This window comes from Winogradskyella helgolandensis (genome assembly GCF_013404085.1).
GTDB classification, from domain to species: Bacteria; Bacteroidota; Bacteroidia; order Flavobacteriales; family Flavobacteriaceae; genus Winogradskyella; species Winogradskyella helgolandensis.
The window spans coordinates 1,614,802-1,672,472 of the sequence record NZ_JABFHO010000001.1 but is presented as its reverse complement, the minus strand read 5'-3'; the positions used below and the strand labels follow the sequence as shown (position 1 = coordinate 1,672,472).

The following is a 57,671-nucleotide window of genomic DNA, read 5'->3' as shown; positions in this document are numbered from 1 at the left end:
TTATGAGTGAAAAATTACAATTTACTTAACAAAAAAAGACCAACAGTAATAATTGTTGGCCTTTAATAATCTGTAATTATTGAAATTTTTATTCAATAATAATCTTTTGAGATGTAACATTACTTCCTTGAGAAATATTTGCAATATATACACCTGAAGTTACACCACTTAAATTTATAGTTTCGTTAAAACGAACTGAACCGTTATCGAAAGCGTTTTTATAAACTAAGCGTCCACTTATGTCGTAAATATCTACTTTAACATCATTAGTATTATTTAAACTAGAGTCAAAACTAATTGTAAATTCACCTTTGTTAGGATTAGGATATACCACTAAGCTATTAGATAATACATTATCTGCAGTACCTAGAGTAAGATTACTTCCTGTAATAATTAAAGAGAAATCTTGATCCTTAGGGTCAAAAAATCCACCTTCTTCACTTTTTAATGTTCCTTTATGAGATATCGTCAAAGTATAAACACCTGCAGAAGGCGCATCAATCTCAACAATCTCTACATTATCTACAGTGTTATCACCTTTTGAATTAGAAAAACCAGCAGTTGCAGAAAAATCCAATTTCCATGGAAAGTAAGTTACACCATCCTTAGAGATTCTTAAATCCAAATCATTAATCAATCTTGGTGTCGCATCATTTAATGTTCCGTTATTAATACCACCTGACATATCTGTCCAGCAAATAGTAGCTTTTAACTTATCACCTGCTTGTGCAGAGAACGTCATCTCAACAACTTCATCTTGCGACAAATTATCCTCACTAATTAGAGCATCACCTGTCGTTCCGTCTAAAATTGTTTCAGCAGAAGCTTTTGCATCTAGAAAACCCCAGCCAAATTTAGGATCTGGACCAGCAGCCGCGATATCATCAATAGCTGTATGACATACTAAACCTTTTAAAGTTGCTGAATTCATGTATTCACTATGTAATTGGTTGTAATATTGTTGTAACAATACTAACGTACCAGTTGTATTTGGAGCTGACATTGATGTACCAGTATAAGTAGCATATAAACCACCTGGAATTGAAGAATATAAATCCGTTCCATCTGCAGCGATATCCGGCTTTATTCTTAAATCATCTGTTGGTCCTTGACTACTACTTGGATTAATCACTAAGTTCTCTAATTCGTAAGTAAAAAATGCTAAAGATGGATTAGCATTAGCAATAACTAGGTTATTTTTAGCATTTTTATCTGTAGTTAATTTATCATAGCCAGCGAGCATGCCATCATCGTATGTTGTGTTCCCTGAATTACCTGCAGAAGCAACGATTAAATATTTTGGATTTACTCTAGCCAAATCATCTATGTTTTTTGCGTCTTGCGAATAAGCTCCCATATACCAAGATGGTAAATAATCACCACTATCACTACGAACTGGTACACCATAAGAGTGATTTGAAAGTAGAATTGGATTAGTAACATCATTAGCTGCAATTCCCATCTCAACTTCATCATTATTCCAATTGTATGATTTTACAGTCACCTTAGTTGCCATACCTTTAGCATTAGCATCAACACCTTTAGCCGCTATAGTCCCAGATACATGTGTTGCATGACTACTATAAGTACCCGGATCATCAGTATCAACAACAGCATTATCTATTTTAAGAATACGCGATGCTGTATTAGCCGTATTCTGAAATTCAGGATGCGTATCATCAGCTGGACCACCATCCCAAACACCAACAGTCATACCGTCGCCATCCAAATCTAAACCTAAACTACCACCTGTTTGAAGATGTGATGTTTTAGTTCCTCTAGACGCAAGTAAATTATATGTAGATTTATACAGCACTACTCCGTCTCTAACATCAAATAAATGTGTAATATTTATACTGTCTTTTATAGTAACTTTAGTATCAGGATTAGCTTGTAAATAAGCTTCAACTCTAGCGATTCGATCTTGCTCTTGAGACTCTAACCTTTTTATTAACGAAAGATTTTCCTTGGAAAAACTAGCATTGTTTGGGTTTTGACTATAGCCAATATTAAGCATGAAAAGAAAAGCAATAAGGGGTAAGAAATTTTTCATAGTTCTTTTTTAGAAATTTTTATCTTGCAATATACAGTATTTTGATATAATTTATAGAAACTTATTAAATAAAAAAAGCCACCATATAACTATGGTGGCTTTAAATAATATAAGAATATGTTTTACAATTCTACAGTAAAAGTTGAGGATGATGACCCACTCGTTAAAGTCGTAGGTTCAACATAAACAGTAGAACCATTGGTTACAGTATATGAACTTCCACCATCTCCATAAGAATCCAAAACTACGATTCCATAAGATCCTGCTAATAAACAAACTTCTGTATTGATTGTAGAATCAGCTAATCCATCATAAGTACCCCCAGAAAAAATAACTGTTGGTGTCCCAGATAAATCATACAATTCCCAAGAAGTTTCTTCTGGCCAAGTATCTGTTGTGATAGATATTGTAGCATAGATACCAGGACAAGCCTCGGCAACATTAACTAAATACCCAGAACTAAAATCTAAACCTTCAACACCTTTAAAATTAATCATTAAGGTTTTGTCAGCTTCATAATAATTAAGTGTCTCATCATCAGTGATAGTCACTAAAAAAGAACCTTCATTAGTATTTGCTGGAATAGTTACAGTACTTAAAGTGTATGGACTAGTTAAAGTAGAATTAGCTTCATCAACTTCCACTGTATAAGTACGATCACTTCCTGATACTTCACTTGCGTATACCATTACTTCAATCGTAGACGTCAAATCTTGTTCAACAATAACTTTAGTTGGTCCTAGTTCAAATCCAACATAGTCACTTAAAGATGATGAATCATCTTGCTCACAATTAAACATTAATACTGCTGTGAACATTGCAATATATTTATAATATTTTTTCATAATAATTACGTTGTTTTAGTTTTGTTCGCTGATACTTGGATTATTATCGATTTCATTTTGAGGAATCTCAAATGACATCTCATCTGAATTAGCTATAAAAGATTCACCAGCACGGAATACATGATTAGTTCCTCTATTTACTGGTTTTTGATTTCTCTTTAAAGCAAAATAAACTTTCCCTTCACCCCAAAGCTCAATTCTTGTTTGCAAGTAAATTGCATCTTGAAGAGCAGTACCAGAAAGTGACGACATGTAAGAACTAGCTTCACTACTACCTAAACGGCTAGATAAAAGCTCAATCATAGTAGCCTTAGCAGCTCCTTCATCACCTGTTTTAGCGGCAGCTTCTGCACTTAACAAATAAAACTCTTCAACTCTCATGAAAATTAAGTCAGTAGTAATAATATACTGACCACCTGCAGCTCTACCTGGATCAAAAAACTTATTGATTGGCATTAATGGCGCATTAGCAGTTCCAAACTGTGTTTTTCTAATATCGTTAGCTGGAATCAGAGCATATAACCCATCATCTATGGCTTTTGAATCACCAGCCCAAGCATAACTATATGTGAAATAATCAATTTGTCCCCACCAATCAATTAATTGATGGCCTAAACCTTCCGTTAAATCAAATCCCCACATCCATGAAGCAGTGTTGATATCATTAAAACCTGAACCATTACCAGGAAAAGCTAATTGATCTGCAGTTGTTAATGGATAACCACTATTAATTACAGCATCAGCATATATTTTTGCATCAGCATAATTCCCCATGGCAGCATATGTGTATGCTAAGAACCCTTGAGCGATAGGTTGATCTATTTGATTCTTAAGTTCACGAGTGTAACCATCTAATAAATCGATAGCATGTGTTAAATCAGCAATAATTAAGTCATAAATTTCAGACGCTGGTACCTTTGCTGCATTTGCTACTTCACCATCATAATAAGGTAAAATAGGTTGAGCAGGATCATATTCTCTCTGAAAAATTTGTGTTAAATAAAAATATGCATATGCACGAGACGCTTTAGCTTGACCTAATATACGACGTACTTCAGCTCCTTCAGGATCTGCATCATTACCACCTGCAGATGTAATTACACTATTCGATAAATTAACGATTTTGTAAAAATAATCCCAGATAATTCTATTCTCAGTTGCTGTAAAATCTACAGTAGCTACTAAATTTGACACACCATTATACCAACCATAAGAACTGGTTGCTAATGACATATCGCCAGATAACATATCTAACCAAATATCAACACCTTTATGACCTAAGTCATAATGCTGACCATCTAAAATCCCTTGATCTTGGATCATAAAACTAGCAATACCATCTAGTGTTCCTTCGATTAACTCAGGATTCTGCTCAGAGAAATCTGCGAAATCTTCACTAGTAATAACATTCGTGTTTCTAACTGGATCTAAAAAATCCTCTCCACAGCCCATTATACTTAATGAGGCAAATGCAATTAAACATACAATACTTCTTTTCATAATTTTTCTTTTTAAAATTCAATTTTTGCTCCAAGACTAAATGTAGTCATTGGCATATATATACCAGAGTTAGAGCTACTAATAAGTGTTGATGGGTTCAGACCATCTCTAGCACTTAACATCATAAGGTTATCACCAGATACAAACACTCTCACATTTGAAAGATTCATATCGCTAATAGCTTGCTTTGGAAGCGTATAACTAAGGTTTATGTTATTTAAAGATAAGTAATCAGCTTTAGTTAAGAATCTAGTAGATGTTACAGCGTATTGTGAATCAGTATTATAACCAGCAGATATTCTTGGTACATTAGTAATGTCACCTGGTTCTTTCCAAGAGTCTCTTACATCTGTATGGAAGTTATCACTACCAATTAGGTTTCTGTTTTCCATTAACCTAGCATAACCAGAGTCGTAAACATAACCACCTAAACTATAACTAAATTGTGCCGTTAAATCAAAACCTTTATATCCAGTATTAATACGGAAACCACCTCTTACTTTAGGAATTGCAGATTTTCCAACATACTTATTTGTTGCTTCAGTATAACTACTTGTAGTGGTCTTTTTAATGTTTGCATTAGGATTTTCATCTGTATACAACTTCATACTAGCAATTTGTGTATCACCAGCACCATAAATACCATCACCATCTAAATCATCATAGTATAAATTCCATAATGCTGCACCTGTAGCAGGATCCACACCAGCCCACTCACGCATGTACCAATCATAAAGAGATTTTCCTTGTGAATATCTACCATCCAATACTTTAGGCTCACCAGTATAGTAATCCTTAGGCATTTCAGTAATTTCATTATCAAATAATTCACCATTAATACCAGCAGATAATCTGAAATCTCCATCTTTAATAATTCTTACTAAAGCGTTGAATTCAATACCACTGTTACGCATAGTACCATCGTTATATTGAATCTGAGCAGAACCACTAGAACCTGGTAAACTTTGGTTAAAGAATAAATTTGTTGTGTTTTTAACATAGTAATCTACATCAAGATCTAATCTATCATTAAACCAAGTACTTTCAAAACCAACTTGTGCAATTTTAGAAGTCTCCCAAGTTAAATCTGGGTTAGCTAATGTAGAACCTTGAGTAAATGAATAACTACCATCTGCAGTATCATTAATATTATACAATTGCCATCCGTACTGTAAGTTATTACCTTGATCACCAATTACACCATAACTACCTTTAAGTTTTAAGTAATCTAAGAAGCTAACATTTGATAAGAAATCTTCTTTAGAAGCTACCCAACCTAAACCTACAGAGCCAAACGTACCCCATTTATCATTTAAGAAACGTGAAGAACCATCTCGTCTAACAGAACCTGTAAAATAATATTTCTGTGCGTAATTGTAATTTACTTGCGCAAAGTAACTATCTAATGTCCAACCTTGAGAATAAGAATATGCGTTACCAAATGGTGTAGTATATTGCGCTAAATCTAATGTATTAGGTAGAATTGCTGTTTGAGCACCTGCACCAAACACCTTAAATCTATTTTCAGTAGACTCATGTGCAACAAATGCCTCTAAGCCATGCTCTCCAAAAGATTTATTAAAACGTAATAACTGTAAAAAGTTTTGGTTTGTATTTGTAAGTTGTTGTTTAAATAACGTTCCCCCAACATCTGCAGAACCTCCATAATATGGATTTGCTCTAGAAGAGTTATCAGAAAAATTATATTGCCCACTGTAACGAACTTCTAACTTTAAATAATCAGTAAAATCAACACCAACATTAAAGTTACCTAACATTGTAACTACATCTGTTTGTTCTAAATTATAATTTGCATCAGCAATACCATTAGTATTTGTCCATGCTCTTCTACCATATTCTCCACCGTAATCATACTGAAAACCTCCATAAATAGGATCAGCAATACGATTACCATCTGTATCTCTAAGATAAATATCATAGATTCTAGGTGTTGTAGAAGTCAATGCAAAAATATTCCCTGACGAACTAGATTCATTTTCATCACCACCAGAGTTAGTATATCTACCTCCTGTAAATGCAAGATTACCTCCAATAGTTAACCAATCTTTTGCTTTATGCTCTAAATTGATTCTGGTAGTATATCTTTTATAACTAGACTTAATTGCATAACCTTGATCATCTAAATAACCAAAAGAAGTTGCAAATCTTGTTTTTTCATTACCACCACTAAACTGAACGTTAGCTTCTTGTCTAACACTTGTGTTAAATGCTGCGTCAGACCACTTAGTTGGAGTGTACTTACGAGAAATTCCTGAATTAAATTGACCTGTAGAAGGATTAATTAAATCAGAACCCTGTGCATCCCATATATTATATTGGTTGTTGATACCTTCAGCTGTACCATACAAGTTAGCACTTGCATATGCTGATGGATCTGCTTGGCCTAATAAAGCACCTTTATTTTTAAGTGCCAACCAAGATAGCTCAATATACTCTTCTGGAGACTCAATAACATCATATTGAGGTAACAATAAAGAGTTTAAACTTGTCTGAACATCAACAGATATTACAGAACTTCCTGATTTACCTTGTTTAGTTGTAATTAAGATAACACCATTTGCCCCTCTTGATCCGTAGATAGAAGTTGCAGCTGCATCTTTTAATACCGTAGTACTTTCAATATCTGCTGCATTAATAGAAGAGATATCACTATTATATGGAGCACCATCCACAACGTATAAAGGAGCTGTGTTACCATTTACAGAACCAAAACCACGAATACGGATTGTTGCATCAGATCCTGGAGCACCATTACCTGTAATAACGTTCACACCCGCAACCTCACCTTTAAGAGCTTGAGAGATGTTAGAAACTGTTTTAGCTTCTATATTTTCGGCAGCGATTTTTGTCGCAGTACCAGTAAAAGCATCTTTTGTTGATGTACCATACCCAACAACAATTACTTCATCTAGAGTATTTGCATCCTCTAAAGCAACGTCGTAAGTACTTCCAGCACCAATAAGAACTTCTCCAGGCTCCATACCTACATAAGAAATTACTAAAACATCTCCTTGATTGACTTGAATGGTATACTTACCATCAAAATCTGTTTGTTGACCTCTAGAGGTCCCTTTTACAATTACACTAGCGCCAGGAAGGGGTAAACCATCCGCTACTGTTGTAACTGTACCTGTGACAGTTTTCTCTTGTGCAAAAGAAAATTGCATCACGAACGCCATAAAAAGCGTTAATAACCATGTTAACTTTAATTTCATAAAACAATTATTTGAGTTAGTCTAGTTGCAAACATCTTAATTTTATATTAAATAACCAAGTGTTTTTGCTAAAAAAATGTTAAGAACGTTACCATATTGATAACGATACGAATAAATCATTTTTTCCTTTATTTTAAACCTTTTACTCAATACTTAGATGCAAAAAGTGTAAAAGGGTTGCGTTAAAATTTTAACTTTGTTCAAAAATTTACGTTTTGGCTCTAAAAATTCAGTTTTCAACTTTTAATTTAGAATGTGGCACGGACGAAGCTGGCAGAGGCTGTTTGGCTGGTCCAGTAACAGCCGCAGCTGTAATTTTACCGCTATCTTTTAAAAACACTCTATTAAACGATTCAAAACAGCTTTCTGAAAAAAACAGAACGTTATTAAAACCTATTATAGAGAATACTTGTATCACCTATGGTGTTCAACATATTTTTGAATCTGAGATCGACACCATTAACATATTGAACGCTTCAATAAAGGCAATGCATGGAGCGATTTCAAAACTAAAAACCACCCCTGAATATATTATTGTAGATGGCAATAGATTTAAACCTTTCGATAACATTCCGCATTCTACGATAATAAAAGGTGACAGTAAGTATCTGAGTATTGCAGCCGCTTCTGTATTAGCAAAAACATACAGAGATTATTATATGGAACAGATACATGACGAATTTCCCATGTACAACTGGAAACAAAACAAAGGTTACCCAACAAAAGAACACAGAGCTGCCATAAAAAAATACGGCATTACCAAATATCATAGAAAATCATTTAGATTATTACCTGAGCAATACAAATTGGATATATAACTTTTATATTTGTAAATTAAATTTTTAATCTAATGAAGCGACTTGGTTTTTTATTAATAGTATTCACATTTGTATTTGCATGCCAAAAAGACTACAACAAAACCAAACAACCTTATAAATTTATTCCTGCTGAATCCACTTCAGTCATTCGTGTAAATGAGCTCAACGATTTTGTTAATAGTATTGAAAATAATGATGTACTCTCCAACCTATATAATAAGGAGTTAAAAAATGCCGTTTTATTTCTCAATAATCTGAACACAACCGAGCATGTTTATATCTCATCTCAAGACTCAAATTTTCTCATTCTAACGGAAAACGATAGTTCGCTCTTTGTCTTGGACTCTATTAAGAATATTATTTCAAAAACTTTGACCGATATAAACATTGAAGAAACCCAAATAGACGACCAAACCATTTACCATAAAATTATAGGAAACACTTTTGCAGGTTCAAATAATTTAGAACTTTTAAAAACACTCAATTCCGAAAACGAAAACACTAAACTTAGTCAATTAATTGAAACGACAGATGAAAAATCGGTGGCTTCCGTCCTATTTAAATCAAAGGCGACTAATTATTCTAAATTATTGTTTTCCGATATCGTAAATAAAGATAATTCAAGCTTTACCGTTTTAGATTTTGATTATGCAGAAAAAGGGCTGAATTATAACGGCATAATAACCTCTAAAGATTCAAGTTTCAACGCTCTTGACAGTTTTAAAAACACCATTCCACAAAAAACAAACTCCCCTTCAATTGCCCCTTATAATACAGCATCATTAATCAGTATTAGTTATGATAATTTTTCAGTATTTAACAGAAACAATAATCAAGCAAGGGGTAGCATTATTGAAGTCCCTGAAACCTTCTTAAACTTAACAGATGAAATTGCATTAATTGACGATGTATTAGCCCTCCATTCATTAGATCCCAACTTAATTGTTGAATCTATTGAGGATAAATTAATATCTGAATCTTTTAGAGATATCGATATTTATGAATTTGGAAATCGAGATTTCTTCAAGTCAAACCTAAAACCATTTATTCGTTTTGAAAATGCGAATTTCTTTTCTGTTTTTGAAAATTTTATTGTGTTTTCTCATTCTACCGAAACTCTAAAGTCTATTTTAACTGATGCTTTAAACGGTAATACACTCGCTAATTCAGATGCATTTCAAAGTATCAGTGATAATTTGAGTGATGAAGCATCGTTATTTATCTTCAAAGATTCTGAAGAACTATCTAGTGTTCTGGGTAACACTATGACTGGTTATAATGCCAATGCTGTTCAGTTTATACGCGAAGATAATTATACACATATTAACGGAATCATTCAGAAATTCAAAAAAAGAGCAGCTTCAAATTCTGTTGCCGAAACGTTTACAACACAACTTGAAGCGACCATCTTAACAACACCACAAGCCGTTAAAAATCATGTTTCTAAAGCACACGATATTGTAGTGCAAGATATTAATAACATACTTTATCTTGTCTCTAGCACGGGTAACATTCTCTGGAAAAAACAACTACAAGGTCGAATTTCAGGCCAAGTTGAGCAGATTGATATATATAAAAATGGTCGTTTGCAATTAGCGTTTACAACTCCAAATCAACTTTATATCTTAGATCGAAATGGTAATGATGTCTCCCCTTTCCCTTTAAAATTTAACGATGCCATTACCCAACCGCTTTCGGTTTTTGATTATGACAAACGAAAAGACTACCGATTACTTGTTACTCAAGGTAAAAACCTCTTGATGTACAATGCAAAAGGACAGTCTGTTGGCGGGTTTAATTATAAAAACGATAATTCTGAAATTGCATCTCAACCCAAACATTTCAGAATAGGAAGCAAAGATTATATCGTGTTTGGTTCTGGCGAACATCTTAAAATTTTAAACAGACAAGGTGCTGCTAGAATTAATGTAAAAGACAAGATTCGTTTTTCGGGTAATGACATTTACTTATACCAAAATAAATTTACAACGACCAACACATTAGGCCAACTGATTCAAGTAGATACTAGAGGGAATTTAAGCACACAAAACCTAAATCTTACAGACAAACACAAGATTGCCACCACTAGTAAAACTTTAGTTTCCTTAAGAGAGAATAGATTAATCATTAAATCGAGAACTATAGATTTAGATTATGGCGACTATACTGAGCCTAGAATCTATTATTTAAATGATAAAATCTATGTAACCACTACAGATTTACAATCTAAAAAGGTATATCTTTTTGATAGTCAAGCCAAATCAATTCCTAATTTTCCTGTTTTTGGTACGGCAGCTGCAGTTCTAGAAAAACTAGATAACGATAGAGGTTTGGAATTGATCACACAAAGCGATGATAAAACCATAGTGGTATACAAATTACACTAAAAGCAATTCTATTTTAGGACTATTTTCAATCAGAATAAGCCCTACTTTTGTAGTTTTGCATAATCAATATTTAGACACTATTTCTACCCATGATAAAACGACAAAAAGCATCCTTAAGAAGCTGTATAATTCACAAAGTTGGCAATAAATTTAATGGCACAAAAAATGCTTTTTCTGATGCTATTGTAGAATTTGATGAAGCCACTTATAATTTAATGCTACCGTATCTTTTAAAGCCTTTTGTAAGTGTTGCAGAAAGTTATCGTTTCCATCACCATAGTGATGTTGGGCTGAATGAAATTAACATCTACAGCGATCAACTTTTTAAAGAGGACGCTGATTTTGTAGAGATTTCAAAGCATATTGTAACCCATTTGTTTGAACAAAGTAATTCGGCTCAAATTAAAACAGGAGATGTCCTTATTTGTCATTTTGAAAATGTACAATATGAAGACTATTTTACCGATGCCATTGGTATCTTTAAAATTGAAAACAAAACAGAATTTTTTCAGACCTATTTAGAAGATAATAACTACGACATTTTAGTGCAAAAAGGGATTCAAGCTAAGAAGGTAGATAAAGGGTGTTTAATTTTGAATACTTCCGACATGGAAGGTAAAATTGTATTTAGCGTTGATAACAACACTTACGACACCCAATATTGGATTAAAAGTTTCCTAAACATTAGGTATCCTGACGATAGCAACCAGCACACCAAGAATTGCATAGAGCTATGCAGAGAATTTTCTAAAGAAATATTACAACCTAATTATGGAGGTCAAGAACAGAGCAACTTTTTAGCTAAAACAGTTGACTTTTTCAAAGAAAACGAAATTGTAAATATCGATACGTTTAAAGAAGAAGTTTTTGAGGAGGAAGATAAAATTCAACTTTTTGAAGACTATAAAAAGATTTATGAGACTGACAATAAAGTCCTCATTAGAAACCAGTTTGACGTTTCGGAAGTTGCTTTAAAAAAACAAAAGCAAAAGATTAAAACCGAAATTAAATTGGACACCAACATACAAATAAAACTAGATGTTGATGCACCAGATGCCTCAGCAGAATATTTAGAACGTGGTTACGATGAGGACAAAAAAATGCATTTTTATAAGGTATTTTTTAATGATGAGACATAATTTGGTTTGTACATGTTAAAAAAAAAGTAGAACTTAGTTCTCTAATCTTTTACTTCAAAACTATTGACTCCAATACCTACAAAAGAAAAACCAACCTACATTAATATAACAAAATCACTCCTTATACTTGTTGTGTTAACAGCATTGAGTTGCTCTACAGATACAAGTAATAATGGTATTCCTTCAGAATTTGAAGTTACTGTAAACTCAACCAGTGTTACCAATATAGATATTAGCTGGAGCGAATCCTTTGATCCAGAAGGAGACACAATAAGTTATTCGGTTTATTTGGAAAACCAAGAATATTCTAGTCATCAAAACACTAGAACTTATAGTTTTGAAAACTTATCAATCTCAAATGATTATGAAGGTTTCGTTATAGCTCACGATCCTTCTGGCAACGAGCGCATTGCTGATTTTTCATTTACAACTACTGAAAATTTACCACCAAGCAATTTTGAAATTATTTTAGCTACACCAAGCAATATTTCAATTGATGTCAGTTGGACAGAAGCTATAGATCCAGAAGGTACAAATGTTTCATACGATTTATACATTGATGATACGTTGATTGCTTCAAACCTGAGCGAGACTAGCTTTTTAATCGAAAATCTAAATGCGGCAACAGTTTACAACCTTAAAATTGTTGCTAAAGATGACATAGATAATACAACTAATTTAATTTCTAATTTAGAAACCTTAGATGGTATTTACCAAGGGGATTTAAGCCTAAGAACACAACAAGCCGTCAATAGCTTTGGAGAACTTGGATACATTGAAATCACCGGTAATTTAGAGATGGATGGACTTGCCGTGTTTACTGATGTTACGGATTTATCACCTATTAACAGCATAAAAATAGTGAGAGGGTATTTTCATATCAATTTTATGGGAACCTTAACGAGTTTATCAGGTTTAGGCATAGAGCATGTTGGTCAGAATTTCAAAATCAGTAATAATGATGGTCTAAATAATTTAGATGGCCTAGACAAATTGGAAGAAGTATTTGGTACATTTCAAATTGAACAAAATAGTAATCTTCAAGATATATCAGGCATAAACAATCTTACCACAATTGGCACAACACTAGCCATATTAAATAATATAAATCTAATTACTGTTACTGGATTTAACAATTTAAATTCTGTAGATAGTATTTGGTTTCAAGCGAATTGGTCTCTAACTCAAATTAATGCTTTCAGTAGCGTTACGGCGTTAATTGGCGATCTAAATTTAACAAGCAACACGGCGCTGACCACATTAGAGGGAATTAATAATATTGAAAGTATTGGTCGTGTATTTATAAAAAACACATTACTCGAAAATTTTAATGCGTTATCCTCCTTAAGTATTGTTGGAGGTGATTTTGATATTCAAGATAATTCGGCTTTGCAAAACGTAAATGGCCTAGCTACTCTTACCGAAATAACCTATGGTAACTTGAGTTTTTTCTATAACACAAGCCTTACAAGTTTAAATGGTTTAGAAAATTTAAACCAAATAGGCGGTACCATAAACTTTGTTGGTAACAGCAATTTATCAGATTTTTGTGCACTACAAGATTTAATGCAAAACTTCTCTCCAGGTTCTAGTCCATCAATAAACAACAACTCATATAACCCCTCAACAACTGATATTGCCAATGGAAATTGCAGTAATTAAAAGACAACTAATCTTAGGACTTTTCTTCATTTGTGTATCTGCGTGTTCAGACAATGATGTTGATGAAACTGAAAATCAACCTCCTTCAACTTTTGAAGTTACAGTACATCCTATTGCGGAGACTTCTGCTGACATCACTTGGAGTCCATCCATAGATCCAGAAGGAAGTACTGTATTCTATGACGTTTATCTTAACAACATAAAACAGGTAGATAACATCACAGATACAACTTACAGTTTTGAAGGATTACTAGAAAACGAAAGTTATAGTGGTGAAGTTGTAGCTTCTGATCCCGAAGGACATACAATTTCAGCACCTTTTAATTTTGAAACTACCCTAAATCAGCCTCCATCGTTATTTGAAATAACTATAACCAGCACCAACCCTTTTTATCCAAGAATTGCGTGGACTGCTTCTACTGACCCAGAAGAAGGAGAAATTATATACAATATTTATCTAGAAGACCTACTTATAGAAGGCGAATCAATAGCATTAAACCAATCTTTTGAAAGCTTAAGAGGGTTAACGGATTATACAGGTTGGGTTGAGGCTGTTGATGAACAAGGAAAAACAACAACGGTTTCATTCAGTTTTACTACGGATATTAAAATTTACGATGATGATTTATTATTAAGTGATCAATCTATGGTCGACGCTTTTGGTAATGATGGCTATAATGAAATCGATGGTAATCTTAACATAGGTAGCCTACAACAGAATTTAACCGACATTACAGATTTGTCTTTACTCGAAAGTATAACTTCAGTGAATGGGAATCTTTCTATAAGAAACACCATATGCACCAATTTTAATGGTTTAGAAAATATAGATATAACTTACTCCTATGCTAAACTAACTATTGAAGATAACGACCAATTAATTAATTGTATTGGACTCAATGGTATCACTACAGCTCACCAAGTTTATATTGCAGATAATGATATGCTTTTAAGTTTAGATGGATTATCTTCTCTAAGTTCTGTTACTAATTATTTTTGGGTAGTATATAACCCGAGTCTAAATTCAATTTCCGGATTAGAAAATTTAAGCAATGTTCCGCATACGCTATCGATCTCTAACAATGACAGTTTAACCTCGTTAATTGGTTTAGAAGGTGTTGCTAGTTGTGGAGAATTAAGCATTATTGATAATGATAGTTTATTAAACTTAGAAGGGTTAAATAATATAACCTCCAGCACTTCTGCAGTAAACATAACCAACAATAATGTTTTACAAAATATAGATGGTTTAGAAAATTTAAGTCAAGCCATATCGCTTCATATAGCTGACAATCCGCTCTTAAGTAACTTGAATGGTTTAGAAAATTTAACAGATCTTAACCATACTTTAGAAATATCTAGAAACAATGCACTTACAACATTTAGCGGCATTGAAAACATTAATTTTAGCGATAATCAGGCTGACTACCACGCGTTGCTAATTTGGGAAAACGCAAATATTACAGATTTGGACCCAATGGTAAATTTCGCGTTTAACCGAGGTATAATTAACATCCAATCGAATCCTCAGTTATCCGATTTTTGTGGTTTAACGACTCTAATTTCAGGAATGGACGACTTTATGAATGGCTACAATTTTGCGTCAAATAACGCCTATAACCCAAGTGAGATGCACATGCTTAATGGGAATTGCTCTAATTGAAACAGGTATTGTACACTATAAGTCTTATTTTCATAAAAAGTATGTAATTTGATCCTCTAAAATAAAAGGCATGTTTAGACATCAAGGTAAAAGCAGAACATTATTACACAATCTGCGAATTGCTACTATTTTGTCGTTTGTTGCGGGTATTGTCAATGTCACTGGATTCTTAGCATTTCACCAATTAACCACCAATGTCACCGGCCATTTTGCGCTGTTTATTAGTGATGTAGCCAATTTTGAATTTTGGAAAGGCACTATCTTTTTACTTTATATTATATCGTTCCTTTTTGGCTCTTTCTTTTCAAGTTTTCTTATTGAAAAATTCAAAGAAAACAAACGAATGAATGTTTTTGTTCTCCCAACATTAATTGAAGTTCTTATTTTAGCTGTAATTGCTTTTACAAGCGACATAACTACAATACAATATCCAAATGTCATTATTTGCGCACTTCTCTTTGCTATGGGACTCCAAAATTCACTGGTAACAAAAATCTCTAATGCAGTGGTGAGAACAACCCATTTAACAGGTTTATTTACAGATTTAGGAATTGAGCTTTCCCAATTATGTTTCCGAGGAAATCACCATAACAGAACCCAAATAATAGCAACGATTAAGCTGAGAATTGCAATTATTTGCTTCTTCTTTTTTGGAGGACTCGTTGGCGGTTACCTTTATTCAAAATTAGATATAAAATTAAATACATTATTAGTAGCTGCATTTATCTTAGCAATCAGTCTATTTTATGATGATTTAAGATATGGTTACATCAAAACGAAGCGAAAATACAGCCAAAGAAACTAATCCACAGACGCTGTAAACTCAGCATTGAATAATTCTGAAAAATGTTTCAAAATCTTAGTTTTCACCTCAGTTTCATCAACTTTATCGACACCTAATTCATTATTAAGTGTTGTAACTGCCTTGCCGCGAATACCACATGGAATAATATGATCAAAATACCCTAAATCGGCATTCACATTCAATGCAAATCCATGCATCGTTACCCAACGGCTAGCGCGTACTCCCATTGCACAAATTTTACGAGCAAATGGTGTTCCAACCCCGAGCCAAACCCCTGTTTCACCAGGACTACGTTCGGTTTTTAATCCATACTCAGCTAATGTGAGAATAATCACTTCTTCTAAAAAACGTAAGTACTTATGTATATCTGTAAAGAAATTATCTAAATCTAGAATCGGATAACCTACAATTTGGCCTGGACCATGATAAGTAATATCTCCACCTCTATTTATTTTGTAGAAAGTCGCTCCTTTTTCTGTGAGTTCTTCCTCTGAAAGCAATAAGTTAGACAAGTCTCCACTTTTACCCAAAGTATAGACGTGTGGATGTTCTACAAAAAGAAAGTGATTGTCAGTAACTAAACCTGCATCCTCTCTTCTATTCTTTATTTTAGTCTCTAAAATGGCTTTAAAAAGTGCTTCTTGGTAATCCCAAGTGTCCTTAAAATCCTTAATTCCTAAATCCTGAAGTTGTATCGTTTTATTCAAAATAATTAGTTTTTAATCTTCTAAAACAACTTCAATATCCAATAGTTCTGGATTCTTAAGCATGTCGATAAACGCAACTTCATAAGTAACCGTTTTTCTATCTTCACTGTACATGGCTCCTTGTTTTGAAAAGGACTTTACAGCTTTTGGAAAATGATAATTAATTCTATACTTAGACGATCCCAACATCATAGCCGATTTATCAATACTATCTAAAGATTGTTGGTGTTTTTCGACATCAATAATCTCAGCACTTCTTTTAAAAACCTTACCATCATATGAGTAACTCACCAAAGTTGAACCTTCATTCCCCATACTAGAAAAAGGACTTAACGGTAAGTTATCACTAGCAGTTTCATCTCCTTTTAAACTATTGAAATTATTCATTGCTTTGTACATATCGCGCAACTCATTGGCATTATCAAAATCTGTTTCTATATCAAAAAACATCTTCTTTTTATCAGGATCCATAACCATATGAAGTTTGTAATCTTCCATGGCTTTAATCTTTTCTTGCTCTTTTAAGGACAAATTCTCTATACTATCTTTATATTCTACTAGAAAGTCTTTAAAAACAATTGTTGAATCTACAGCTTTGCTCATTTCGCCAGAAGCGTCATCACCTAATTGTTCTAACACATCCATCATTTCTGATGCATCCATTGAGAATTTTACGGTACCACTACCATCTTCATTTATGTAAATATTTTCAGAGAACTGACAACTGCTAAGCGCCAATAGCACTGCACACATAAGTAGTGTAAAAACCTTTTTCATTGTAATATTTTAGTGTTTAAAGCTACAAAGGTAAGACTTTTATCGCTCTGGATTATTCAATATAACCAATGCGGCAATAACACCAGGCACCCAACCACATAGCCATAATAGAAACGTGATTAGAATTGAACCACAGCCTTTATCTAAAACTGCTAAAGGTGGACAAATGATAGAAAGGATAACGCGCCAGATACTCATAATTTGTTTGATGATTTGATGTATAAATAGGACGTCATTCCACTCGGTTTGTTACACTTTTTATGAATTTGATGTATCAAAATCCTAATAAATTTATGTAGTTTCGTTACATGCGACTAAAAACACTATACGTTTTTTTAATTATCACCTCAGTTTGTAAAGCTCAATATTCTTTTTCGGGTTATACAAACCCTGAAGAATGGGACAGATCTGTATACCTTTCTATTGTTGAAGATTACCGAAAAATGTCTGGTGTGTATTCCGAACAAATTATTGCAAAAACATCGGCTGACTCTAATGGTTTTTTTGAATTTAAAGGGAATATGCTCGATACCGAAAACAGAATCTATCGCATTCATGTAGATAAATGTTCCGATATGCAACAAGGTATCAATCACTTTAATGGGCATTGTAGTGATAGTGAAGAACTCCTCTTCATTGCCAAAAATTCGGACACCTTAAAGTTACCTTTTTCATTTGGAAACCAGGTATTTTGCCGGGTAGAATCCAATAACCCAAAGGCTAACGCTTTTGTAAAAATCGATTCATTAAAAAATGATATGCGTTTTGCTTATAGTGAATTTAGAAGTGAAGCCAATCGAAAACTAAATAACAAAAAATGGTTTAAAACCCTTCAATACTTCGGTGAGGCTTTAAATGAACCTTTAGCAGAACTCTATATTTATAAGTATTTATCGGATAGAAGTAGTGATTTGCATAGCTATTATGTTGAAGATTTAAAGGAAAACGACTATTACGATAATTTAAAAACACGATTAGAAACAAGTTACCCAAATTCAACCTACACCAATCAATATTCCAACGAACTAGAAGCTGATCGTTATATGTTATCTTCTTCGCATGGAAATACAACATCAAACTTGAGTATTTTCCTCTATGCTATTTTAGGATTTTCAATGATGCTAAATCTATTTTTCCTGTATCGCTTTTGGAAACGCAATCAATGTAAAATAGACGATTTAAAAGCAAAATTATCTAAACAAGAGCAAGTGGTTTTAGAGCATTTGCTCTTAGATAAAACAAATAAAGACATTGCTGAATCCCTTTTTTTAAGTGTGAGTACTGTAAAAACACACACTAACAACATCTACAAGAAACTCAATGTACAATCTAGAGATGATGCAAAATCACTATTTATCAAATAGTTACAAAATTCAACCTTGGTACTAGTACCGATTTCCAACCTGGTTTTTTTAACATTTACATGTTTATATGTGATGTTTGTTTTCATATTAATCATTTAAAATATTTATTATGAAGCAAACTTTAAACATTGCCGTTATTTTAGTTTTAGCAATGAACTTTTTTAACGTAGCACCACCAACTGAATTTGACAAATACGATTCTAAAGTCGCTATTTTAAAATTTAAAACAGAAATTATTGACTACGGGACGATTACTCAGAATTCTGAAGGGAAGCGCCTCTTTACATTTACCAACACTGGTGATGCTCCCTTACTCATTACAAAAGTAAAAACAAGTTGCGGCTGCACAGTGCCTAGCTATTCTAAAGCACCTATACAACCAGGAAGCCAAGGTGAATTAGAAATTAAATACGATACTAAGCGATTGGGTGCCTTCACCAAAACCATCACGGTAATGTCTAATGCTGAAGGAGGGAACAAAATCCTGAAGATTAAAGGGACTATTGTAGCCGCAAAGTAAGTCTAGAAAATTACCCCGTTTTTAATATAATGTCATTTCGGTAGCATGAAGCGTGCGCGACTTTAAACCGAAAGGTTTAGTATAGCGGCATCTCACATAAGAACATGTCTATAAATTCTCTATGAGATTCCTTATGCGTTTAGCATTCGAAATGACATTAATCTACAATTCATCATTCTAATTATAAACTCATCAAAATGAAAACGAACATTTTTTTAATGCTCATCACATTAATAATGGCATTTCAAACCCATGCACAGCAATTAAATCAAGAAATCATAAACGAAGGTGAAACTCCTTATTTACTCGGAAGAATTGATAAAAAAGGCTTAGAGCGAGATAATTACAAATCATGGTTCACTAAAAACCATGAAGCATACGAACCAAATATAGAATTGATTAGTACAATTGCCTCAGAACTAAAGAACTATTCCATCACTCTATTTTTGGGTACTTGGTGTGGAGATAGCAAACAGGAAGTTCCAAAATTTTACAAAGTGTTAGATGCTTGTGAATTTCCAATGGAACAATTAACAGTGGTTGCAGTAAGTAGGCAAGCAAACATGTACAAACAAAGTCCTCAACATGAAGAAGCTGGTTTAAACATTCACCGCGTACCAACAGTTATTTTTTATAAGAATGGAAAAGAAATCAACCGTATTGTAGAACATCCTATCAAAACGTTTGAGGAAGACATCCAGAATATTATTACGGTAAACGATTATAAACCTAACTATCAGATTGTAAGCACCGTTAATAATATTCTGAGTAAAGAAGGTGCCGAAGGCTTAAAACAAAAACAGAAAGAGCTACTAAAACAGTTTAAAGGAAAAGCACCAAACATGTTTGGACTCAATACTTATGGTCGAATCCTCTATGGAACAGATAGAGTTGACGAAGCTATTGCAGTATTTACTTTAAACGCTAAGATATTTCCAGATCAACCAAGAACATTTATGAGCTTAGCCAATACGCTTGGTGTTTCCGGCAATAAAACAAAGGCAATAGAAGTCCTAGAAGAAGCGATAAAATTACATCCAGATAATAATGATTTAAAAGAAAATTTAGAGGTTATAAAATCTAACCCAAAAGGAGCTCGTTAATTTTTGTAAAAAGTGTAATTTTGCATCTGCTTACTGAAAAACAAGTAAGTCGATAAAAATTAATAAGAATGCAACTTTCAGAACAAGAATTGGTAAGACGCCAAAAGTTAGAAAAGCTTAGAGCTTTAGGGATCAACCCTTATCCAGCGGATTTATTTCCGGTAAACCATACTTCAAAACAGATAAAATCGGATTTTGAAGAAGGTAAACAGGTTATTATAGCTGGTCGTTTAATGGCAATTAACATTCAAGGAAAAGCGTCTTTTGCACAATTGCAAGATAGCGAAGGTCGTATTCAAGTGTATTTTAATCGCGATGAAATCTGTACAGGCGAAGACAAATCACTTTACAATGATGTCTTTAAAAAATTACTCGACTTAGGTGATTTTATTGGAATTGAAGGTACACTTTTCACAACGCAAGTTGGTGAAAAAACGGTAATGGTTAAAAATTTTAAAGTACTGAGTAAAGCCTTAAAACCTTTACCAATACCAAAAGTTAAAGACGGAAAAACCTATGATGCATTTACAGATCCTGAGCAACGTTATAGACAGCGTTATGCTGATTTAGCTGTAAATCCTCACGTTAAGGAAGTATTTATTAAGCGGACCAAGCTTTTTAATGCTATGCGTCAATTTTTTAATGATGCTGGTTATTTTGAAGTAGAGACTCCAGTTTTACAACCCATTCCTGGTGGAGCTGCCGCACGTCCGTTTATAACACATCACAATAGTTTAGATATTCCGTTATACATGCGAATTGCTAACGAATTATACCTAAAACGTTTAATCGTTGGTGGATTTGATGGCGTTTATGAATTCTCTAAAAACTTCAGAAATGAAGGGATGGATAGAACTCATAATCCAGAATTTACAGCCATGGAAATCTATGTTTCGTACAAAGATTACAATTGGATGATGGATTTCTGTGAGAAACTTTTAGAGCATTGTGCACTAGCTGTAAATGGAACATCTGAAGCCACTTTTGGTGAACATAAAATTAACTTTAAAGCTCCATATAAACGTATTACCATGCGCGATTCTATTTTAGAATTCACAGGTTTTGATATTTACAATAAGTCTGAAGACGAAATTAGAGCAGCTGCAAAAGGCATGCATATAGAAGTGGATGAGACGATGGGTAAAGGCAAATTGATTGATGAAATTTTCGGAGAAAAATGTGAAGGGAATTATATTCAACCAACATTCATTACTGATTACCCAAAAGAAATGAGTCCTTTATGTAAAGAGCACAGAGAGAATCCTGAATTAACAGAGCGTTTTGAATTAATGGTATGTGGTAAAGAAGTTGCCAATGCCTATTCAGAATTAAATGATCCAATAGATCAACGCGAGCGTTTTGAACACCAATTAAGTTTAGCTAAAAAAGGTGATGATGAAGCCACAGAATTTATTGATCACGATTTTTTACGTGCGTTAGAATACGGAATGCCTCCTACATCTGGAATGGGTATTGGAATGGATCGTTTAATTATGTTCTTAACTAATAATCAGAGCATCCAAGAAGTATTATTCTTTCCTCAAATGCGACCAGAGAAGAAGAAAGTAGATCTTAGTGATAATGAAAAAGCGATTTTAGAAGTTTTAAAAGCTGAAAAACGTATGGATTTAAATATTCTTAAATCTAAATCTGGCTTAAGTAATAAAGGCTGGGACAAAGGTTTAAAAGGATTAGCTAAACATGGCTTAACTAAGGTTGACAAAACCGATGACGGTTTGTTTGTTCAAATGATATAACCTATGATGAAGTGGCTAAAAAAACAAAAAACATATCTTTTAATAGGATATGTTTTTTTGTTACTGATTCATTTCGGTTTCAAAGACCACCTTTATCTTACCGGTATTCTATTTTACGCATTTCCGGTACCTATTTTAATTTTAGCTATATTCCCACTTATAGCACTATTTTATAACAAGAAACGTATCCGTTTCACCTTATTGGGGTTGATTGGTTTGCTGTCTTTTATTTGGATTAACAATCAATATATTAATTTTGAAAGCAGTAATGTTAATTCAACTAACTCAATATTTTTGTGGAATATCGCTGACCAAAAAGATTATAATATTGACGTTTTAAAGAAAACTTTAGAAGCACAACGTATAGACGCTCTATTTTTTGTTGAAGTTTTACATAAAGACAATAATTTTAATTCCCAATTCAAACAAGAACTCCACAATTATAATATTGAATTTTTAGAAGGAAACATGATGGTCGTTGCCAAAAAAGGCATAACAATCGTTGATTATATTGAAGAAGAACGCCATTATAAACTCAATCACTTAAAAGTAGAAATAGGCTTAAACACGTTTGAAGTAATAATAGTTGACATTTTTGCAAAACCTTGGCACAATAAAAAAAAGGCCTTTACCAAAATTTATAAATACCTAGAAGACCACGACATTGATATTATACTAGGGGATTTTAATACCCCTTACGAAAGTATTTATTTTAATCATTTTAAAACCAATTATACATCTGCACGTAACTTTCAGAAGGGATTTTCAGCGACCTGGCCTTACCCAATGCCTTTGTTAGAAATTGATCATATTTGGATAAAGAAACAACAAACTATTCTCAGCACAGAAAAGAAATTTTACACAGATTCCGACCATGCTTTACTTATTACGGAATTTAAGTAATACCCACACCTTCAACTAAATTCGTTTTAGAAATGCCAATTCAAAGTTTTATCTAAATTTTAAAATGTCTATACTTTGGGATTGTATCTTCTGAGTTTAAAATTAAATGATATGGTCAGCTCATTCTTTTTTATTTTAAAAATAGACTTCAAAATCACCTTTATTATCGTTCAAAAAAAAATTTATTACATTGCAACTAGCTATAAATTAGAAAATCAGCCAGATGTTAAAAAAAACGTGTTTGCTATTCTTATTCATGAGTATTATTTTCTCATGTAATAATGACGATGAAGATTTGGTTCCTGTTTGCGATACGGTTACAAACATATCATCAAATTCAATAACTGATAATTCTGTTACCATCAGTTGGGAAACTGCAAATACTTCTGCAACTTATACAGTAGAATATGGTATTTCAGGGTTTTCGCTAGGTAGTGGAATAACGATTCCTACAACGGATACAAGTATCCAAATTACTGGTTTATTAGCTCATACAACTTACGACATCTATATTCAAACCATTTGTAGCACTAATAATACAAGTTTATACACTAATATTTTTAGCGTTACAACTTTAGCACCTAACGTGGTTCCAGAGTTTAAAACTAATCTTTCTGAATTGAATTTATTTTCAGGTGATTTAAACGAATTAAACATTACTTCGAAGGGATTTGAGTACAACCTTAGCACAACCTTATTTTCAGATTACGCTCATAAACAACGCATCATAGCTTTACCAGAAGGTACAAGCATGGAACATGATGGAGATGGGTTACCTATTTTCCCAGACAATACGGTTATCGCAAAAACCTTCTATTACAATCTTGATGAACGCGATGTATCATTAGGACGAAAAATCATTGAAACGCGTATTTTAATTAAATTGAATGGAGCTTGGGAAACTGGAGATTACAAATGGAACGATGCACAAACCGATGCCATTTTAGATTTAGTTGGCAGCTCACTACCTGTTACTTGGATTGATACTGAAGGCAACAGCAATTCCACAACCTATAAAATTCCATCAAACACAGATTGCTTTACATGCCATGGTAATAATGAAAACATTATACCAATTGGTCCAAAATTAAGATCAATGAATTTTGAAATTAATGGTATTAACCAATTGGAACAATTTATAGCAAACTCACAATTAACGGGTATAACAACTAGTACTTCCGTAAGAAACCTACCAAATTGGGAAGACGAAAATGAAAGTTTAGAAAATAGAGCAAGAGCTTACATGGATATTAACTGTGCACATTGCCATATTCCCGGAGGGTCTTGTGAAGATGAATCTACTTTAAACCTTGCATATGAAACTCCATTAGACGAAAGTGATATTGTGCAGCAAAATTTTAGTATTGATTACAGAATATCATTCTATTTAGATGGCTTAAGCATGCCTTATATTGGAACTTCAATGATGCATACAGAAGGAGTAGCGCTCATTCAATCTTACCTAGAAACGCTAGAATAAGTCCGTTAAAGAAATACTAAAATCGGTTTTGATATTAACATAGTCTTAATAGAATACGTATTTTCAACGAAATTTAAAAAAACCGACAATTTTGAAACACGTATCCCTTAAACTACTCCTTGTAGTTTCAGCCTTTATTGCATTTTCTTGCTCTACCGCAAAAAAAGCAGGAAAATCAGGTAAAGATGCCACAGCAATGGCTAAACCTTCAGCTAAAAAGCCTGGAAAAAATGATCCAAAGCCTTACAACAAAGTCATCACCAAAGATGCAAAAAGTGATACAGGTTTATTTACGGTTCACACTGTAGATGATAAATTCTTTTATGAAATACCAGATTCTCTTTTTGATAGAGAAATGCTAATGGTTACGCGTATTTCTAAAACAGCATCTGGCCTTGGTTTTGGTGGTGGAAAGATGAATGAACAAGTATTGCGTTGGGAGAAAAGAGACAAGAAGGTTGTACTTCGTGTTGTATCTTACAATGTTGTTGCTTCAGATTCACTTCCTGTAAATGAAGCTGTTGTAAATTCTAATTTCGAACCTGTTTTATTCACATTCCCTATTGCAGCGTTTAGTAAAGATTCTACAAGTACTGTTATTGACGCAACACCTTTATTTGAAAAAGATGTAAAACCTTTAGGTATTCCGCAACGTAGCAGAACATCTTATAAAATTTCACGTATTGAAAGTGATAAGTCGTTTATTGAATCGGTAAAAAGTTACCCAAGAAATATTGAATCTCGTCACGTAAAAACATATGCCGCTGGCAATCCTCCTTCAAACTCAAGTACAGGAAGCATTTCTGTCGAAATGAGCAATTCTATGATCTTGTTACCAGACGTTCCAATGAAACGTCGCTATTTTGATGAGCGCGTAGGTTGGTTTACAAGTAACCAAACAGATTACGGATTAAAAGATCAAAAAAGTAAATCCGTAGAATTTCTAGATCGTTGGAGATTAGAAGTTAAAGATGAAGATATTGAAAAATTTAAGCGTGGTGAATTAGTTGTTCCTAAAAAACAAATTGTATACTACGTTGATAGAGCAACACCTGAACAATGGAAAAAATATATCAAACAAGGTATTGAAGATTGGCAAGTCGCTTTTGAAGCTGCAGGTTTTAAAGATGCTATTATTGCTAAAGAACCACCAACAGTTGAAGAAGATCCAGAATGGAGTCCTGAAGACGCACGTTATTCAGTAGTACGTTATTTAGCATCTCCAATTCCTAACGCTAATGGCCCACACGTTAGTGATCCAAGAACAGGTGAAATTTTAGAAAGTGATATCAACTGGTATCATAATGTAATGTCTTTATTACGTGGTTGGTTCTTTGTACAAACAGCCGCTATTAATCCAGAAGCACAAAGCCCACAATTTAAAGATGAAGTTATGGGACGCTTAATTCGTTTTGTATCGTCTCACGAAGTTGGACACACCTTAGGTTTACCTCATAATATGGGATCTAGTGTTGCTTATCCGGTTGAAAAATTACGTGATGCAGCATTCACTAAAGAATTCGGAACGGCACCATCTATTATGGATTATGCGCGTTTTAATTATATCGCACAACCAGGAGATGAAGGTGTGGCCTTAATGCCAGATATCGGAACTTACGATAAGTATGCGATTTCTTGGGGTTATAGACCAATCTTAGACAAAACTGCTGAAGAAGAAAAGCCAATTCTTAACGAATGGATTATGAAACACGCTGGTGACCCAATGTACCGTTTTGGTCATCAACAAGCCGGTGATGTAGTTGATCCTAGTTCTCAAACGGAAGATTTAGGTGATGATGCCATGTTAGCTAGTGAATATGGAATTAAAAACCTTAAGCGTATTGTACCAAACTTAATTGAATGGACTACTGAAGCTGGTGAAGGCTATGATGATTTAGACGAAATGTATGGTCATGTAATATCACAGTTTAACCGTTATATGGGACATGTTTCTAATAACATTGGTGGTGTATACGAAAATTACAAAGCTGCTGACCAAGAAGGTGCTGTTTATACGGCTGTACCAAAAGATCACCAGAAAAAAGCATTAGCTTTTATTCAAGAAAATTTATTTGAAACTCCAGAATGGTTATTAGATAAAAATATTTTTGACCGTATTGAATTTACAGGTTCTGTTGAACGTGTAAGAGCAATGCAATCTAGAACACTGAACAACATCATGAGTTTAGGTAAAATGCAACGTCTTATCGAAGCTAACACTTACGATAGCAATGCCTATGCATTAACAGATATGATGAGCGATTTACGTAAAGGGGTTTGGAGTGAATTACGTACAGGTAAGAAAATTGATACTTACAGACGTAATTTACAACGTGCTCATATTGATAGATTAGAGTATTTAATGACTGCAGAAAATCAAACAGCAGGAAGACGTTCTAGTCCTTACGTAAAAGTGACTCCTGTTAATACGAGCCAATCTGATATTAGAGCGGTTGTAAGAGCGGAGTTAACATCGTTACGTAGCCAATTACGTTCAGCTCGTGGAGGAGATACCATGAGTAGAATACATATAGCTGATGCTATTGAGCGTATTAATCTAATTTTAGATCCTAAGTAAACGCAACTAACAAACATTTTAAAGAAGGCTTCAATTGATATTGAGGCCTTTTTTATTTCAAAATGGTATTAATTATTGAGTGGTAGGCTTCAAACTCAATCAAATTATTATGACCAGCATCTTCAACAGTAATAAAATTCAAGTTTTCAATATTCAATTCTAAAAGCTTTTCTCCAGAAGCATAAGGAACTACAGCGTCTGCAGTACCGTGAATAATTGTAATCGGACAGGTTGCTTTTGGTAAAAATTGATACGTAGGAAACTGATACTTTAGCAATTGTTTTACAGGTAAAATTGGAAATCGATCTTTGGCAACATCCAAAATACTAAAATAAGGAGTTTCTAAAATAAGCTGTTTGGGATTGTTTTTTGACGCCACATAAGACGCAATTCCTGTGCCTAAAGACCTTCCATATACTGTAATTTCATCTTTAGAATATTGTTTTAAAAGATAATCGTAACAATACTGAGCATCATTATAAATAGCGTCTTCACTTAACTTACCAATACTTTTTCCATAGGTTCTGTAATCCATAATAAGAACATCGTAATCCTGAGCCACAAAATATTCAGCTACAGTTCCCCAACGACTTAAATCGCCCGCATTACCATGAAAATAAAGTATCACTCCTTTTGGACTTTCAACCTTAAAATGAAGTGCATTTATAATGGCATTTTTATCTGTTTTGAGAAATAATTCTTCAAACTCATATTGAAACTGATATTGATAATTTTTCTTTAAAGTACTCGGAAAAAATAATAACTTTTCCTGAAAAAAATAAAGTGCAGATCCTATCATAACAAATATGCTAAAAAGTGCGATTACGAACTTTTTAAGACTTCTTTTTAGGTTTACTTTAATGGCCTCATCCATTTATCTTAACATTTAATAATAAAAAAGCATTTTCATCGTCTTTCGAAATATAAAAATAACCAATGACTTAAACTCAATTCTAAAACATTTTAAAAACCTCACAGCCTTTTATAAAGCTATGAGGTTTTAGGTCACTAACTAACCTATCATCAAAACTAATCGTCCTCCTCTTTAGTTTCTAATATATTATTAATATACGCGACATCTCTTGTATTCTTTTGAACGGCAATTGCCGAGAATAAACTTAAGGTAAAAGACATGGCGTAAAACCCTTTTTCACTTAATTCCAAATCTGCGTTCCATAATCCTATAGCTAATAAAACGATGGCTGCTATGGAAGTGAACCAACTGATACCATAATACATTTCGGTGACTTGAATGTTTTCGAGTTTATCTCTAACGGCTTTTTGCACAGATATAACTGAGAACAAACCAAATAAGAGAATAGTAAAATAATAGCCTTTTTCGTTGAGCTCCATTCCTGCATTCCATAGTCCAATACAATAAGCAACCATCCCAATAAGCAATGCTGTCCAAGAGGCTCCTATAAATGCCGGAGTTGGCTTATGGTTAAACACCTTCTGTTCTTTCTTTTTTGAACTTACCTTTTCCTCGTCTTTTAACGATACTGTTGTTTGATAATTCATACTATTTAGTTTTAATGATTATGAGTCAAATCTCCAACAAAAGACAAGATCTCGAAAGACACTATTGCAACAATACTGACGATATATTTTATAAAAATTACTAAAATAAGACTATATTTATTACATCATAACACTTTATACTGACGTTTAAATGACAGGAATTAAATCAATAATTGACACTCTTACGAATGAAGACCATCAGAAATTTGTGAGTTACCTACAACAAAAGAATAAACGGAAGGACACTAAGAACATTCAACTTTTTAAATTACTTGCCAATTCTAATGACGATTCTAAAGCCATTTGCAAACAGTTATATAATGTAGAAAACAGCAATGCGTATCATGCACTTAGAAAACGCTTGTTCCAAGCTTTAATTGATTTTACAGCCAACAAAAATCTTGAAGATGAGAATTCCGTAGACATGCAGATTATTAAATACATTTTAGCATCACGCACATTTTTACTTCAGAATAATTACAGTATTGCCTATAAGATTTTAGACAAAGCAGAACGGCTAGCAGATGAATATTTACTGTTTGGAATACTGAATGAAATTTATCATACTAAAATTCAATACGCTTCAAATTACCCCAAAATAGATTTAGAAGATTTAATAATTAAACAAAAAAGCAATCAGAAAAAACACCAATTAGAAGACCGACTTAATATGGTTTATGCTAAACTAAAATGTGTTTTAAACGAGGTCACCTACAAAGGCACCGTTATAGATTTTGAATATGAACTTGAAAGTCTGTTAAAAGAACATCATATTGAAATAAACACCTCTCTTTCGTTTAAATCCTTATATCAGATTTTAGCCATCGCTAATATTTCGGCTTTAGTCACAAATAAATATTATACCATTGAAAGTTTCGTCATGAAGACGTATGATATCTTAATACAGAAAAAGGAAACCGATAAACAATTATATTATCAAATTCAGATCGTTTACATCATTGCCAACACGCTTTTCAGAAATAAAAAATTTGAAGCCTCTCTACAATATATCCAAGAAATGGACCAGCTGATGCTACTTAAAAAAAGCACGTATTATAAATCTTTCATATTAAAGAAAACACTGCTTGAAGCTTTAAACCTCAACTATAGCAACCTCCAAAATAAAGCGATTTCACTTTTAGAACGTATTATAAACATCAAACATCATGACATAGAAACCCTATTAGATGTACATTTAGCCTGCTTTATGTTCTACTTTCAGAACGAAGACTTTAAAAAAGCAAAGTCCATTTCAGCAAAATTCTATCATACCGATCAATGGTATACCGAAAAAGCCGGTATAGACTGGGTCATTAAAAAAAATGTTGCCGAACTTCTATTATATATAGAATTACAAGAAGATGATTTATTTTATTCACGATTAAAAAGTTTTAGACGTCGTTACACAAAATACTTGAAGCAAATTGGGCAAATCCGAATTCTAACTTTTATAAAATTTGCTGAGCACTATTACACAAAACCAGAAAGCATAAGCACACTAGAATTCAGAAACAAATTAGAACTATCATTTGAATGGACTACCGTAAACACAGAAGACATATTTATAATTAGCTTCTATGCATGGCTAAAAAATAAGGTTGAAAAAGGCAATTTATATCAAACAACACTCAAATTAGTAGAATTATAGTAAATGTTAAAATTCTTGTTAAAACCCAAGTCGTAGTTAAACCAATCTAATAACCTTAGGTCTAAACAAGTATAACATAAAACTTAAAAGACATGAAAAAATTATTAGTAATTGCCCTAGCTCTATTTACAATAAATGGAATGGCACAGAAAAAAGAAAGAACATCAGATCGCAAAGACAGGTCAGAATCAAGAATGCAAATGACACCTAATGACATTGCTGATTTGAAATCGAAAAAATTGACTTTAAAATTAGATTTAACTGTAGCACAACAAAAAGATGTACACGCACTGATTTTAAAAGAAGCTAAAGCTAATGAAGGTTTAAGAAAAAATCGTACAGTAGTAGAAGGTGAGAAAAAAGAAAAGCCTTCTCAAGAAGAAATGATCAAAATGCAAAATACGAGATTAGATCAGCAGATTGAAATGAAGCGTGAAATGAAGTCGATCTTAAATGCAGAACAATATGCTAAGTTTGAAAAAATGAAGCCTAGAGAACATAAAAAAAGAGGAGATCGTAATAAAAATCAAGATAGAAAACGTGACAAACAAGACGATAGAAAATAAGTCTTCTAAAAGCATTTTAAAAATAAAAAGTATCGCTTAGGCGATACTTTTTCATTTTATTGAATAAAATTGTTACATTAGTGTCCAATTTTAAATAATTAATCCATAATGAAGAAGATAATTACACTTTGCTTATTTGTATTCGCACTATTTCTTGGGACTCAAACCGCTGTAGCTCAAAACAGTAAATTAGAAATGACAAAAACTGTAAATTCTAAAGCAGCTGAAACGACTGAAGCCTTAAGAAAGTTCGTTAAATTTGATAACAATCAGAGAGATCAAATTTATGAAGCACAACAAGAATTTATTCAAGCCAATTATATTATTGAAAAACAAAATGTAGTTGAAGAAGGAACAGCAAAAAAATTAGAAGCTATAAGCGCGCAATTGGAAACTAGAATGAAAACCATTTTAAGTGAAGAACAATATGAACGTTATTTGAATTTTCAAAGAAGCTAAATAAACTACTTTATATATAAAAAGTCTCGCAATGTGCGAGACTTTTTTATTTACAAATCTTTTGCTATTTCCTCTACAGCTGCTATTGTTTCGTTTAAATCTTCATAACTTAATGCATCTGTTATAAACCAAGTTTCAAAAGCACTTGGAGCAATATAAATACCTTTACTTAGCATACCATGAAAGAACTTTTTAAAAGTGTCATTATTTCCTTTGGCAGCAGAATCAAAATCTACAACAGCATCTTCTGAAAAATGGACTGAAATCATAGATCCTATTCTATTGATTGTATGCGCTATACCATTCTTATTAAGCGCATCAGCAATACCATTATGAAGATATTTTGTTTTCTCCTCTAGCCTATTCATTAAACCTTTATCAGCATGGATAGTTTTAAGCATAGCTAAACCAGCAGCCATTGCTAGTGGATTTCCACTCAACGTTCCTGCTTGATAAACGGGTCCAATTGGAGCTAAATAATTCATAATTTCATCTCTTGCTGCAAAAGCACCAACCGGCAAACCTCCACCAACTACTTTACCAAAACACACAATATCTGCATCAACACCTTTAAGCTCTTGCACTCCACCTTTAGCCAATCTAAAACCTGTCATTACCTCATCAAAAATCAATAAGATATCATTGGCATCACACAATGTTCTCAAGCCTTCAAGAAATCCTTCTAATGGAGGAATACAACCCATGTTACCTGCTACAGGCTCAATAATAATTGCTGCGATGGTACCTTCATTAGATTTTACAAGCTCCCTTACATTTTCAAGATCATTAAAGGTTGCTAAAAGTGTATCTTTTGCAGTTCCTTTTGTGACACCAGGACTATTGGGAGTTCCAAATGTAATTGCTCCACTTCCTGCTGCGATTAAAAACGAATCACTGTGACCATGATAACACCCTGCAAATTTTATAATTTTATCTTTATTTGTAAACCCTCTTGCCAATCTAATAGCACTCATACACGCCTCAGTACCAGAGTTTACAAACCGAATTTTATCAATATTTGGCACCATAGAAACTGCTAATTCTGCTATCTCGGTTTCAATAGCAGTAGGCATTCCAAAGGATGTCCCTTGTTTTGCCTTTTCAATAACAGCATCAACCACTGGAGGAAATGCATGCCCAAGCAACATTGGTCCCCAAGAATTTATATAATCTATAAAACGATTTCCATCTTCATCATATACATAAGCTCCTTTTGCTGACTTAGCAAAAATTGGCGTACCTCCTACGGCATTAAATGCTCTAACTGGCGAATTTACTCCGCCTGGAATAACCTTTTGAGCCTCTTTAAATAAAGCACTACTTCTTTGATATAACATAAATTAATTTGAAATAATAAGTTCTTGACCTATAGTTAGGTCATTCGATTTTAAATTGTTTTCGGCTTTAATAGCTTCAACTGTAGTTTTATATAATCTTGAAAGCGAATACAACGTATCACCTTTAGTCACGAGATGCTTTTTAGGAGCATCCTTTTTTGTGCCTTCTATGATTGTGGTCGATTTTCGAGTTGATTTGGTTGTTGTACCATTAAGAACTTCATCATCATATTTATGCAGTTCATAACGCTCAATTAAACTAATTAATTTATCCGGATACTTTCTATCAGTTGCATAACCTGCAGCTCTTAATCCTTTTGCCCAACCTTTATAATCATCTGGCTTAAGTTCAAATAAACCAGCATAACGCTTTCTCCCTGTTAAAAACTCAGAATGATCTTCATAAGACATTTCAGCCTTAGGATATTTTCTAAAACATTCTTGCGAACGGTCATCATCATGATAAATCTTAGCACCTGTCCAACCGTGACATTTAATTCCAAAATGATTATTGGCCTTAACCGCTAAACGACCTTTACCAACACCAGATTCTAAAATACCCTGAGCCAAAGTAATACTCGCTGGAATTTTATGAGTCCGCATTTTGTTTTTGGAAATTTCAGCATATAAATCAATATAAACCTCAACACTACTTGGAGCTTTATTCTCCTTTACAACTGCCGAATTTGTATCTGTCGTTTTAACTTCCTCTTTTCTGTCTTTAACGACAACTGTTTCATTAGTGCTACTTCGCTTCTTCTTGGTTACGATACCTTTTTTAGGACCACAACTCATTGCCAATACAGCTACTAATAAAATTAAATATCTAAACTTCATGTTTTATACTTCAATTAAAGGGCATTTTTTACGTTTCAACATAGCATTAACACCCGCAACACCCTGCAAACCGCCTGTATGAATGGCTAGTATTTTCGAATCTGATGGAAAAACACCAAGTGTAATCAAATCAAATATTCCAAATAACATTTTACCTGTATAAATTGGATCTAACGGAATATTATAATCTTTCTTAAACATATTGATAAACGAAATCAACTCAGGCTTTATTTTACCATAACCACCAAAATGATAATCTGTAATTAATTTCCAATTATCTTGATTTGCAAATTTACGAATATCTTCTTGTAAAAAATCACCTTTTAAAGCCGGAAAACCTAATATTTTCTGATGGTTTTGAGAAGCATTAATCAATCCTGAAATAGTCCCTCCCGTTCCTACTGGACAACAGATATAATTAAACTTAGAATCCTCTGTTTGCAAAATTTCTTCACAACCTTTAACGGCTAAATCATTTGTACCGCCTTCAGGTAACAAATAAAAATCACCAAATTCAGATTTTAAATTATCTAAAAATTCTTGATTCGTTTTCGCTCTATAATCTCCTCTCGAAATAAACTTAAATCGCATACCACACGATTGAGCAAATTGTAATGTTGGATTAAGTTCATTTTTTAAGCTTAACTCTTCACCACGAATAATTCCAATAGTATTAAAACCATATTCTTTCCCTGCAAAAGCGACGGCAGCGATATGATTTGAAAACGCTCCTCCAAAAGTTAATATAGATTTTGAATGATCAGCTTTTGCCTGCTGAATGTTGTACTTTAATTTACGATACTTATTCCCTGAAATAAAGGGATGGATTAAATCTTCGCGCTTAATCGTTATTTCAATCGAAGAATTCTGAATACTAATAGTCTGATTATGGATAAGATTCTGAAGCAAATTCTTTTTATTGTAAAAATAAGTAACCGTTTTTGATTTTTTTAATAATGTAATATCATAATGCAAAAAAATACATTTAGCGCTTATTTAAATTGACAAAACATGTATTAAACAATTTACATATCAAAGATTGGCGAATATCACTAAAAAATAGTAATCGTAATTAGGAAATACACGTTTCAAAAAGACCTAATCACATGGCTCAATATTAATTACATCCGATTTTTTCATCATTTTAACTAAAACACTAACAAAAATTTTAATAAAACGTTAAAATCTAGATTTTTTCTTACTTTTAAAATCAAATCTCCCCAAATCTATATTTACCAATTACCTACATTGTTAAATTCATTTTTAACATTTGTATTGCAACCTCATTCAATAATATAGATTTATGATTAGAACTTTATTTTATGCATTCCTGCTTTTTATATCCTCACCATTACTTGGTCAACAACCTACATCAGACACCAACCGCTGTGTTCAAAATTACACCATAGACAGTAAAGTTGTTCCAAACGAAAATCAACCAACTAGTACAGCCATAATTTCATGGGATTTCTCTAAAACCCCAAACAAAGAACACCTAAAAGTGACTTTAATTGTACAGCCACTTAACAGCTGCTGGAAAGGTTTAGATGGCAAACTACGCTCCGAAGTAAAAGAATTTAAAATTTTAAATGTTTCCAAAAACAGTATAGGCAAACAACAATTAACTCTAACCGACCTAAATGCTAAGTGCTTTAAATGGCAAGTTGTAATGCATGATTCTAATACCAACTGCGAAACGAAAACCGAATGGCAATTCGTTAGTTTTCTGTAAACACTAATAGCTCATAATTATGTCCATATGAAAAAAACACTACCCTCTCTTATACTTTTTATTTTTATTAATTTATCATTCTCCCAAGGAACAGATATTTTAAGTGCCGAACAATTTTGTTCGGGAAATTCATCCTTATCATTTAATAATGTTTATGGCGGAACAAATTCTACATCTGTTGGCTGCTTATTCTCTATACCCAATGCTAGTTATTTCTATCTCGTAGCTGACCAACCCGGTGATTTATATTTTGATATAGATCAAGAAGACCTTTCCAGCAACCCCATTGATGTCGACTTTATTGCTTGGGGTCCTTTTACAGATATTAATGATGCAAATACCAATATTTCTTATACAGACTGTGCTTCATGCCCTAATAACACTACAAACCCTGCATTTTACCCATATGCAACAGACTATATAACAGATTGTAGTTATGACCCATCGCCAACAGAAACCATGACAATCTTAAACGCGTTGCCTGGTCAAATCTATGTGGTTTTAATTACGAATTATGATAGTGCTGAAGGAATCATTAACTTTCAACAAAGTGGAGGAACAGGAACAACAACATGCTTAAACTTACCCGTATGTGGTAATGAATATTTTGATTTAGGTGGCGCAACTGGTGATTATGCAGGAGACGAAACCACAACTATAACACCTTATTTTGCAGGAGGAACGGTAACCGTAGATTTTACAGTTGTTGACATTCCGGACGCAGGAGATGTTTTAACGGCATACAATGGCCCTAATAATAGTTACCCTATTTTGGGTACAGTGACTAGTCTACCAGCTATTTTTACTTCGTATGTCGCAGGAAATCCTACAGGAGCGATAACTTTTGATTTTATAAGCGATGGAGACACCAACGTTGGTGCTGGCTGGGAAGCAGATATAACCTGCGATCCACCACCAGCACCACCAACTTGTGGTGAAACATTTTATGACAATGGAGGTGCAACCGGAAACTATGTTGCGAATGAATCGCAAGTCCTAAATATTTTTGCAGATACGCCTGGAGATATTGTTACAGTGACCTTTACTGCATTTGACACCGAAAGTGGTAATGATGTTTTAGCTGTTTATAATGGCCCAAATACCACATATCCTTTAATCGGAAACTATTCTGGCACATCATTACCTGGTCCTTTTACGTCTACGGACTTGTCTGGCGCACTAACATTTGTATTTACGAGTAATAACACTATACAAAGTAGTGGTTGGGCTGCAGACATCTCTTGTTACCACCCACCTACTTGTGGCAGTATATTTTATGACAGTGGAGGACCAACTGAAGATTATATCTCTAATGAATTAGAAACTACAACTTTCTCTCCCGACATACCTGGAGATGCGGTTACCGCTACGTTTACAGCATTTCATACTGAATTCATAGATGACCTTTACGTTTATGATGGTCCGGATGACAGCTACCCATTACTTGGAGTGTTCTATGGCACAACAATTCCTGGCCCCTTTACATCCACAGATGCATCTGGAGCGCTAACCTTTGTATTTGATAGTGATGGTTCTGTTGAATATAGCGGTTGGACAGCAAGTATATCATGCGCACCTTATACGCCTCCTTTAGTTTGCGGCAGTACATTTTATGATAGTGGCGGTTCAAGTGGTAATTACTCTGACTCCGAAGACGAAACCACGACATTTTACCCTGATACACCAGGCGATTATGTAGTAGCTACATTTACAGCATTTGACACTGAAACAAGTTATGATGAATTAACTGTTTATAATGGACCAAATGATACTTTTCCTTCATTAGGAACATTTTCAGGTAGCACCATACCAGGTCCGCTTACATCAACAGATTCCTCAGGAGCATTAACTTTTGTTTTTGAAAGTGACTACCTAGTAAATTACAGTGGTTGGTCAGCTAATATTACATGTTTTACTCCGATCTGTGGCACTACAGTCTACGATAATGGTGGATCTGGCGGCAATTATTCAGCTAACGAAACAGAAACAACCACCTATTACCCAGAAACTCCTGGAGACTTAATTAGTATCACTTTTACAGCATTTAACACCGAAAACGGCATTGATGAATTAAGTATTTATGATGGTCCTGATGACTCATATCCTATATTAGGCACCTTTTCGGGATCAACACTACCTGGAACGTTTACGTCTTCCGACTTAAGCACAGGTGCACTGACCTTTGTTTTTACCAGTAATGGCTCTGTTCAAAATAGTGGCTGGGCTGCAGATATCACCTGTGTACCCCCTCCTTCTTGCGGCACTACATTTTATGACTCTGGCGGTGCAAGTGAAAATTATTCTACAAATGAAACAGAAACATCCACATTCTTTCCTGACAACCCTGGAGATTATGTCGTCGCTACATTTACAGCTTTCAATACAGAATCAGGCTATGATTACCTTTCTGTATACGATGGTCCTGACGAAACATACCCATTACTTGGAGAGTTTTCCGGAACCACCACACCAGGCCCATTTGCATCTAGCGACACTTCAGGAGCCTTAACCTTTGTTTTTGATAGTGATTTTTCAGGAATAAGATCTGGCTGGGCAGCTAATATAACTTGCGAGAGCTCTTGTGATTTAATTATCACAGATACCATCTACCCAATAGGCGCAGATGACTGTACGCTCAATTATACAGAACTCACCACCAATGCAACGGCAACCTATACTCCAATCTATATTTTTTCAGAAGATTTTGATGGACCTGGATTACCAACCGGTTGGACAATAAATAATGGAAACGGAGGAGCTTGGAGTATTACAAATTCATCATATGCAGGAGGCACTCCATACGAAGCAAGATTAAATGGAGGCTCTAGCACAACTGCCAGTGGAACTAGGACATTAACCACACCTGCAATAGATATTAGTGGCCAAACCGACCTACAATTAAGCTTGAAACAATATTTATCACACTATAATAACTCATACAACTATTCAGTAGCAATACAAACAAATTTAGACAACGGAGGCTGGACTAACCAATATAGAATAAACTCTGTTTCTAATAATATTAGTCAAGAAACTCGTAATATCGTTCTACGTAATAGCGATCTATCTGCTTTATCGGGTACCAGTTTGCGTATTCGTTTTATATTAAGTGGCAGACCATTTGGTCTCAGCAATTGGTATATAGACGATATTTCACTAACAGTACCCGGCACCACGACACCTCCACAAATCACTTGGTCACCTGCTGAAGGGTTGTATACCGATGTTAGTTTAAGCACACCATACATTTCAAATACATATTCTGAAATCGTTTACGCAGCACCAATGGATACACAAACATATACAGCAACAGACATCAATAGCTGTACAGATACCGTAGCAATTATAAATAATAAAAAAACCTGGAATGGCTCACAAAGTACAGATTGGTACGATGACGACAACTGGACGCCAAGTGGTATCCCTACCGATGAAAACTGTGTAATCATTCCCGATTTAGTTACCTCCAATAACAACTCACCTATCGTTTTAGGAACACCACCAACTCCACCGCCTCCAGCACAACTAAGATCATTAAACGTTAGAGATGATGGTTATTTAGAGCTACAACAATATGCTAATTTAATTGTTACCGACGCTGTTGTTATTGAAACAGACGGAAAAGTCATATTGAGAAATGGTTCAAACTTAGTTCAAATAACCAATTCAGGCATCACTAATTCTGGCAATATTCAAATGCAACGCACGGTTTCAAGTTTAAACCCTCAAGATTACGTCTATTGGTCGTCACCTGTCGCGAATTTTAACGTCGCTGACGTGTCACCAGGCTCAAATTCAAGATACAATTGGATACCAACCGTACCAGGTAATGGTGATGGCAATTATGGAGATTGGCAAGCGACTACCGAGGTTATGCAACCAGGTAAAGGCTATATTATTCGTGGCGTTTCTGGTACCAACCCAGAAACTGCTATCGCAACGAATACAGTAGAATTTAGAGGTGTTCCTAGAAATGGAGCCTATCAGGTTACAATTGTACATGGAGGTTATTCTGGTCCTGATTATGATGGCGCGGGAAATACTATGGCAACCGCACTAGATGATAATTGGAACTTAATTGGAAACCCCTACCCATCAGGAATTTCTGCCGATGCATTTATTACACAAAATGCTAGTATTTTGGATGATACTGGTGATATAAATACTCCAACAATATTTGGAACAGTCTATTTATGGCGTCATCAATCGACCCCAAGTTCAGCAACTGACCCCTTTTATGGAGATTATGCCTACAACTATAACGCTAATGACTATATTGGTTATAATAGTACGGGCTCAAATCCATCTGGATTTAACGGCAATATTGGAGCTGGACAAGCTTTCTTTGTACTCATGGATCACGATGCACCATCACCTTCCAATGTATCTTTTAATAACAATATGCGTCTCAACTCTGGAATAGTGCCAATTGATAATAATGAATTTTACAGAAGCACAGAAAACTCCAGTCAAGATGTTATCGAAAAACACCGAATCTGGCTAGATCTTATCGCACCAAATAATAAGGCAAATTCCATTTTAGTAGGCTATATTGACAATGCCACGAATAATTTCGACAGAATTTATGATGGGTTTGAATTAAGTGGAACAAGTAATCGCTTCTACTCTTTGATATACACTGAAGAAATGGCTATTCAAGGACGATCAACGCCATTTAACGATTCAGATTTAGTTCCTTTAGGAATTGAAATTTCTTCAAGTGGAAATTACACTATTGCCATAAATACACTTGATGGGTTATTTAACACTACCAATCAATCAATCTATATTGAAGATACTTATACCAATACAATTCATAATCTAAGAGTATCACCTTATAGTTTCAGTAGTGATGCCGGAAGCTATAACGATAGATTTATCTTAAGATATACTGTTGAAGTATTAAGTATGTCAGATTTTGAATTAAGTAGCTTAAACATCCTAGCTCCTAATCATAGTTATATTAAAGTAATGTCAGAGCAAAGCCCAATAGAATCCGTTATTATTTACGATCTTTTGGGGCGTGTATTATTTAGTAAGAGCGCTATTACCGACACTGAATTCATATTAAAAAACCATAACTTATCAGATGGGACTTATATTGTAAAAGCAACATTAATACATGGACGATCAAAATCTCAAAAAATCATTTTAAAAAACTAGCGATTAATATAACTAATAAATTGCCATAAAGACCTTGATTTTAAATAGTCAAGGTCTTTTTCGTTTTTATAAGCTTCACGTTCAAAAGAAATATTTCTATAAGCTAGTTGCCAGTTTTTATATTGAATTAATCGAATTAAAAATTCAAGTGCATAAAGGATATAGAATGGAATAATAAACAGTTCAACTTGTTGTCTCAAATGAATTTTTTCATGATTTACAAGTACACCATTTCCTTTTAAATCTTTAGATCTTAAAAACATAAACGGAAAAATCGTTATTCCTAAATAACCTCTAGGCACTATATATTTCGAAATCAATATCATGTTTTATTCGTTTCAAAAATCAAACCAAATTACATTATCTTTGTTATACCAAATGAATTTTTAAATTATTGAAGGTAAATTTGAAATATATCTTCTATAAATATAATTGAAAATATAAGCATAGCATTATTGGTTACGTTTTTATTTTAAATTAAAATATAAAGGGAATAGAAACTAATTTAACCCATCATTTTAAAGTTTATTTGGCATTAACTATGAAGAAATACGTTCCAATTGAAGACGGAGACTACTATTTAACACCTGAAGGCTATCGCTGTTTCACAGAACAATACCATTTGAAACGTGGTTATTGCTGCGAAAGCGGCTGCAGACATTGCCCATATGGATTCAATAAAAACACATTAAAACAAAAGTAATGCAGACTACAAAACTCTCTTTTAAAGACCAAATACTAGAAGGCATTCCAAATATATTACCAGCCCCAAAGCCTTATGACGCTTCCATAAATCATGCACCCAAACGTAAAGCGATTCTTTCTGCGGAGGAAGAAAAATTAGCACTTAGAAATGCCTTACGCTATTTTGACAAAAAAGATCATAAAACGTTATTACCTGAGTTCAAACACGAGCTAGATACTTATGGACGAATTTATATGTATCGTCTACGACCAGATTATAAAATGTATGCCAGACCTATTTCTGAATATCCTGCAAAGTCAACTCAAGCAGCTGCAATAATGCTTATGATTCAGAATAATTTAGACTATGCTGTGGCACAACATCCACACGAATTAATAACTTATGGCGGCAATGGAGGTGTGTTTTCAAATTGGGCACAATACCGCTTAACTATGAAATATTTGGCAGAAATGAGTGATGAGCAAACTTTAACCATGTATTCTGGTCATCCCATGGGATTATTCCCTTCACATAAAGAAGCCCCAAGAGTTATAGTCACCAATGGTATGATGATTCCCAATTATTCTAAGCCTGACGATTGGGAGAAGTTTAACGCTTTAGGGGTTACACAATACGGACAAATGACTGCCGGAAGCTACATGTATATTGGACCACAAGGCATCGTACACGGCACCACTATTACTGTTCTCAATGGTTTTAGAAAAATAAAAAAAGCTCCAAAAGGCAATCTATTCGTCACCTCTGGATTAGGCGGTATGTCTGGAGCGCAACCAAAAGCAGGAAACATTGCTGGTTGTATCACAGTTTGCGCTGAAGTAAACCCAAAAATCACGCAAGTAAGATTAGATCAAGGTTGGATTGATGAAAAAATAACGAATTTAGACCAACTCGTTAATCGGGTGAATAAAGCCAAAGCCGAAAAAGAAACGATATCAATCGCCTATTTAGGAAACATCGTCGATGTCTGGGAAAAATTTGACGAAGCAAATATTCATATCGACCTTGGTAGTGACCAAACATCATTACACAATCCTTGGGCTGGTGGCTATTACCCTGTAGATATTTCTTTTGAAGATGCTAACGACATGATGGCGAATCATCCAGAATTATTTAAAGAGAAAGTTCAAGAAACCTTACGTCGTCATACCAAGACCATAAACAAACACACAGCAAAAGGCACTTATTTCTTCGATTATGGTAACGCCTTTTTACTAGAAGCATCACGCGCTGGAGCGGATATTATGGCTGATAATGGTATTGATTTTAGATACCCCAGTTATGTTCAAGATATTATGGGCCCAATGTGTTTTGATTATGGTTTTGGACCTTTCCGTTGGGTTTGCGCTTCTGGCAAACCTGAAGATTTAGCGAAAACAGATGAAATTGCTTGTAAAGTTTTAGAAGACATTAAAAAGAATTCACCTTTAGAAATTCAGCAACAAATGGCTGATAATATCCAATGGATCAAAGGAGCTCAAGACAATAAACTCGTTGTAGGATCGCAAGCAAGAATCTTATATGCAGATGCGGAAGGAAGAATGAAAATCGCAGAAGCATTCAACAAAGCCATTAACGATGGAGAGATTGGAACTGTTGTTTTAGGTAGAGATCATCACGATGTTTCAGGAACCGATTCCCCTTATCGAGAAACGAGCAATATTTATGATGGCTCACGCTTTACAGCAGATATGGCCATTCACAATGTTATTGGAGACAGCTTCAGAGGAGCTACTTGGGTAAGTATCCATAACGGAGGAGGCGTCGGATGGGGCGAAGCAATAAACGGCGGATTTGGTATGGTTCTTGATGGTACTAAGGAAGCATCAAAACGATTAAAACAAATGCTGTTTTGGGATGTTAACAATGGTATCTCAAGACGAAGTTGGGCGAGAAATGAAGGAGCCGTTTTTGCTATAAAACGCGCTATGGAAATTGAACCTAACTTAAAAGTAACCTTGCCAAATTTCGTTGATGACAGCTTATTTAATAACGTTTAACTTTAAAAACAAAGCCATTATGAAAAAACTACTCAAATTCACTCCAATGTTTCTTTTATTAATAGGATTAGCATCTTGCAGCTCAGTTAAAGTTGCTGCTGATTACGATAGAGAAGCCAATTTTGACACTTACAAAACTTTTGCTTTTTTCAAACCTGGAATTGACAAAGCAGAAATCAACGACATTGATAAGCGAAGAATTTTAAGAGCTATTGAAGCAGAACTAATGGCTAAAGGCTATACAAAATCAGAAAATCCAGATATGCTAGTAAGCATATTTACCAAATCTAACCAACGTGTTGACGTTTACAACAATGCTTGGGGCAATGGAGCTTGGGGTTGGGGAGGCTATGGTGGCTGGGGCTGGAGATCAGGCTGGAATAATAACCAAGTAACCACCACTACTGAAGGTATGCTATTTATAGATCTTATTGATACCAATAAGAAAGAGTTAATCTGGCAAGGTTCTGGCACTGGAAATCTAAATTCTAGTAATGCTGAAAAGAAAGAGGCTCGTATAAAAGAATTTGTATCTAAAATGTTGGTACAGTTTCCTCCAGAGCAATAACAACTTTTATTACATAAAAAAAAGCACTAGTTTTATACTAGTGCTTTTTTTTTTGTTTCCTAAATTCTATAACATGAGACCTTAAATCTAAATAATCTATCTTTGCCGACTTTTAAAAGTATATACTATGAAATTTGGGAAAAACACCCTAAAAAACTTTACTCAAAACCCTAAAAATGATATTCTAGCTGGAGTTACGGTATCCTTAGCAATGATTCCTGAAGTTGTTGCCTTTGCATTTGTCGCTCAAATTAGCCCAATTGTAGCCCTCTTCGGCGCCTTTATAATTGGAATTATATCCGCACTTTTTGGAGGAAGACCTGGTTTAATCTCTGGAGCTGCAGGAGCTGTTGCTGTTATATTTGTTCACATGATTCAAGAAGGACATGCTAAAGGTTTATTATTTGACACACCTGTGGATAACATGGGTTATTTTTATTTACTAGCAGCCGTAGTTTTAATGGGATTCATTCAAATATTAGCAGGGGTATTTAAGCTAGGTAAATTTGTACGTTTAATCCCTCACCCAGTAATGCTAGGCTTTGTAAACGGATTAGCGATTGTAATTTTCTTGGCACAACTCGGGATGTTTAAAGAGAACACCAAAGATGTTTTCGGACAAAACATGCGTAAAACCGTATCTAAAGAGCTGGTTTACAATGTAAGTTATAATTCAGTTAAAGATTTAATTTCTGACACCAAAATATTTTCAATAAATGAGGACTCAGTTACAAATATCAGTACAGGTGAGACCGTTTTTGTTATAGCGGACAATCAAGTTTATGATATAGATACTAAACAAGTTGTTTTTAACATAAAAGATAATGGCTTTTATTCTGTAAGAGATAACGGAGTTGTAAAATCTACAATGGAAGGCCAAAAACTATACATCATGATTGCTTTAGTTTTGCTAACCATGTTCATAATTTGGGGTTTACCTAAATTAACTAAAAAAATGCCAGCTGCATTAACAGCTATTTTAATCGTGACTTTGATTTCCATTTTTAGTGGACTTCAATCCATAAATGTTGGAGACTTTATTAGAGATGGCGGAGGAGCAGGTTTAAACGGGTTTGATGAATTATCTAGCAAACTCAACCTTGCAGAACTTTGGAGTCATTTACCTTTTAACTTAGATACATTAAAATTTATTGCACCTTATGCCTTTTTAGCGGCTTCGGTTGGGCTGATAGAAACATTAATGACTATGAATCTTGTAGATGAATTAACAGATTCTAGAGGAGATGGCAACAGAGAATGTATCGCTCAAGGATCAGGAAATATGCTTAGCGGAATCTTTGGTGGGACTGGTGGTTGTGGTATGATAGGACAAACCGTAATTAATATTAATGCAGGTGGTAGAGGCCGTTTATCTGGTGTTATGATGGCGATTACCCTACTTACGTTTATCTTATTTGCTGATAAGTATATTGAACAAGTTCCCATCGCAGCCTTGGTCGGTGTAATGTTTATGATGGTTATTGAGACCTTTGCTTGGTCTAGTTTCCGAATTATGAAAAAGATTCCAATATCTGATGCTGTTGTACTTGTTATTGTTTCAGTCGTAACTGTTTTCTTTGATTTAGCAATTGCGGTATTTGTTGGAGTGATTATTTCAGCCTTATCCTTTGCTTGGGAAAATGCTAAGAAAATTAGAGCGCGTAAGCGTATACAAGATGATGGAACTAAAACCTACGAAATTTGGGGCCCATTATTCTTTGGAAGTATTACCGCTTTTAATGAAAAATTCGATATTAAAAATGATCCAGACAATGTAGAGATTGATTTTGTTGAAGCTCGTATTTCGGACCATTCGGCCATTGAAGCTATTTTTAATATCGTTGAAAAATATCAAGCTGAAGGAAAAACAATAAAATTAAAACACTTAAGTGAAGATTGTAAAATTTTACTTTACAAGGCTAGTCCTAAATTTAAAGATGTCATAGTTGAAGCTATTGACGATCCTCGTTACCATTTGGCGGCAGATCCTGAAAAATTTACAAGGCCTTTATCTGAGTATAATGTTTAGATTTCCAAGCGCATAAACATTAATAAGAGAAACAGTTACTCTAATAAAAAATAACTACATTAAATTAATTGAAATTCAATTAATTACATTATATTTGCAACTTAATTTAATATATTTTAATATGAGTACTGGTACAGTAAAATTTTTTAATGACTCTAAAGGTTTTGGATTCATAACAGAAGAAGGAAACAACAAAGAGCATTTTGTACACATTTCTGGTTTAGTCGATGAGATTAGAGAAGGAGATAATGTAGAATTCGATTTAGCAGAAGGAAAAAAAGGATTAAACGCAGTTAATGTAAAAGTTATATAATTATATATCTTACAATCTTTTTAAGAATAGAGCCTGTCTTTTAGATAGGCTTTTTTATGCTTAATATTTACATACTTAATTTCTTACTTTCATATACATACCACAAAGTAATAGTGTTAATTCTTTATCAAAGCACCTGCTCTGTCTTTTGATAATAAAGGCATTAGAAAATTAAAATATATTTAGTTTCAAAAATAAATAGTACTTTCGTCCTGAATTAGAGCCCCAAAATCTAGTTTTCTTAATTAAACCCTACTTATTATGAAAATAACTTTTCCTATAAAAGTTAGAATCCTTGTATTCTTACTTTTTTGCTTCTCAGTACATTCTATTTCTGCTCAAACCGAAACTATTTATATTGATTTTGGAAGTCTTGGTGCAAACGAAAGTGCTTCCCCTTGGAATAATATAACAAATGATGTTTCAGGTACCATTGGAAACCTTATAAATTCTAATAGTGTAGAAACAGGAATAGGTTTCTCAATTGTTGATGCTTTTGAAGGAATTAATTCGAGCGGAACTGCGTCGCCAGATGCTAGTCTAAATTTTGAAGAGTCTGCAACAAGTGACAGTTTTTATGGGATGTCTTCCGATAGTAGTTCTTTAACTTTTAATAATCTAATTGTAGGCAAACAATACACTATTTCAGTATTTGCATCACGTACAGGAGTGTCCGACAATAGAGAAACGTCTTATACAATTGAAGCGCAATCTACACAAACAATTTATTTAGATGCTTCTGAAAATACAAGTAACGTTGCTACAGCTTCTTTCTATCCTAAAGCTAATGGCACAATTACCATAAATGTTTCAACAGGACCAAATAACGATAACGCTTCTGGTTATTTCTATCTAGGAGTAATTGAGCTAGAATACAGTGTTGATACACCTGTATATTCTGATAACGCTTTACTTATAGATTTTGGATCTAGCGCTAATCAAAGTAGCACTCCATGGAATAATTTAACCGATCCATTTATTACAGGAAACGTAAATAATCTAATAAATAAAGGAGGAACTACAACTACAATAGATGTTTCTGTTACCGACAGTTTTAATTATTTTAATGAAGACGGAACAACAGCATCTGGCACTAGTTTAGGTTTACCGAGCACAGCAACAGCAGATAGCTTTTTTGGAAACATAACCGAATTTATAGAAAAAACAGAACCAACTGGTGCTATAGAATTTAGTGATCTAAACCCAAATGATGTGTTTAACATCACAATTTACGCATCTCGATTAGATTATGAAGTTACAGATAACAAGGAAACACAATACGTAATTGAGGGTTTAACAACAGAAACAGTATTCTTAGATATTGCTAATAACCAAAATAATACAGTATCAACTAGTATAAGTCCTAAGGCAGATGGTACATTAAAAGTAACAGTATCACCAGGTCCAAACAACACTAATACTTCTGGTTTTTTCTATTTAGGTGCTATGGTATTAGATTATACACCACAAACGTCATTAACATTAAAGAGCCCAAATGGAGATGAGTTTTGGCAAGTTGGTAAAACACCTGAAATAATGTGGGATTCTACAAGTCTTAGTTCAGACATCGATTTAGAATATTCTATTGATAATGGAGCGTCATGGAGTGCAATTGCAACGGTTCCATATACAACAAATAGTTATAGTTGGACGATACCAAACACGCCTTCAGAAAACTGCTTGGTAAGAGCAACATCTAGCTTAATTAGTGATACAAGTGATACTGTTTTTGAGATATCTAGTGATAACACAAGTAGAAATATTGTAGTTATAGGATCTTCAACGGCTGAAGGTACTGGAGCGTCTTCACCTGAATTTGCATGGGTAAACCTATACGCCAAAGCACTTTTTCAAAATGATACTAGAATAAATGTTATTAATTACGGAAAAGGTGGTTATACAACAAATCATGTGCTACCAACAGGCACTTCAATTCCTAGTGAAGTCGCAGTAACAATCGATACTGAAAGAAATATTACAAAGGCTATTTCAAACAACCCTATTGGTATTATTGTAAATTTACCTTCAAATGATACCTCAAACGGATACTCTGTTGCGGATCAATTAAATAATTTTGCAACGCTATACAATGAAGCTGTTATTAATGCAGTTCCAATATGGATTACAACCACGCAACCGCGCTATTTTGCATCTGCAACACAGACACAAGATCAAATTGATGTTAGGGATGCTATAATTTCTACATATGGAACGTACTCCATTGATTTCTGGACCGATATTGCTGATACTGACGGAACCATTTTAGATAATTTAGATTATGGTGACGGAGCGCACCTTAACGATGACGGTCACCAAATACTTTTTAATAAGGTTTTAAATAAGGATATTATAGATGCTGACTGTATTTCTAGTCTTCCAGCGGAAGCGTATCTTTATTGTAACGATTCATGGAAAAATAACAATGTTCCCTCATTAACAACAGATACGGTAGATGTATATGTAGGTAGAGGGACGTATACAATTAATGAAGATGAAAATATAGAAGTGAACGATCTTACCGTATCAATTTATGGATCTGTGATTATTAAAGAAGGAGGAAGCCTTACGGTACATGGAAATTTAGTTACTTATGGTAATGTTACTCTCCAATCTATATCGTCAAAGTATTCTAGTTTAATTGTAGAAGGTACAAGTTCTGGTGATGTAATTTACAAACGTCATGTAAGTAGTGCCACAGGAACCACAGAGACCGTAACAACTACTTCTAATAATGACCTAGTAAGTGCGCCTGTAACTGGACAGACATTTGGGGATTTTAGAGCTGAAAATTCAAATATTTTGTCAGGAACTTTAAATGATAATCCTGCCTTTTTATTTGGAATATTTGATTCAACAGCTGGAAATTACGTTTACTATACACCAAACGAAGATAGTAATACATTGTCGGCAGGAATTGGTTATGTAGCGGGATCGACCGATGGGTCTGATTTTTCGTTCACAGGGAATGTTGAAACTACTTCTGTTAATACTCCTATCGTATTTGGTGGTGCTAACAATTGGAATCTTATTGGGAACCCTTACCCAAGTTATATAAATGCTCAAGATTTTTTAAATGACTTAGCAAACTCTGGTCTAATTAATGAAAATGCTGTCGGTGTTTATGGCTATGATGGTTATGCTACAGACGGTTGGACAATTTTAAATTTAGCGACAACAACAGCTACGACTGTAATAGCTCCAGGACAAGGCTTTTTTGTAAAAGCTGAAGCATCTGGAGACATCGCTTTCACATCAAGTATGAGAAGAGTCGCTAATGATGATGATTTTATTTTAGGACGAAACGAAAATATCCTCACCTACCTGAAACTAAAAATTAACGCTTTAGATAAGGAGTATCATACCGATTTTTATTTCAACGATAATGCAAGTTTAGGTTTAGACCCAGGATATGATGCTGAGATTTGGGGTGAAACACCTCCTAGTTTTTCTTTGTATTCTAATTTATTACAAGATAATATTGGTAGGCCAATTGCTTTACAAACTTTTAATTCAAATGATTTATCAGATTTGGTAATTCCATTAGGCCTTCATGCAAATGCAAATGAGTCTTTAACGTTTAGTATTTTAGAATCAACACTTCCAAATACAGTTAATTTATATCTCGAAGACACCTTAACTAACGAAATAACATTACTAAATAATTCAGATTATACCATTATTCCATTAGAGCAAATTTCTGGTACAGGTCGTTTTTATTTAAGACTAGAATCTAACCAGCTTAATATTGTAGAGCAACCTTTAGAAAAATTAATAGTTTATGCTAATAATACTAACAGAACTATTGAAGTGATTGGTCAATTACAAAACCAAACAAGTTTTAAGCTATACGATGTGAATGGAAGAATAATCCTTTCAAATGCTTTAGATAGTGCTCAAACCAGTCAATTTATTGACATCACAGAATTAACTGCTGGTATGTATATTATTGAATTAATAGAATCAGAGACTAATACGAAACGAGCTAAAAAGTTAATTATTCAACAATAAATTTTTAGTATTTTAGGATCGTTTCTATCTTAGCTTCTACTTTCTCAGTCGAAGGAATCATGGTTTATTCTAAAGTTGAATTTAAAGGAATTGTGTGGCATATTCTCGCTTTCAATAATCATTACCGGTATATTTAAAGTAATCTTCTTGAATAGTTTTTATGGCTTTTTCGATAGCTTCATAACTTTCCGTAAAGTTGGCTGCATCAATAGAAATGGCTTCCAACTCATTAAATTCTTGAACATATTTCTGGTTTAGTCGATGAGATTAGAGAAGGTGATAATGTAGAATTCGATTTAGCAGAAGAAAAAAAAGGATTAAACGCAGTGAACGTAAAAGTTATATAATTATATACCTTACAATCTTTTTAAGAATAGAGCCTGTCTTTTAGATAGGCTTTTTTATGCTTAATACTGAAATTCAAACCCTTCAATTAATTATAAAAATCTATCTATTAAAATTTAATCTAAAAAAGATAGACCTCTATTATAAATTTAATAACTTACTTCTCAAATAAATTTCCTTTTTATGAATACAATAACAATTCAAGACGAAAGTGCAGCTGGTGATATTTTAAATGAGATAACACTTAAATTTAATGAAGAATATATTACAGTTTCTGAACTTATAAAAGCTAGAATAGAATTGGAGATTACACGGTATGAGAACAATGTAGAATCCTATAAAAATGGCTTAGTTACACCAAGTAAACTAGAATCCAAATTAAATAATAAAAAGACCCAATCCATAGATACTGAAAAACAATTATATATTGCTTTAGATGCTTTTAATACTAATGCCTTTATTTTAATAGTAGATGACCAACAAGTAGAAAATGTAAATCAAAAAGTACTTGTCGATAAATCTACAACCGTATCATTCATTAAATTAACACCATTAGTTGGTGGATAAATCTAACAGACATGTTTAATATCTTCAAGAAAAAAATAACGCCATCAGAATTTAATTATGTTGATGACATTATTACTAAAATAAATTCTACAGTAAATTATGTTTACAGCTCTAATGATCTTTCTGGAAATTCCGAATATGAGAATTTAAAAAAAGAATCTAAGACCTACCAAAAACAATATATTATAGATAGTGTCAATTACATTGAAGAAATCCTCAACAAAGAATTTGAAAATCAACAAAAATCAGTAAAAAAGAGAGACAATGATATCTATAGGTATCGCTTGACTGCATTTGCAATATTAAATGGATTAATGCGCAGAAATCTTGATTATACCGAGAAAGAATGGATAAGTCTATTTGAATTAGTCAATGAAAAAATTATAGCTTTAAATAGAAACGCCTATGGTTTTTCTCTAAGTGATTTTCCAACAAACTACGCTATTCAACAAATTGAGCGCACTATTAAAAAAGAAGGACTATCGGATGAATTATCTAACTTTATTAAAAGCATGTTGGAATGGAATAGTCTTACCGATACCACCACTAGTTATTGGGGAAGTGATCTTAAGAAATCAGTTTCAAAATTGAGTAAAATAGTACAAGTCGACGGAGAATTTGTCCCGTTTATATTAAAAACAAATGATATTGGAAACGAAGTAAACGCGATTGTTAATCATAGTGGTGAAAATGTAAATGAACTTCATCAATTATTATTCTTAACCTATGATGCTACAAGCTCTAAACCTTCTAAAAAATTTCAAGCACAAACAGAAAAGTTAATAAATGCTATTGGAAAAAATAAGTATCGAAAAATTGCTCAAGAGATTCTTTCCATTGCTGTAAGTCATTCTATTTCAGAAAAAACAGAGACTTATACATATTCAAATGAAGTAAGAGAGTACACGCAATATTCATATTTATGCGATCCTAGCAAACAATTTATTAAAGGCATTATCTGGACAATGTCTCCCTTTTCGGATAAAGAAACATTACATATATTAAGCAAACTGCTTGAAAAATCGTATACTAAAATGCCAGGAGTTGGTCCAGCAGCAGCTGCTATAGGCAACGCATGCATCTACGTTATGGGCAATATGAGAGGAAAAGACGGATTAGGTGCTTTATCTCGAATAAAATTAAAACTAAAACAAAACAACGTTAAGAAGAGCATTGACAAGTATCTTATAGAAGGTGCCAAAAAATATAACGTTTCAGTTGAAGAACTTAAGGAAATGGCTGTTCCCGATTTTCAATTAGAAGGTGGAATTAAATCTGTTTTGTTTGAAGACTATAGTCTCAATATTTCTATCACAGAAAGCAAGGTCAACCAACAATGGATAAAACCCGATGGTAAGAGTATGAAATCTGTACCATCAACTGTTAAAAACTCTACAAAGCTAAGCAATCAACTTAAAGAATTACGTAAGGAAATCAAAGAAATCCAAAAGGTATATTCAGCTCAAAAACAAAGAATTGATAATCAATTTATTCTCAATAGAAGTTGGGATTTTCCTTCTTTTAAAAAGTACTATTTAAATCATGGTTTAGTCAATCCTATTGCAACAAAACTTATTTGGACAATTAAAAATGAAACACAATCTACTTCTGTTTTATGGATAGATAATACATGGCAAAATGCTCATGGTGAAATTATTGATTGGATTGATGATACGTGTACCGTGCAACTATGGCACCCTGTATTTGCTACTGAAAAGGAAATTGTAGCTTGGCGAGACAGAATTATAGACTTAGAATTAAAACAACCTATTAAGCAAGCTTTTCGTGAGCTTTATATTTTAACAGACGCAGAAATTAATACGCAAACCTATTCTAACAGAATGGCGGCTCATATTTTAAAACAACACCAATTTAATGCCCTTGCGGGACTTCGTGGTTGGAAATATTCATTAATGGGAGCTTATGATGATGGGCGTGATGACGAATTGTGTTCAAAATATTTACCTGAACACCAAATAACTGCGGAATATTGGATTGATGAACTCAATGACCACGATGCTTATAACGATGCTGGAATTTGGCTATATGTTGCCACAGATCAAGTAAAGTTTAAAAATGCTGATGGCCATGTCATAAATCTAATTGATGTTCCAAAAATTGTTTTTTCGGAAATTATGCGCGATGTCGATTTGTTTGTTGGAGTATGTAGTGTCGGAAATGACCCAGAATGGCAAGATAATAATGGAGATAGACAAACGCATAGAGATTATTGGACATCCTATTCATTTGGGGATTTAACAGAAATTGCAAAAACCCGAAAATCTATTCTTGAAAGATTACTTCCAAGGCTAAGTAAAATTAAAGACAAAGCTACTATTGATGGTAAATTTTTAATTGTTCAGGGAACTATAAGAACCTACAAAATACATATTGGTAGTGGAAATATCTTGATGGAGCCTAACGATCAATATTTATGTATTGTGCCTTCTAGATCACCTAATAAATCAACTGACAAATTATTTATTCCTTTTGAAGGTGATAAAGGTTTATCCATTGTTTTAAGTAAGGCTTTTCTTCTAGCTGAGGACACTAAAATAACCGACACAACCATTTTAAGTCAAATTAAAAGAAGCTAATGACCTCATTTTTTGAAGTACATGAAAAATGTATAGGAAAAGAAAAAATGCATCAGCTAAAAAATTCTAGAATTGCTGTTGTAGGACTTGGTGGATTAGGTTGTTCTGTTGCTATGGGATTAACCCGATTAGGAATCCAAAATTTAGTACTAGCTGATAATGACCATATAGAACGGTCTAATGTTGCGCGACAAATTCTATTTACGAAGTCTCATATCGGAGCATCAAAAGTCCAAACAGCTAAAGATGCTTTATTAGAGATATTTGATGATCTCAACATCACATGCATTCAAGATTATATAACAACTCAAAACGGAATTAACATTTTAAAGAGTGCTGATATTATTGTTGATTGCACAGACAATTATATAGCACGTTACGCTATTAGTAAAACTTGTGAATCTATTAATAAACCGATGATTTTTGGTGGAGTCCAAGGATTCGAAGGTCAAGTCGGTGTTTTTAACTATAAAAACAGTAAACCCTTTCACCATATATTCCAAAATATTAATTCATTATTAAAAGTTGAAAACTGTGAAGCCTCTGGTGTTCTCCCTTTTGTAGTTCAAACCGTTGCGAATTATCAAGTAATAGAATGCTATAAAATTATTTGTAATGAAAATAATGTCTTAAACAATCAACTGTTGTGCATCAATACACTTTCAAATAAAAGTAGAATTTTAAAGTTGGAATAAATCAATAATTCAACAAGTCTTCAATTTTAGCTTTCACTTTTTCTGTTGAAGGAATCATCGTTTGCTCTAAAGTCGAATTTAAAGGAATTGCAGGCATATTTTCACTACCAATCGTCATTACTGGCGCATCTAAATGTTTAAAGCATTCTTCTTGAATTTTCCCAGATAAGGCTCTTGCAAAACTATTGTTTGAAGGCTCTTCTGTTACAACAAGACACTTTCCTGTTTTCTTAACCGATTTCATAATGGTGTCTTCGTCTAAAGGAAATAACGTACGTAAATCAATGACTTCAATTTGGTCTTGCATCTCTAATTCTTCCGATGCATTCATGGCCCAATGTACTCCCATTCCGTACGTCACAACAGTTAATGTTTCTACATTTTCTTGTTTCCAGATTTCTTGTAAAACCCAAGCTTTTCCAAATGGTAAAACATAATCTTCACTTGGCTCAACAGATGTTGCACCTTGTGTTCCTGGTACTTTAGACCAATACAAACCTTTATGCTCTAAAATAACTACAGGATTAGGATCGTAATAAGCCGCTTTCATCAACCCTTTTAAATCAGCACCATTACTTGGATAGGCAATTTTTATACCTCTAATATTTGTTATTACAGATTCAACCGAAGATGAATGATAAGGTCCACCACTTCCATAAGCACCAATTGGTACGCGAAGAATCATGCTAACTGGCCATTTACCGTTAGACAAATAGCAACTTCTACTGACTTCTGTATATAACTGATTTAAGCCAGGCCAAATATAATCGGCAAACTGAACCTCTACAATTGGTTTTAATCCAACGGCACTCATTCCGACTGTTGAACCGACAATAAAGGCTTCTTGTATTGGTGTATTAAAAACGCGATCATCTCCAAATTTTTGCGCTAATGTTGCTGCTTCTCTAAAAACACCTCCTAATCTCCCACCAACATCTTGTCCGTAAAGTAAACATTCTTTATGCTTTTTCATAAGTTCTTCTACGGCGAATAAAGCGCAATCTACCATCACTACCTTTTCTGCGCCTTCTGGTGAGCGTGTTCCTTTCTCTTCTGTAATTGGTGTTGGTACAAAATCGTTTGTAAATAAATCCTCAGGTTTTGGATCTTCGGCTAATAATGCTCTTTCAAAATCTGATTGTACTTTTGCTTTCGCGGAATTTTCAATGTCTAAAACGTCTTGTTCTGAAAATCCAGCATCTAGTAATTGTTGTTTAATAACCGGATAAGGATCACGAGAACGTGCTTCTTCTAAATCATCGCGATACCATTCCATTCTTACACCAGATGTATGATGATTTAATAATGGTACTTTGGCGTGCACTAAAAATGGTCTTCGCTCTGTACGAATGGTTTCTATGACTTTTTCTAAGGCGTCATAGCTTTCTGTAAAATTGGCTCCATCTATTGAGATAGCGTCTAAACCTTTAAATCCTGCTGCGTATTCAAAAGCATTTTGTGCTCTTGTTTCTGCTGCATTGGCACTAATATCCCAACCATTATCTTGTACTAAATATAAGATTGGCATTTGCTTTAAAGCTGCCATTTGAAACGCTTCTGCTATTTCTCCTTCGGTTACTGAGGCGTCTCCTAAACTACAAACGGTAATTGGTTTTAGAGCGTTCTCGACTGCTCCCGAACTGACAGGGTCAGATTCTAAACTATAATCGTCTAAACCTTGTAATTCTTTATACTGCATTCCCATGGCAACGCCTGTTGCCGGAATGGTTTGCATTCCTGTTGCAGAGGATTGATGCGGTATTTTTGGCTTATCGTCGTCCTTTAAACTTGGATGTGAATAATAGGTTCTTCCTCCAGAAAATGGGTCGTCTTTTTTGGCTAATAATTGCAACATTAAATCGTAAGGTTCTAAACCAAATGATAATAGCATAGCATCGTCTCTATAGTACGGAAATGCATAATCTTGAGGTAATAATTGTAAACCTAAAGCGATTTGAATGGCTTCATGTCCACGAGATGTGGCGTGTACGTATTTAGATACATGTTTAAAATTAGTTTCGTATAATTCTGCCATTGCTTTTGCTGTGCAGAGTTTTGAAAATCCTTTTTTTAGTGTTTCTTTTTTCATATTCATTTCCCACGAAAGTGGGAATCTCATTAGTTAAACTTACTTTCTACTTCTACACCCTTAAAGTCCCCTCAAGGGGACAATCCTTGAATAATCTTAGAACTATTGTCCCCTTGAGGGGACTTTAGGGGTGTTTTTGCGTTAGGGATTACTCGTTCATTCTTATTTAATAAATATGAACTCGTGATTGCTTCGCAGTTGAGGCATTTGTTGAAGCTCTTTTTTGTTTTTCTCAAAAAAAGCGACTGCCGAAAGCCCGACCCGTGTGGTAACGCCCAAATTACTTTAAGCTAATTGGTTTTCAATTTTAATCATCCAATTAAATTTATCTTCAATTTTACCTGTTTTGATAGCGTTTAGAGTATTGTTAACTTCTAAACCAACTGGACTTTTATCTGATACATGAATTATTGTTTCGCCCATTGCAATTTCTTGAATATAAGCAATACCAACGGCTGTTCCTGTTCCGAAAGCTTCTTCTAATGTACCGTCAATTGAAGCATCTCGGATTTCTTGAATAGTTATAGCGCGTTCTGTAACCTCGCAACCTTTGTCTCTTAAAATATCTATAACGCTCATTCTGGTAATACCATCTAAAATGGAACCATCGCGTTTTGGCGTGATAAATTTTCCGCTGACTTTAAAGAAAATATTCATGGTTCCTACTTCTTGGATATAGTTGTGCTCTACCGCATCTAGCCACAATACTTGGTCGTACCCTTTGGCTTTTGCTAATTCTGTTGGACGAATGGCTGCTGCGTAATTACCTGCTGCTTTTGCTTCTCCTGTTCCGCCTGAGGCTGCACGTATATATTTATTTTCTGCCCATAGTTTTATACGTTTAGTAAAAAATGGACCAGCTGGTGATGCCATGATTACAAACTTGTAATGTGTTGCTGCGCGCATACCTATAAAGGCTTCGTCGGCATACATAAATGGTCTTAAATAGAGTGCACTTCCGTCCATTGGTGGAATCCAATTTTGTTCTATTGCAACTAGTTGTTTTAAGCCTTCTACGAATAAATCTTCTGGAAAATGAGGCATTCCCATTCGGTCTGCGCTAAAATTTAACCGTTCTGCATTTTTTGATGGCCTGAAAAGCATAGGATTTCCGTTAGCATCTACAGTGGCTTTCATGCCTTCGAAAATGGCTTGTCCGTAATGCAAAGCCATGGCTGCTGGATGTGTAGGAATCAT

The 57,671-nt window shown here is 33.9% G+C and carries 42 protein-coding genes and 1 pseudogene (1 of these 43 running past the window's edge); 28 read left to right on the top strand and 15 right to left on the bottom strand.

Translation table 11 applies throughout. The features are described 5' to 3' along the window. Positions 1-88: 88 nt before the first annotated feature. The 4 genes from HM992_RS06830 to HM992_RS06815 all read right to left on the bottom strand — a co-directional run bounded on the left by HM992_RS06830 (position 89) and on the right by HM992_RS06815 (position 7,634). A complete protein-coding gene (locus HM992_RS06830) occupies positions 89-2,053 on the bottom strand; it encodes a S8 family serine peptidase (RefSeq protein ID WP_179319161.1) in 1,965 nt (654 codons plus the stop codon). Positions 2,054-2,175: 122 nt separating this feature from the next. Beyond that, entirely contained in the window at positions 2,176-2,898 is a 723-nt protein-coding gene (locus HM992_RS06825) for a hypothetical protein (protein ID WP_179319160.1), read from the bottom strand. Between the two features lie 15 nt (positions 2,899-2,913). Beyond that, positions 2,914-4,398, bottom strand: a complete 1,485-nt coding sequence (locus HM992_RS06820) for a RagB/SusD family nutrient uptake outer membrane protein (protein WP_178985771.1) — start codon at positions 4,396-4,398, stop codon at positions 2,914-2,916. An 11-nt stretch (positions 4,399-4,409) separates the two neighbouring features. Beyond that, complete coding sequence (locus HM992_RS06815; protein ID WP_179319159.1) at positions 4,410-7,634, bottom strand: SusC/RagA family TonB-linked outer membrane protein; 3,225 nt, start codon at positions 7,632-7,634, stop codon at positions 4,410-4,412. 215 nt (positions 7,635-7,849) lie between these two features. On the opposite strand from HM992_RS06815, the gene HM992_RS06810 reads away from it, so the two are divergent. The 6 genes from HM992_RS06810 (at position 7,850) to HM992_RS06785 (ending at position 16,108) form a co-directional block, all read left to right on the top strand. Beyond that, the gene (locus HM992_RS06810; RefSeq protein ID WP_179319158.1) at positions 7,850-8,452 is read left to right on the top strand and encodes a ribonuclease HII; all 603 of its coding nucleotides are present in this window, start codon (positions 7,850-7,852) and stop codon (positions 8,450-8,452) included. 32 nt (positions 8,453-8,484) lie between these two features. Next, positions 8,485-10,839: a ribonuclease HII gene (locus HM992_RS06805; RefSeq protein ID WP_179319157.1), complete on the top strand. Its 2,355-nt coding sequence runs from the start codon at positions 8,485-8,487 to the stop codon at positions 10,837-10,839. A gap of 89 nt (positions 10,840-10,928) precedes the next feature. Further along, the gene (locus HM992_RS06800) at positions 10,929-11,978 is read left to right on the top strand and encodes a nucleoid-associated protein (RefSeq protein ID WP_178985775.1); all 1,050 of its coding nucleotides are present in this window, start codon (positions 10,929-10,931) and stop codon (positions 11,976-11,978) included. A gap of 63 nt (positions 11,979-12,041) precedes the next feature. Next, positions 12,042-13,640 (top strand): fibronectin type III domain-containing protein, encoded by a 1,599-nt coding sequence (locus tag HM992_RS06795; RefSeq protein WP_179319156.1) that lies wholly within the window; start codon positions 12,042-12,044, stop codon positions 13,638-13,640. Beyond that, entirely contained in the window at positions 13,621-15,303 is a 1,683-nt protein-coding gene (locus HM992_RS06790) for a fibronectin type III domain-containing protein (protein ID WP_179319155.1), read from the top strand. The genes HM992_RS06795 and HM992_RS06790 overlap by 20 nt, the downstream gene beginning before the upstream one ends. A 70-nt stretch (positions 15,304-15,373) precedes the next feature. Continuing rightward, the gene (locus tag HM992_RS06785; protein WP_179319154.1) at positions 15,374-16,108 is read left to right on the top strand and encodes a YoaK family protein; all 735 of its coding nucleotides are present in this window, start codon (positions 15,374-15,376) and stop codon (positions 16,106-16,108) included. Here the strand turns inward: HM992_RS06785 and lipB are convergent. From lipB to HM992_RS06770, 3 genes are read right to left on the bottom strand one after another with little or no spacing between them, the layout of a single operon-like run. Further along, positions 16,105-16,815 (bottom strand): lipoyl(octanoyl) transferase LipB, encoded by a 711-nt coding sequence (gene lipB / locus HM992_RS06780; RefSeq protein ID WP_179319153.1) that lies wholly within the window; start codon positions 16,813-16,815, stop codon positions 16,105-16,107. The genes HM992_RS06785 and lipB overlap by 4 nt on opposite strands. A 12-nt stretch (positions 16,816-16,827) precedes the next feature. Then, entirely contained in the window at positions 16,828-17,592 is a 765-nt protein-coding gene (locus tag HM992_RS06775; RefSeq protein WP_179319152.1) for a hypothetical protein, read from the bottom strand. Between the two features lie 39 nt (positions 17,593-17,631). Then, on the bottom strand, positions 17,632-17,790 hold the full coding sequence (locus HM992_RS06770) for a YqaE/Pmp3 family membrane protein (RefSeq protein WP_092446701.1): 159 nt from the start codon (positions 17,788-17,790) through the stop codon (positions 17,632-17,634). 110 nt (positions 17,791-17,900) lie between these two features. Here HM992_RS06770 and HM992_RS06765 point away from each other — a divergent pair, with 110 nt between their 5' ends. The 7 genes from HM992_RS06765 (at position 17,901) to HM992_RS06735 (ending at position 27,297) form a co-directional block, all read left to right on the top strand. After that, a complete protein-coding gene (locus HM992_RS06765) occupies positions 17,901-18,956 on the top strand; it encodes a response regulator transcription factor (RefSeq protein WP_179319151.1) in 1,056 nt (351 codons plus the stop codon). A gap of 109 nt (positions 18,957-19,065) precedes the next feature. Next, a complete protein-coding gene (locus HM992_RS06760) occupies positions 19,066-19,476 on the top strand; it encodes a DUF1573 domain-containing protein (protein WP_179319150.1) in 411 nt (136 codons plus the stop codon). A 197-nt stretch (positions 19,477-19,673) separates the two neighbouring features. Further along, complete coding sequence (locus tag HM992_RS06755) at positions 19,674-20,579, top strand: thioredoxin family protein (protein ID WP_179319149.1); 906 nt, start codon at positions 19,674-19,676, stop codon at positions 20,577-20,579. Positions 20,580-20,647: 68 nt separating this feature from the next. Further along, positions 20,648-22,336 (top strand): lysine--tRNA ligase, encoded by a 1,689-nt coding sequence (gene lysS, locus HM992_RS06750; RefSeq protein WP_178985784.1) that lies wholly within the window; start codon positions 20,648-20,650, stop codon positions 22,334-22,336. Between the two features lie 294 nt (positions 22,337-22,630). Then, positions 22,631-23,239, top strand: a complete 609-nt coding sequence (locus HM992_RS06745; RefSeq protein WP_179319148.1) for an endonuclease/exonuclease/phosphatase family protein — start codon at positions 22,631-22,633, stop codon at positions 23,237-23,239. Between the two features lie 241 nt (positions 23,240-23,480). Further along, complete coding sequence (locus tag HM992_RS06740; RefSeq protein ID WP_179319147.1) at positions 23,481-24,719, top strand: fibronectin type III domain-containing protein; 1,239 nt, start codon at positions 23,481-23,483, stop codon at positions 24,717-24,719. An 88-nt stretch (positions 24,720-24,807) separates the two neighbouring features. Beyond that, positions 24,808-27,297 (top strand): zinc-dependent metalloprotease, encoded by a 2,490-nt coding sequence (locus tag HM992_RS06735; RefSeq protein ID WP_179321050.1) that lies wholly within the window; start codon positions 24,808-24,810, stop codon positions 27,295-27,297. A 52-nt stretch (positions 27,298-27,349) separates the two neighbouring features. On the opposite strand, the gene HM992_RS06730 is transcribed toward HM992_RS06735, so the two are convergent. Then, positions 27,350-28,096 (bottom strand): alpha/beta hydrolase, encoded by a 747-nt coding sequence (locus tag HM992_RS06730; protein ID WP_229720457.1) that lies wholly within the window; start codon positions 28,094-28,096, stop codon positions 27,350-27,352. Between the two features lie 230 nt (positions 28,097-28,326). Further along, a complete protein-coding gene (gene yiaA, locus HM992_RS06725) occupies positions 28,327-28,818 on the bottom strand; it encodes an inner membrane protein YiaA (RefSeq protein WP_179319145.1) in 492 nt (163 codons plus the stop codon). A 151-nt stretch (positions 28,819-28,969) separates the two neighbouring features. On the opposite strand from yiaA, the gene HM992_RS06720 reads away from it, so the two are divergent. The 3 genes from HM992_RS06720 to HM992_RS06710 all read left to right on the top strand — a co-directional run bounded on the left by HM992_RS06720 (position 28,970) and on the right by HM992_RS06710 (position 31,491). Then, a complete protein-coding gene (locus HM992_RS06720) occupies positions 28,970-30,466 on the top strand; it encodes a hypothetical protein (RefSeq protein ID WP_179319144.1) in 1,497 nt (498 codons plus the stop codon). 92 nt (positions 30,467-30,558) lie between these two features. Continuing rightward, positions 30,559-31,032: a hypothetical protein gene (locus tag HM992_RS06715; protein WP_178985790.1), complete on the top strand. Its 474-nt coding sequence runs from the start codon at positions 30,559-30,561 to the stop codon at positions 31,030-31,032. 108 nt (positions 31,033-31,140) lie between these two features. Next, complete coding sequence (locus tag HM992_RS06710) at positions 31,141-31,491, top strand: hypothetical protein (RefSeq protein WP_178985791.1); 351 nt, start codon at positions 31,141-31,143, stop codon at positions 31,489-31,491. A gap of 50 nt (positions 31,492-31,541) precedes the next feature. Here the strand turns inward: HM992_RS06710 and hemL are convergent, their stop codons facing one another. From hemL to HM992_RS06695, 3 genes are read right to left on the bottom strand one after another with little or no spacing between them, the layout of a single operon-like run. After that, positions 31,542-32,828, bottom strand: a complete 1,287-nt coding sequence (gene hemL, locus HM992_RS06705; protein WP_179319143.1) for a glutamate-1-semialdehyde 2,1-aminomutase — start codon at positions 32,826-32,828, stop codon at positions 31,542-31,544. 3 nt (positions 32,829-32,831) lie between these two features. Beyond that, positions 32,832-33,665: a glucosaminidase domain-containing protein gene (locus HM992_RS06700; protein ID WP_179319142.1), complete on the bottom strand. Its 834-nt coding sequence runs from the start codon at positions 33,663-33,665 to the stop codon at positions 32,832-32,834. Between the two features lie 3 nt (positions 33,666-33,668). Next, complete coding sequence (locus tag HM992_RS06695; RefSeq protein ID WP_179321049.1) at positions 33,669-34,574, bottom strand: 1-aminocyclopropane-1-carboxylate deaminase/D-cysteine desulfhydrase; 906 nt, start codon at positions 34,572-34,574, stop codon at positions 33,669-33,671. 394 nt (positions 34,575-34,968) lie between these two features. On the opposite strand from HM992_RS06695, the gene HM992_RS06690 reads away from it, so the two are divergent. Further along, a complete protein-coding gene (locus HM992_RS06690; protein ID WP_179319141.1) occupies positions 34,969-35,397 on the top strand; it encodes a hypothetical protein in 429 nt (142 codons plus the stop codon). A gap of 27 nt (positions 35,398-35,424) precedes the next feature. After that, on the top strand, positions 35,425-40,560 hold the full coding sequence (locus tag HM992_RS06685) for a CUB domain-containing protein (protein ID WP_179319140.1): 5,136 nt from the start codon (positions 35,425-35,427) through the stop codon (positions 40,558-40,560). On the opposite strand, the gene HM992_RS06680 is transcribed toward HM992_RS06685, so the two are convergent. Continuing rightward, a complete protein-coding gene (locus HM992_RS06680) occupies positions 40,557-40,886 on the bottom strand; it encodes a hypothetical protein (RefSeq protein ID WP_178985796.1) in 330 nt (109 codons plus the stop codon). The genes HM992_RS06685 and HM992_RS06680 overlap by 4 nt on opposite strands. A 215-nt stretch (positions 40,887-41,101) precedes the next feature. Here HM992_RS06680 and HM992_RS06675 point away from each other — a divergent pair, with 215 nt between their 5' ends. The 10 genes and pseudogenes from HM992_RS06675 (at position 41,102) to HM992_RS06630 (ending at position 54,385) form a co-directional block, all read left to right on the top strand. Then, positions 41,102-41,263 (top strand): DUF5522 domain-containing protein, encoded by a 162-nt coding sequence (locus HM992_RS06675; protein WP_170137065.1) that lies wholly within the window; start codon positions 41,102-41,104, stop codon positions 41,261-41,263. Next, positions 41,263-43,263, top strand: a complete 2,001-nt coding sequence (locus tag HM992_RS06670; RefSeq protein ID WP_179319139.1) for a urocanate hydratase — start codon at positions 41,263-41,265, stop codon at positions 43,261-43,263. The genes HM992_RS06675 and HM992_RS06670 overlap by 1 nt, the downstream gene beginning before the upstream one ends. Positions 43,264-43,282: 19 nt before the next feature. Beyond that, a complete protein-coding gene (locus HM992_RS06665) occupies positions 43,283-43,831 on the top strand; it encodes a DUF4136 domain-containing protein (RefSeq protein ID WP_178985798.1) in 549 nt (182 codons plus the stop codon). 127 nt (positions 43,832-43,958) lie between these two features. Next, positions 43,959-45,860 (top strand): SulP family inorganic anion transporter, encoded by a 1,902-nt coding sequence (locus HM992_RS06660; protein ID WP_179319138.1) that lies wholly within the window; start codon positions 43,959-43,961, stop codon positions 45,858-45,860. A 121-nt stretch (positions 45,861-45,981) separates the two neighbouring features. Beyond that, entirely contained in the window at positions 45,982-46,173 is a 192-nt protein-coding gene (locus HM992_RS06655; protein WP_020895249.1) for a cold-shock protein, read from the top strand. Positions 46,174-46,434: 261 nt separating this feature from the next. Next, positions 46,435-50,181: a GDSL-type esterase/lipase family protein gene (locus HM992_RS06650; RefSeq protein WP_179319137.1), complete on the top strand. Its 3,747-nt coding sequence runs from the start codon at positions 46,435-46,437 to the stop codon at positions 50,179-50,181. 242 nt (positions 50,182-50,423) lie between these two features. Next, positions 50,424-50,528: pseudogene (locus tag HM992_RS19830) on the top strand (cold-shock protein); the annotation flags it as partial. A gap of 181 nt (positions 50,529-50,709) precedes the next feature. Further along, positions 50,710-51,093, top strand: a complete 384-nt coding sequence (locus tag HM992_RS06640; protein WP_178985800.1) for a hypothetical protein — start codon at positions 50,710-50,712, stop codon at positions 51,091-51,093. An 11-nt stretch (positions 51,094-51,104) separates the two neighbouring features. Next, entirely contained in the window at positions 51,105-53,690 is a 2,586-nt protein-coding gene (locus HM992_RS06635; protein ID WP_179319136.1) for a DUF4132 domain-containing protein, read from the top strand. Then, on the top strand, positions 53,690-54,385 hold the full coding sequence (locus tag HM992_RS06630) for a HesA/MoeB/ThiF family protein (RefSeq protein ID WP_179319135.1): 696 nt from the start codon (positions 53,690-53,692) through the stop codon (positions 54,383-54,385). The genes HM992_RS06635 and HM992_RS06630 overlap by 1 nt, the downstream gene beginning before the upstream one ends. 1 nt (position 54,386) lies before the next feature. On the opposite strand, the gene HM992_RS06625 is transcribed toward HM992_RS06630, so the two are convergent. Next, positions 54,387-56,480 carry an alpha-ketoacid dehydrogenase subunit alpha/beta gene (locus HM992_RS06625; RefSeq protein ID WP_179321047.1) on the bottom strand — a complete coding sequence of 698 codons (2,094 nt, stop codon included), beginning with the start codon at positions 56,478-56,480 and terminating at the stop codon, positions 54,387-54,389. 279 nt (positions 56,481-56,759) lie between these two features. Continuing rightward, positions 56,760-57,671: the 3' portion of a branched-chain amino acid aminotransferase gene (locus HM992_RS06620; RefSeq protein ID WP_179319134.1), read on the bottom strand. Its footprint extends 156 nt past the window's final position; the window shows 912 of its 1,068 coding nt (coding positions 157-1,068); its start codon lies off the right edge, out of view; it ends in the stop codon at positions 56,760-56,762.

What these genes read in the sequence shown, in the direction of transcription:
- HM992_RS06830 (WP_179319161.1), bottom strand. Translation starts at nt 2,053, where the DNA reads ATGAAAAATTTCTTACCCCTTATTGCTTTTCTTTTCATGCTTAATATT.
- HM992_RS06825 (WP_179319160.1), bottom strand. Translation starts at nt 2,898, where the DNA reads ATGAAAAAATATTATAAATATATTGCAATGTTCACAGCAGTATTAATG.
- HM992_RS06820 (WP_178985771.1), bottom strand. Translation starts at nt 4,398, where the DNA reads ATGAAAAGAAGTATTGTATGTTTAATTGCATTTGCCTCATTAAGTATA.
- HM992_RS06815 (WP_179319159.1), bottom strand. Translation starts at nt 7,634, where the DNA reads ATGAAATTAAAGTTAACATGGTTATTAACGCTTTTTATGGCGTTCGTG.
- HM992_RS06805 (WP_179319157.1), top strand. Translation starts at nt 8,485, where the DNA reads ATGAAGCGACTTGGTTTTTTATTAATAGTATTCACATTTGTATTTGCA.
- HM992_RS06800 (WP_178985775.1), top strand. Translation starts at nt 10,929, where the DNA reads ATGATAAAACGACAAAAAGCATCCTTAAGAAGCTGTATAATTCACAAA.
- HM992_RS06790 (WP_179319155.1), top strand. Translation starts at nt 13,621, where the DNA reads ATGGAAATTGCAGTAATTAAAAGACAACTAATCTTAGGACTTTTCTTC.
- HM992_RS06785 (WP_179319154.1), top strand. Translation starts at nt 15,374, where the DNA reads ATGTTTAGACATCAAGGTAAAAGCAGAACATTATTACACAATCTGCGA.
- HM992_RS06775 (WP_179319152.1), bottom strand. Translation starts at nt 17,592, where the DNA reads ATGAAAAAGGTTTTTACACTACTTATGTGTGCAGTGCTATTGGCGCTT.
- HM992_RS06770 (WP_092446701.1), bottom strand. Translation starts at nt 17,790, where the DNA reads ATGAGTATCTGGCGCGTTATCCTTTCTATCATTTGTCCACCTTTAGCA.
- HM992_RS06765 (WP_179319151.1), top strand. Translation starts at nt 17,901, where the DNA reads ATGCGACTAAAAACACTATACGTTTTTTTAATTATCACCTCAGTTTGT.
- HM992_RS06760 (WP_179319150.1), top strand. Translation starts at nt 19,066, where the DNA reads ATGAAGCAAACTTTAAACATTGCCGTTATTTTAGTTTTAGCAATGAAC.
- HM992_RS06755 (WP_179319149.1), top strand. Translation starts at nt 19,674, where the DNA reads ATGAAAACGAACATTTTTTTAATGCTCATCACATTAATAATGGCATTT.
- lysS (WP_178985784.1), top strand. Translation starts at nt 20,648, where the DNA reads ATGCAACTTTCAGAACAAGAATTGGTAAGACGCCAAAAGTTAGAAAAG.
- HM992_RS06730 (WP_229720457.1), bottom strand. Translation starts at nt 28,096, where the DNA reads ATGATAGGATCTGCACTTTATTTTTTTCAGGAAAAGTTATTATTTTTT.
- yiaA (WP_179319145.1), bottom strand. Translation starts at nt 28,818, where the DNA reads ATGAATTATCAAACAACAGTATCGTTAAAAGACGAGGAAAAGGTAAGT.
- HM992_RS06720 (WP_179319144.1), top strand. Translation starts at nt 28,970, where the DNA reads ATGACAGGAATTAAATCAATAATTGACACTCTTACGAATGAAGACCAT.
- HM992_RS06715 (WP_178985790.1), top strand. Translation starts at nt 30,559, where the DNA reads ATGAAAAAATTATTAGTAATTGCCCTAGCTCTATTTACAATAAATGGA.
- HM992_RS06710 (WP_178985791.1), top strand. Translation starts at nt 31,141, where the DNA reads ATGAAGAAGATAATTACACTTTGCTTATTTGTATTCGCACTATTTCTT.
- hemL (WP_179319143.1), bottom strand. Translation starts at nt 32,828, where the DNA reads ATGTTATATCAAAGAAGTAGTGCTTTATTTAAAGAGGCTCAAAAGGTT.
- HM992_RS06700 (WP_179319142.1), bottom strand. Translation starts at nt 33,665, where the DNA reads ATGAAGTTTAGATATTTAATTTTATTAGTAGCTGTATTGGCAATGAGT.
- HM992_RS06690 (WP_179319141.1), top strand. Translation starts at nt 34,969, where the DNA reads ATGATTAGAACTTTATTTTATGCATTCCTGCTTTTTATATCCTCACCA.
- HM992_RS06685 (WP_179319140.1), top strand. Translation starts at nt 35,425, where the DNA reads ATGAAAAAAACACTACCCTCTCTTATACTTTTTATTTTTATTAATTTA.
- HM992_RS06680 (WP_178985796.1), bottom strand. Translation starts at nt 40,886, where the DNA reads ATGATATTGATTTCGAAATATATAGTGCCTAGAGGTTATTTAGGAATA.
- HM992_RS06675 (WP_170137065.1), top strand. Translation starts at nt 41,102, where the DNA reads ATGAAGAAATACGTTCCAATTGAAGACGGAGACTACTATTTAACACCT.
- HM992_RS06670 (WP_179319139.1), top strand. Translation starts at nt 41,263, where the DNA reads ATGCAGACTACAAAACTCTCTTTTAAAGACCAAATACTAGAAGGCATT.
- HM992_RS06665 (WP_178985798.1), top strand. Translation starts at nt 43,283, where the DNA reads ATGAAAAAACTACTCAAATTCACTCCAATGTTTCTTTTATTAATAGGA.
- HM992_RS06660 (WP_179319138.1), top strand. Translation starts at nt 43,959, where the DNA reads ATGAAATTTGGGAAAAACACCCTAAAAAACTTTACTCAAAACCCTAAA.
- HM992_RS06655 (WP_020895249.1), top strand. Translation starts at nt 45,982, where the DNA reads ATGAGTACTGGTACAGTAAAATTTTTTAATGACTCTAAAGGTTTTGGA.
- HM992_RS06650 (WP_179319137.1), top strand. Translation starts at nt 46,435, where the DNA reads ATGAAAATAACTTTTCCTATAAAAGTTAGAATCCTTGTATTCTTACTT.
- HM992_RS06640 (WP_178985800.1), top strand. Translation starts at nt 50,710, where the DNA reads ATGAATACAATAACAATTCAAGACGAAAGTGCAGCTGGTGATATTTTA.
- HM992_RS06635 (WP_179319136.1), top strand. Translation starts at nt 51,105, where the DNA reads ATGTTTAATATCTTCAAGAAAAAAATAACGCCATCAGAATTTAATTAT.
- HM992_RS06630 (WP_179319135.1), top strand. Translation starts at nt 53,690, where the DNA reads ATGACCTCATTTTTTGAAGTACATGAAAAATGTATAGGAAAAGAAAAA.
- HM992_RS06625 (WP_179321047.1), bottom strand. Translation starts at nt 56,480, where the DNA reads ATGAATATGAAAAAAGAAACACTAAAAAAAGGATTTTCAAAACTCTGC.